Genomic DNA, 57,671 nt, shown 5'->3' on the forward strand with positions numbered 1-57,671 from the left:
GGAGCCGCGACAATAGTCGCCAGCGAGGAGTTCAGCCACGCTGACAGCAGAAGGGAAAAGGGAAGCTGCTGGAAATACCCCATTTTTGCGTCTGACTGCGCAGAATAGGGACTCCCTCCCCCCGGCCCTCATCCCATATACCGCCCGACATCCCGGAACGGCACGGGGCCCACACCCCTCTAAAAGTAATCGGAAAAGTAAGGCTTCTCTACCGGAATCAGCCGCTCCAGCCATGTGAGCATATAGTACTCAGTCTGGATTTTCTCATGATCATATAGATAAGTGGGCCGCTTATAGCCCATAAGCATGGTGGTCAGCGTATTTATGGACAGTTCCACCACGTTGATGGACTGGTTGTCCTCCACCTGCTCACAGATAGTTTCCCCATCATGCCAGGAAACCATAAAGTCACCGGCATTCCAGGGCGCCAGCTCATCGATAACACGGAAATGAATTTTGAAATCCTCAGGCTGAATCTGATAAGGATATTCCAACAGGAAGTCATGCACATCAATAATTCTGGCCATGATATAGGGGGAGATAGTCTCCGTAATTTCACTGTCTTCAAATAAATAGGCCATGGGCTCTCCGGAATAATTGTCGCCCTGTACCTGTGTGATCATGGAAAAATGAGCGCTGATATAGTTCCAAAGCCCGTAATTGGCCTCAATATTCAGATAAACCATTTCTTTGATATGGAAGATTTCATTAGCGATATAGTAAACCACATAGCCAAGCGGCTTATGATCTTTATTGTAATAGACGGCAGCGATCATATCGTCATTTTCCCAGCGCCAGTATTCATCCCAGGCCAGGTTGTCCCGGATCAGTGCGCCGTGATGCTGCAGGGCAAAATAAGAATGGACGTTATGATAGTCCTCGGAATCCAGGCTGACACGCTCCACCATGCCGGTCACCGGCCTGGCCTTGGGAAGCTGGGTGTCCTTTACTGTGAAGGTGAGCTTATCGGAGACGATTTCCCAGCCCATTTTCCTGTAAAAGGGAATGGAATAGGGATACAGGAATGAAATCGGGAATTCCTGTTCATGCATGTAGTTAACAACCCGTTTCATGAGGGAGTGGATGAGCCCTTTTCCCGTATATTCGGGGTAGGTGGCAACACCTGTAATGCCGCCCATATCCATGATGTTGTCGTGAATATTTACCTTCATGGAATAAACGACGATCATGGAAGCCAGCTTTTCCTTGTAAAACCATCCGAGCACATAGGCCTCTTCCAGAATGGGACGTTTGGCGTATTTGATTTCCTCCTGCTCCCAGCCGGTCTGCAGGAGTTCATAGGATGTGACCTGGAATGCGTACTGGAGCAGGGCATTGAACTGTTCCAGATCACTTTTGTCCAGCTCCCGCATTCGGTAATCTCCGTTAATTTCCAGATATGTGTGGTTCTCTTTTTTGTTTTCCATAAAAGCCTCGTTTGCTGTTTGGGGTTCATTATATTATCTGACGGACAGCCGCTTTGTGATCAAAGAACCGGAAAGCGGGCATCTATCTATTTATTCTACATCAATAAAAACCAGCCGTCCATGGGATTTTCCCAAAAAACATCCTGAAGTTTTTACAAAAGCAGATGAAATGGGCCTCAAAGAGAAAAAAATGTTTATCGTCCAAACTTTTTTCTCCCCGGCATAATCTATAGAGTGAAAGAAAAAGTAAACAGAAAGCGAAAGGAGAAACATAACTGTGAAGGAACGGAACAGTTATGGAAAAATTATGAAAAGAAACTGGATACTTGCAATAGGAATTATCAGCGTACTGAGCATTACGGCCTGCGGAGGAAACCAGGCGGGGCAGAAGGAAAGCAGTGCACAAACCGCAGGCTATGAATCTGAAGCACAGGATGCCGCAAGCCAGGGCGGAGATGCAATAAATGGGGAAGAGCAGTTGTATTGTCAATGAAGCGGGAGACGGGATGCTGAATGTATCTGATATGGAGGGAAATTCCTATACCTTTCAGACGGACGCTGCCGGACTGCAGGTGAATGATAAAATATTTGTCTATTATACAGGAAATCTGGATGACGGAACTGCGCAGGTGCTCCGCGTTGAAAAATACGTGAGTGAAGAATAGAAACGCTGAAAAATAATACGCAGCAAAAAGAAGCCCTTCCTTCTGTACACAAACAGTGACAGAACAGGAAGGGCTTCTTCCTTCTTTGTGCCTTTCCGTTAGTCTTTTACAAGAATATCTGTAATTTCCGCGATGTACAGAAGGTGGTATCCGCCGCCGGTGCCGTCAGCATGGTTTTCACCGCCGTACCATTTTTGGGTGAAGGCTTCATCACCGAGGAAATCCTCCTCCTTCAGCGGAGTCACGCAAAGCTTTCTGCACACAAGCGCCATGCGGCACTCTTCAAAATAAGGGATGTCTCCAGCATGAGCCACGGTGAGCCCGGCTTTTTCCACCTTATCCTGCTCCCTGCCGGAAACGGTTCCGCAATAGCCCAGCATTTTCCGGTAGCTGTTGTCAAATACGGTGAGGGAAAAGCCCTCCGCCACATCCAGGAATTCCCTGGTGAAGCGTTCCGGGCGCACCGCGCACATAACCACGGGTTTCTGCCATAAAATTCCCATGGTCGCCCAGGCGACCGTCATGGGATTGACGCGTCCTTCCTTTTCGGCGGACATCAGGAACCAGTCCTTACCGATTAAATCAAATATATTTTCCGTCAGCCCCGCGGGCTTGATAGAATGAAATGCCATGTTTAAACTCCTTCCGATAAAAAAATTAACAGCCTGTTTCCAGATATTCCTTCAAACGTTCCTTTGTCATGCCTTCGATTCCCAGATCCTGAAGGGAATGGCCCTTTTCCCAGCAGTCATAGCCTAACAGGGCGGAGCCGATTGTGATCATGGAATCAATGACCGGCACGCCGACTCCCATGGCATGCGCCAGCTTGGCCCAAGGGGCAAGGCCGTAGGGGATATCCTCAGCGTAATAGCGGTTGCCTGTATCGGCAGGCCCTTTTATTTTTGCAAAATTAGGGTCGCTGGCAATCGCTTCTCCAATATCGTCCGTGACAACCGAGCCGCCCACACCGTGGGCAACAATGTCGCTTGCATAGCCGAAGCTGTCAAGCAGTGCGATACGTTCTTTGTCGATTGCTTCCGTGGTACGGGCCACGCAGGGGGTAAAGCCCTCCGTATAGAAGAAAAATTCTCCCTTAGCATATTCAATCCGTCCGGCGTTCAGAATGCAGCCGGGAACGTGGATGATCGGATTCAGGCTGGAAAGACCGCAGGCGATAACGCTTTCAACCGCTTCCAGCGCAGGATAGAAGGGACGGAGCTTTTCCAGGGTTTCCTGCGTTTTGCACGCCGGCATGACGCCTAATTTCAGGGGATTGAACAGGCTCATGATCAAAGTGCTTCCGGGGCCCTGCAGCCGTGTTGCATAAGGAAGCGTGTTTGTTTCAGCGACAACCACATCCTTTACCCCTTTTTCCTGGAATTTTTTCCAGAAGATAAGACTGTCGAAGGTGCCGGGAAGGACAACCACGGTCTGCCCCGGTTTTACGATGTCTGAGAGCTTATCCGCATAAACATCATGGGCGAAGGCGGGAACCGCCACGAAAATAAATTCCACATCCTCCACGGCCTCCTTCAGAACGGAGGTCACCATATCGATTTTTACCACGGCATTTCCGGCAGCGCCGGCCATGGTGATTTCATGTGTTTCAAATACCTTCTGCAAATTACCGGCAAAACGGGCATCCTCATACATATGTACGCAGAAGCCGCGGTTCGTCAAGTCCGCAGCCGCGGCATGACCTCCATTCCCACCGCCTAAAACAGCAACCTTTAAAGCCATATACATACACATCCTTTCGTGATATTAATAATTTTTTCCTGTAATTATTGTAACGCTTGCAACCCGGGAACGTATCATATAAAATTGCTATCAGGATATATAAAAAGAATATGGGCCAGGGGGCTGCTGTCCGGGAAGAGACACGGCGCGGCAGGGCACAAGGCTGAGGCAGAACCGGCAGCCCATATGGAGGGAACAGATAAATGATAAGGAATGCGGCGGCGGATACCGGCGCGGCAGGGAGGGAAGGATGAACCTTCAGCAGTTAAAATATGTACTTGCCATTTATAAGGAGGGCTCTATTACTAAGGCGTCCCATGCGCTGTTCTGCGCGCAGCCCAATCTGAGCAGCGCTTTAAAGAGCCTGGAAAATGAGCTGCATATTAAAATTTTTGAGCGTACGCCCGGCGGGGTGGAGCTGACGCCTCAGGGAGAGGCGTTTATTTCTTATGCCGCCAATATAATGGCTCAGGTGGAAATGCTGGAGAACATTGGAAGCAGGCCGGCGGAGGTCCCTGCTTCCCTGGGGATTTCCGTTTCCCGCGCTTCCTACTGCACCCAGGCGCTGTCGCAGTGGATGAATGCCAGGATCCGTCCGGAGCAGCCGCTGTCGCTGCATTTCTGTGAGACAAATACGGAGAAGGTGATCGATCAGGTTTTCCGTGCGGAGAGTGATCTGGGCGTGATACGGATTCCCGCTTTTTATGAAAGCTATTATAAACAGCTGCTGGCCAATAAAAATCTGTGCGAAACCCTTCTGATGCAGTTTAAACTGCTGCTGGTCATGCGTAAGGATCATCCGCTGGCAGATGCGCCGGATATTACGCCGGATATGCTGCGCCCTTTTACGGAGGTGGTGCACGGAGATCACAGGAATCCATCCCTGACAATGGCCCGTATCGATCCAACCCTGCAGGACACGCCGCCCCGGAGGATTTATGTGTATGACAGGGAAGCCAGATCGATCTGCTGAAAACGCTGCCGGGCTCCTATATGTGGGCATCCCCCGTCCCTGCGGATATTCTGGAGGATGCGGGCATGATTCAGCGCACGGCCTCCATGTCCAGAGTATACAATCTGGATCTGCTCATATGGAGGAAAAACAGCCCCGGGTCGTCTCTGGTACGCAGTTTTGCCGATTACCTGCAAAAATATGCCGGAGAGCTGGCCGGAGAATGGGGAGAATGAGAGCGGCGGATTAAATGACAGAATAACCAACCATTTACAAGGCCAACCATTTACCAGGAGATTAACCGGCGGTTAATTTTATGTCGTTTAAATAAATAACGCTTCAATTGTTTCCGTGCGGCAGGACAGCTATAATTGGAGGTGACAAAGCAGCAGGAAGAAGGAGGCGTCCATGAAAATAAATGAGATTATCAGGGAAAAGCGGTTGGCAAAGGGACTGACCCAGGAGCAGGCGGCATCCCGTCTGGGAGTATCGCCGCCGGCGGTGAATAAGTGGGAAAAAGGAGTAACTTATCCTGATATTACGCTGCTTCCCGCGCTGGCAAGGCTGTTGGACACAGATTTGAATACGCTGCTTTCCTTTCAGGAGGAGTTAAGCGATCAGGAAATTGAGGCATTTCAGAATGAATTATTGGCCGCGGCGGAAACGGAAGGCACACAAAAGGCATTTGCGCTGGCAATGGAGAAGCTGCGGGAATTTCCTTCCTGTGATACGTTGGTTCTGAGCACTGCGCTGACGCTGGAGGGATTGATTTGCTTTTATGGAAAACCGGACGGCGACGAGGCGGAAGACGTACTGGAACGCCTGTATGTCCAGGCGGCAGGGAGCGCCGATGCCCCGACGGCAAATCAGGCAAAGGTCATGCTTTTTTCCAAATATATGGGAAGACAGGAGTATGAAAGGGCGGAAAAACTGCTGGAGGAGCTGCCGGAGGAAACGGCCAACGGCAAAAACAGACTGCAAATCAGCCTTTATACGGCGCAGGAAAGATGGGAAGAAGCGGCTCCTCTGACACAGCAGAAACTGATGAAGGATATAAACGGCGTGCAGTCCTCCCTGCTTTCGCTGCTGGATATTGACCTGAAGCTGGGGAGAATTGACGAAGCGAAGCAGGTGGCGGCGGTGCTCCGGGAAATGACGGGGATTTTTGATTTGTGGGATTACTGCGCTTATCTGGGAGACTTTGAAATAGCGACAGCACAGAAGGACGCTGCGGCAGGAATGAAAATTCTGGAGAAAATGCTTCCTGCCATGCTGAAAAAATGGGAACCATACAGCTCTGCGCTGTACAGCCGGATCCCCCGGAAGGAAAATGGCAGGAATATAGGAAGCCTGCTGATGCCAAGGATACTTGAGGATTTGGAAAACCCGGAGGCGCAGGATTTTGATTTCCTGCGGGAGGTTCCCGGTTTTACTGAGTTTATGAAGGACATGAAGGAAAAGCTGAAGAAATAAAGGAAGTGCCTGATACCGGGAATACGAACCGGGGATCAGGCACTTCCTGTTTCCGGGGGAGGAGGCGGAAAATATGTTTTCAGAATATATTTATTTATCCTTTATCTGGCGTCCCTCCGCGTTCATATGATATCCATCACGGTAAATCAGCTCGGAAACAGGGACGATTTCATAGCCCTGCCCTTTTATATTGGTAATCAGGGTATCCAGTGCGTCCGCCGTGTATTTTGCCCCGTTATGGCACAGGATGATGGAGCCGTTTCCCAGGTGCTTGTTGGTACAAACGGTACTGATGATGGAATCCACGCCGTAATCCTTCCAGTCGAGGGAGTCCACATCCCACTGGATTGGATAGTAGCCGCATTTGGTGGCTGTTTTGATGACATCGTTGTCGTAATCGCCATAAGGAGGACGGAACAGAAACATTTCATAACCGGTCAGGTTTTTTACCTTATCGTGTACTTTCATTATCTCCTGTTCTTTTTCATCGTTGGAAAGCTGACTCATATTTTTATGGTTTTCGCTGTGGTTGCCCAAATCGTGTCCGGCATCAAGGATGGCTTTTACGTCGTCTGGATAGCTTTCCACCCATCCTCCGGTTGCAAAAAAGGTTACATGGATATTGTGTTTGGCCAGTATCTCCAAGATCCTTTGTGTATCTTCGTTTCCCCAGGCGGCATCAAAAGAAAGCGCAACCTTTTTTTCATCAGTTTCCACGCAATAAATTGGGAGTTCTCTTCCGTTAATGGTGCTTGAAACGGAAACAGCTTGAGGGACAAACGTGGTAACGCATTTTACAAATGCAACCACACCCAGGAGAAAAAGAGCGGATTTAATTACCTGGTTGCGCAGATTGGTCTTAAAGTCCTCCGCCTCCCGGAGCCTCTTTATCTTACATTGTATGAGGTGAACAAAATCTTTTAACATAAGCTGCACCCAGTAAATCTATTGTTACAGTATATGCCGCTGAGAGGTGGTTATTCCGCGAGACATGAGGGGACAAATTGATTTTCTGTTATCCACATGTTAAAGACACTAGATATAGGCTGCTGTTTCCTTACTATACGACATCTTGAATTTTTGGTGGATAATGTGGATAACTATGTGGATAGTATGGGGAAATAATGGGGACAACCTTGTGATTAGAAAAATCCCAGATAGCTGCTAAGAACAAGGCAGAGTTGGCTGAGCAGGCGGAGGCTGCCGAAAAAAGGCCAAACGGAAGAAGAATTGTTACATACAGAATATTAAAATATATTATTGAATATTTACAAAGAAATTTTAATTGTAGTCAAAGACTATTTTAATGGCAAGAAGAAGGAATAGGGCGTTTGCACATCCGAATAAGAAAACCAAAGAAAATAAGCGTATCCCGCAGAAAGCGTTTTTTTGAAAAGCGTTGGCTTCTTGAAGATATGCTTATTTTATTGCGAAAATCCCTTAATATTATTTATTAGATAGGCTATTTTTTAAATCTGTATCTGTAGCGAAAATATATAATATTAAATAGTGAATGATTTTATCTCTCAATAGTATTTACCTTTGTCTCTTCAGCTCTTTTCTGATATTTCTTTGGCGTAATACCAATATATTTGGTGAAGGTTCTTGTGAAATTAGACGGATCATCAAACCCCGCTTTTTGTGCACTATCAGCAACGGAATATCCCTTTATAAGATAGTGCTGCGCCAGACTTATTCGTTTCCTCAGAGTGTATTCTTTAATTGTAAGACCTGTAATTTCCTTAAATCGGCGGCTTATATAGATCCCATTATGATATAATTCCTTAGATAATTCATCAAGAGTTATATAGTCAGGCAAGTGGTTATTTATGTAGTTCAGAGTTTTTTCGACTAGTTCAGGCATCGTATTTGGGAGTTTCAAAGCGTCACGTTTCAGCATACATGTGTTTATTAATACAAGTGCCTGAGCAATATAAGAACTGCACATGATATCTTTACCATATTCGTTGCCTTTGTATTCTTTATGAAGATTATGCATAATTTCAGATAATTTTTTTAATTCCTCTTCATTCGTAGCAATTATATTGGGTCTTCCAAATGGACGGTTAAACAATCTGTCTGTCAAATTGGTCTTTGGGGTAGAAAGCTTGTCCAGTATATTGTAGCTTACATTCACTGCAAAACGTTCATAATAGGTGCCTCCATAACTTTCAACCCGGTGATTTTCCCATGGCTGAATAAGGAGTATGTTGCCAGGGGTTAAATCAAAACGTGATTCTTCCACACAAACATGAACATGCCCCTTTATAAAAAAGAAAATTTCATATGCATTGTGGTAATGGTATATAGGAATGTCTGTTGGCGTAGTAGCATACCAGACGAAATAATCCGAAGTAATAGGATCAAGATTTTTTTCTGAATTCGGCATAATAAACCTCCATATAAAAATATGCTCGATATTTATTTTACACTGAAATTATTTTCTTGAATAATGGCAAAATATACAAAAATAACAGATGAAAAATGTTTGATAGTACTAATATGCTAAATGAATAAAAAATTATAAGGTTGTTTGACGCATGATTTATATTAGGTTAACGCAAACTATTTCCACAGAAATGGAGTAGAATAAAAGATATCAAACAAGTTATAAATTCAAGTAAAGATTCGTTTGGAATTATAAGGAGAGAGAAGATGAGAAAAAAGGACAGTCATAAATTAATAAGCCGTGTATGGAATTGTAAATGGTTATATATGATGCTGATTCCGGTAATTCTTTATTACATTGTATTTAAATATGTACCTATGTATGGGGTTACAATGGCATTTCAGGATTATAACGTATATAAAGGAATGTCAGGGAGTCCTTGGGTTGGATTTGGTATTTTTAAAAAGATATTTGAAAATAAGAATTTTTGGCTGGCAATTAAAAATACACTTGTACTAAATATTTTAACATTAGCAGTTAGTTTTCCATTAACAATAGGTGTGTCATTGATGCTGAATGAAGTATTAAGTGTAAAATTTAAAAAGATTGCTCAATCACTTTTGTATTTGCCGCACTTTATTTCCTGGGTAGTAGTAGCGGGGATTGCAACGAACCTATTTTCTCAGCAGGATGGAACAATAAATCAGATACTTCAAAATATGGGAGTGTCTTCAATACCGTTTCTTAGTGAACCTAAATGGTGGATATTTACCTATATCGTATGTAATGTATGGAAAGAAATCGGATGGGGGACAATAATTTACCTGGCAGCGCTTACTGGCGTAGATGAATCATTATACGAAGCTGCCTGCCTGGATGGGGCGACAAAATTTCAGAGGCTTATATATATTACATTACCTTCAATTAAATCTGTAATTGTTACTATGTTGATTTTACAAATATCAAAAATGATGACAATCGGATTGGATGCCCCCCTTTTGCTTGGTAACAATAAAGTTATTGGTACATCGGAAGTAATAAGCACCTATACATACCGTATTGGTATTGAGAATGCAAAATATAGCGAGTCAACTGCGATAGGCCTTTTCCAGTCCTTAATAAATATTATTATTCTGGTTCTGGCAGACAGGTTCGCTAAAGCAATTGGTGAGGATGGAATAATTTAGGAGGGGTGTCAATGCATCATATAAATATGAAAAAGAAAAAGTTATCTATTGGAACTGTAATTAATTATGTTTTGCTAACATTATTGGTTTTTGCCTGCGTATATCCATTTATAAATGTTATCGCATATTCATTGAGCGGGTATAATGCTGTATTGTCAAAAAAGGTAACTATATTTCCAATTGATTTTAACCTTGAAGCATATCGTCAAATTTTAGGGAAGGCACAAATTTGGTTATCCATGAGAGCTACTGTAATAGTAACTGTTGTTGGTACATTGTTAAGTTTGATTTTAACTATTTTTGCAGCATATGCATTATCAAGAGATTACCTGCCGGGAAGAAAGTTTTTTACAATATTAATTTTGTTTACGATGTATTTTGGCGGCGGCATGATACCTACATTTATGGTGGTAAAAGGACTTGGGCTTTATGATACGCTGACTGCCTTGTTTGTGCCTCAGGCAATTAATGTATTTAACTTTATTGTAATGAGAACTTTTTTTAAGGAAATTCCTCGGGAATTAGAAGAAGCAGCACGGATAGACGGAGCATCTGATCTCCATATTTTATATAAGGTTATTATCCCTTTGTCATTGCCAGTCATTGCAACAATTGGGTTATTTTATGCGGTAAACTATTGGAATACGTATTTTGATGCATTGTTATATATACAAAGTCCTGAAAAGTATACGCTTCAGCTTCGTCTGCGTGGATTGCTTTTTGCAGGAGAATTAAATTCTTCAGCGAGCATTGAAGGTGCAGGGACACCTGTAATGGCACAGTCACTTAAAATGGCTACAGTTGCTGTATCAACGATACCTATACTGGTGGTTTATCCATGGCTTCAGAAATATTTTGTCAAAGGAGTAATGGTAGGTTCTGTAAAAGGATAAATGTGCATGTAGTGAAGCGTGAAATTATAAACTGGAAAAAATGATACTAACAGCAATTGCTGTAGTTATAAAAAACTAATAATTTATTTAGGGAGGATGTAAGATGTTGAAAAGAAGAATTGCTGCATTAATGACTGCTGTTTTACTTGTTGGAAATATTGCAGGATGCTCAGGCTCCAACACAACAATCGAACAGGAGGCAAAAGAATCAACTAATTCAGTAAGTCCTGAAACGGAGGTAGTAAATGCACCTGAGGAAGGGGCGGGGTACAAAACAACATATGGGGATAAGATGTTTGATAACATAACCATTACCGTTGAACTCTTTGACCGCAGTAATGCTCCAAGCGGTTCTACAATTACAGATAACAAATGGGTTGACTATGTAAACCAGGAAATGAACAAAGTTGGAATTAATGTAGAATTTGTCCCGGTTCCGAGATCAGATGAAATTCCTAAAATGCAGACAATGATGGCATCAGGTACTGCTCCGGATATTACTGTTACTTATAGTTATGCTAATGCTGAAGAATATTATAAACAGGGTGGAACCTGGGATTTGTCACCATTTATAGATGGCGAAGATCAGGCAAGAAATATGAAGGCGTATTTAGGAGAAGATGTCATTAATATTGCGAGAACTCCAGATAATGTACTTTATGGTGTTGTAGCTAAGCGTGCTGTTACACAGATGTCAAATATGTATATTAGAAAAGATTGGCTGGATGCGCTTGGTCTTGATATTCCTAAAACCACAGATGAGTTATATAATGCAATTGAACAAATGGTAAAGAATAATCCGGATGGGCGTACGGATGTAATTGGCGCTATTTTGTGGATGCCACGTAATCTTCAGAAGGCTTTTTCCAAAATTGTTAATGATCCGGTAAAAGCAGATGTAGGTAATCCGAATGTTGGATTTGGTGCTGATGCTATAGGGGATTATTATGATGAAGGTATCCGTGACTATTATCGTTTTGTAAATAAAATGTATAACGAAGGTCTCTTAGATAAAGAGTATTATACACTGGATGAGGATACCTTTAAGAGTAAGGTAGTAAATGGTTCTGTAGCATGTTTCGAATCCAATGTGAACTATGCGGAGGGAAATAATAAATTAACTTCTACTCTTAAGGAAAATATTCCGACTGCAGAATTGGTTTCCATCCCGTCTTTACTAAATGTAAATGATGGTAAACAGTACAGTGCAGCCTACCAGCAGGGCGGTTTAGTTGCGTTTTGTCCTCTTTCAGCGAGTGAAGAAAAAGTAGAGGCCTGCATGACTTACCTTGACTGGATGTGTACGAAAGAAGGAGGATTTGTTCTCTTTAATGGTTTTGAAGGGGAGCATTATAAACTTGAAGATGGTGTGCCGATTGCGATTGATATAGCATATAATCAGGAAGATAAGGATTGGATTCGTACAGATATTTTCCTTGTGGGAAATTCAGGGTATTTTGATAATGAAGAGGATGCAATTCTTAGCCTGGCAAAAGAGGTACCGGAATTTGAACAGCAGATAATAAATAATTATCATAATGCTGCAAGTGGAACTCTTATTTATGAAACCTCCTATACTTCACCTTCAACTACGGATTTGGTAACCGATCTGAAACTGATAAGAGATGAATATATTGTAAAATGTATCACATGTCCTGAGGCAGAATTTGAAAGCACATTTGATACCTATATGGAAGAACTTAAAAATACTGGAATGGACACAATTATTCAGGAAAGAACCGAATACTTTGAAAGTATGCATAAGTAAATTGATGGAGGAGCACAGTGGAAAATAAGTTAGCAGACAGCAATGGTTTTTTGACTAAATGGCTTATATGTGGACCTAAACTGAATATTCCCGAAATCGTTGTTGAAGAAGAAATACAGGAAAAATTTGAAAGTAAGATGCGGGAAGCAATCCCTGATGACAATTTTACAGTTCCGATGAATATTTATTTGGATGAGACCTGTTCTGGTCAAAACTGGAAGTACTGGTATGGCGGAAACGGTATATTTGTAGATATAAGTAACTTTTATCGCTTGATTTGCCGTGTGGAATTTTATGGGGCAACACAGATAAAATCCTCAGAAGCGTGTGAACTGCAGTTATGTCTGTGGTGTTATCCGGCGACAGATGTATGGGTCAATGGTGAAAAAGTACTTACCCATGAAGCTGCAGTTTATAAGCCGATGAGAAGAGCTCAGACCTCTATAAAATTAAAAAAAGGAATTAATGATATTTTTGTGCGTTGCCAAAATCTTGGGGTAAGAGATACACGCAATATTTATGGGATGCAGCTAATCGGAGAACTTTCAGGAATTGAGAATATATTGCCGGATAAGGACGGAAATATTAGGCAGTTGACGGAAGCCGCAGACTGGTTAGACAGTTTAAAACTTAAGGAAGCTCATTTATTATTTGCCAAGTCTGCTCCTCCTGTTCCATGCACGATAGAAATGTATACGGAACTGCCACATAAATCCGGAAAAAATACAATTTGTATATCTGCACCTTGGGAAAACGGAAGCAGTTATGATTTTGCTGAAGGCTATAAAGGCGTAAAAGTTATAATTTTTTTACATGGACAATCTTTGGTCAGAAGTTTTGAGATTATGGAAAATGAAAAGCCTGTGTATCAAAAGGTATCGGGTACCATAGCTGAACATAGAAAAAATGTGATTGCGTTAACGGGTGAATTAAAAAAGAAAATTGATTCGGATAATCCAATGGATACAGGTGTTTATTATGTTCTCGCAAGAATGGCAACGAACGGAGGTTTTATTTCCGAAGATGACAAAGCGATTTTATTGCATGATTTGGATTTTGTTGACGCATGTTCTGATTGTTCGGATTTTGCCCTTTCAGCTTTGCTAAGGCTTTTTATGACCTATGATGTGGAAGATCAGGAATTACAGGAACGGATGAAGCAGGTGGTACTGCGGTTCCGTTACTGGATGGATGAAGAGGGCAGTGATGGCATGTGTTTTTGGAGTGAAAACCATACCTTGTTATTTCATGGCTGCCAGATGGTTGCAGGGCTTTTATACCCGAACGAAATATTCAGCCGAAGTGGTCGTACTGGAATTGAGATGAATTTACTGGGGAATAAACGTTGCAGTGAATGGCTGGATATTGTTGAAAAAAAGGGATTTGAGGAGTTTTTAAGTGCCGGCTATATGTGCGTTACAGCTGCCGCAATACTTGAACTGGTAGACTTTGCGGATGAGATAGTGCAAAAGCGGGCGGAAGCGTTATTGATAAAACTGTTGGAACAGCTTTCAAGGCATGCTCTGAATGGAAGTACTATCGGGCCTATGGGACGAGTATATCGTGAGGTAATTATTCCACATAAACAGGAGATTCAGGCTATTATCCATTATATCAATCCGGAGGCACCCCAAATGTTCACCGCCTGGTTAGCTCCTTTTGCAACCAGTCATTTTGTAATACCGGATCATCTTACTGATTTAATGAAGTCACAGGTTTCGACAGTTTATAATTCCGGGAATGCTGAAATATGCCTTGTAAAAACAGATAATTATCTATTGTCATCAGTAAGTAGTCCACGTTCCGAAGAAGAGCTGAAATCCAGTATGACCTTATTCGAACCGGGCTTGTATGGTTATCAGCAGCATATGTGGTATGCGGCATTGGATAATGACTGTATTGCATTTATCAATCATCCGGGTGCAACCAATGATGAAAGTGAAATGCGGCCAGGATACTGGTATGGTAATGGGCTGATGCCTGCACTCATGCAGAAGGGAAGAATACTTGGTGGAATCTATCATCTGGATCAGAAGCGTCATCCTGTTAATTTTACACATTTATATTGGCCATCTTTTTCATTAGAAGAAGAGGTATTGGAAGGTAACTGGCTTTTTGGACGAAAAGGAAAAGGGTACCTGGCAATATGGTCCAGTGTACAGGGGAAACCATTTGATGATGTTTTGTCAGGATGCGAATACAGATTTGTCAGTGAGTGTTCGGCATTTATCTGCATGACTGGAAGCAAACAGGAGGATGGGGAATTTACAGATTTTATGTTGAAAGCGAAAAATCTAAATCCTGTCTTTGCTTTAGATGGAATGTCTCTGGAAGCAGGTGGTGAATATCACCTGGTGTATGTACCTACTAAACAGAAAGAAAAATTTGTTTAGATTATTTATTGACAAAGACTGTATTAAATTAGTTATAAATGGGGGAAGACATATGATATCCTGCAATTAGGAAGGTATGTATTCCCCCAAAATAAACTGTGATATTAAAAATAATAAATATGGAAAGAAAACATATGGAAAAAACACTTACAACATATTTTGATCCAAATATAAGCATAAAAGCAAGCGGAGCTTCTCTTAACGGGATTCTGACGACAGTTGCAGAGCGATATATCGGACAGAATCCGGCAAATTCTTTTCGATTCAGGTCTTACAGAGAGGATTCGTTTTTACCGAATGCAGAGGGAATTTATAAATTTGATTTGAATCGGAAGCTGCCGGAAGCGAAAATGACGCAAAACAGCCTGATTGCAGCAAAGTTTTATCAGTTCGATAAAGGAAACCGTTCTGTTTTGGTCAGATGTTATAGCAAAGTAGCAATCTATTTTAACGGCAGTTTATTTTGGAAATCCACAACGAATGAAGAAAATAATGAGGAAAAGGTTACCTGTCTGGATTTCCCATGTAATCCGGGCTGGAACAGCATCCTGATTTGCTGTAAAAAAACTGCTTCAGGATTTGGGTGTGAAATGAGTCCGGTAATGCCTTCCTGGCGCTGGATTTCTTTTCTGGCTCCTTTTGAAGAAAGATATGGACAGGGTGGTATCATATACAGCCAACCTTTTGAGGAAGATGAAATTGATCCTGAAGCGATAAAATTGTTAAAAGAGGAAAACAGTACGGGACTGAAGTGGTATCCAGACCTTCACACGGATAGAATTGAGGATCCTGATTCCCTGGAAAAGGTCTTAGGTCATTCTGAAGGGCAGTGGGGATGTATATGGACAAAGCTCAGACAGAGCCGCCCGGGAAATCAAAAGATATTTATTCATTCAGCTGATGCTGATTTTTACATGGACGGAAAGAAAATCGATTCAGAAATGATCGAAGCAGCGGCCGGAGAACATGATCTTCTGGCGGTTTCATGCTGCCCGAAGGATGGGGAATGGAAAATACAATTTACTGCTTCTTATGAGGACAATTGCCTGCTTGAATTATTTAACCCGGGAGTGGCTGGAAGTGATGGTCCTTATCTTTATCTGGGCCCCTTTAAGGAAAAACCGGCATTTGTATTGCCTACGTTCTATAATTTATATGGTGATGAGGAGAAATGTTATTGGAAAACGGGAAAAAGTGCTTCTGTTCGTCCTTATCTGGAAAATGATTGTTTTGGACGATGGAATTATCCTCTTGGTGTTACGCTTTATGGGCTTTTACAGGCATCACGCGTGCTGAAGAGGCCCGATATCGAAAAATATGTGGAAAAGCATATGCAGGAATGTATTTCATTACATGAATACAGCTTATGGGATGCAGAAAAATATGGATATCCGGAGATAAATAATCAACTTGTGACACTTGACTGCCTGGATGACTGTGGTTCTTTTGGTTCTGCTATGCTTGAATTGTACCGTGACAATGTTGAGGATAAAGCAAAAAAAGTGGCTGATCGGATTGGCGATTATATGCTCAATGGGCAGGAACGGAGAGAAGACGGCGCCTTTTACCGGGCAAAAGAGGGACATCCGACGATGTGGGTTGATGATCTGTATATGAGTATTCCTTTTTTATGCAGATATGCAAAATTAACCGGAGAAAATAAATATCTGGATGATGCCGCAAAACAGATCCTGCTGTTTAAGAAATATCTGTTTATACCGGAATACAAGGTTATGAGCCATGTATATGATTTTCATATAGATACGGCAACCTATGTGCCATGGGGGAGAGGAAATGGCTGGAGCTTATTTTCAATTACGGAGCTGTTGGAGTATTTGCCAAAGGGACATAAAGCTCGTCCGGAAATATTGAAATTCCTTTCTGTATTATGTGAAGGATTCCTATCCTTACAGGGAAGCAGGGGATTGTGGCATCAAGTACTGACTGTGCCTGAATCCTACGAAGAAACCTCCTGTACGGCAATGTTTATTTATGGTTTCTGCAGAGCCGTACGATTTGGGTGGGTCAATAAGGAACTGGGAGAAAAACTTCTGACGGCAGCAATGAAGGCCTGGGAGGGTATAAAAAGCTATTCTATCGATCGATTCGGCAATATATATGGCATATGCCAGGGGTCGTTTTATTCCTTTACCAGTGATTATTATCGGGATATCTTGGGATGGACATTAAATGATACACACGGTATTGGAATCATACTTCTTGCAGGGATTGAACTTAGTAAAGTTTTGCAGACAGAAGATGAGGATAACAATGCTTTACTGAAACCTGGTGCTTGAGAAAGGGGCTGTATATATGGGATATATTAATGTTTATACACGGCAGGAATGTGAACTGTATCCACGCTCGTTAGCTGATAGCGTCCATTTATCTTATAGTAATGATGGTATTAATGATTTACCTTTAAATCAGAATTATGGCATTTTGTTTGCTAGAGCAGCAATCCGGCAGAATAATACAATTGAAGAAAGAGGGATAATTAATCCTGTTGTATTCTGTATGGACGAGATATACGGTATTGCGGCACAGTGCGTAAATGCGGAGGGCGACATTGTTGAACCGGATAAAATATTGTTGTGGACGACTGCTGATTTTATATCTTTTAAAGAACATAATCTGGTAGAATGTTCGGGATATGAAGACTATTTGGCTTCTGGCAGTGATAAAATAGAAGTGCCGGACGAATCAGGCGAATTAATATGCAAAGCCTGGCTGCCAATCCATGCGGTGGATGTTGCTTTTCAGAAGGAAATAGAATTAAGGCACCTGGAAGATTTGGATTCTATAACGGCAGATGTGCTGTATTCCGATGGAACAATCGATAAAAAAAGAGTAAGCTGGAATCTGGATAAAGCGGTTTTAGTTGGTAGAAATAAGTATGCCGTTACAGGTGAAATACTGAAGAATGAATATAAGTTTCCCATGGCAGTCGGTTATGCGGATCCGGTAATTTTTAAATGGGATAACAGCTGGTACTTTCTGGCCACAAATGACAACAGGAAATCAATTGGCTTATATGTACGTAAGGCAGATAGTGTAGACGCACTTTTCCTGAAAGAAACACAAGAGTATTGTATACTTGATTATGATGAAGAACATGATTTTGTCCAAACATTTTGGGCACCGGAATTTCATGTAATAGGAAAAGATCTGTATATCCTTTTTGCAGTTGGCGGCAGGAAGCAGGGGCCTCAGGCTCATATGATGAGACTGAAATCCGGAGGAAGCATCATAAATCCTGCAGACTGGGATCTTCCCGTGCGGGTATGCAGAAGAGACGGCTCCTGGCTGACGGATGAAGGAATCACTATAGATATGACTTATTTTAAAGTAAAAGAGCAGTCATATCTTTTGTGGAATTGCCGCAAAGGCTTTGGAACCCCACTTGATACAGGCGGAATACTTTTTATTGCAGCAGTTGACGATAATAAACCATGGATTCTGGCAAGCGATCCGGTAGAATTATCTCGTTCTGTATATGGATGGGAAAACAACAGCGGAACACTGAATAACGAAGGTCCGTATCCTCTGCTTTTACATGATTCGTTATATATAAGTTATTCCGGGGGTGCCGCAACAGGTTATACCTATGCGGTGGGGTTCCTTAGAATATCAATGGAGGAGGATTTGCTGGATCCTTCTAAATGGGAAAAAATATCTACGGCTGTGCTGTCTTCTTCTTCAATTGATGGAATACAGGGGCCGGGACATAATTCTTTTTTTGTAGATGATGATGGTAAAATAATGGTCGTTTACCATGCACAGGAGAGGGAGAAGTATTTTACCCGCTGTACTATGATGCATCGGGTTCATATAAATAAGTACAATTTCCCTGTTTTGAATATGTCTGCTGAAAGAGATTTGCCGGAAGAATTGAGATTGATTACTATTGAGGTAACAATTAAATAATTCTAATAAATGAATGAAAATTGTTATTTGGCACGAAATGTTAGGAGAGTTCTAAGTTAGCAGGAAATGCTGGCTTAGAATTTTTCTCTTATACGATATTTATTTTATTCTGAAATGCAATCAAACATAGGAATGTGGAGATACATATGATGAATATTAAGATTAGACAGTATTCAAGAAGTCTTAAATTTTGTAAATAAGGTCGGTAGATATTACTACTCAATGGATATTTGTTTTGGCAGCTATGTAGTCGATGCAAATTCAACTTTAGGAATTCTGGCAATAGGGATAAATAAAAGTATGATAGTATGTATTTATGATGAAATGGATGCAACATTGAAAAAGCTGATTGGTGAAATCGAACTTAAATGGGGAAGAATATTTTGATTGGAAGGAAAGGCAGCATTGCTTTTATGGAATGTGTTTCAGAAAAATATGAATTAATTTAGTCTGTTCGATGTACTGTGGAGAAGACTATATAAAATTAGAATTACATATGCTAAGATTAGTATATGAGTAGCCGATGAATTAAAGAGGAGGCCACAACCAAAAAACAGAAAGTGTATTATTATGAAAAAAATTCGAAAAAGCCTTAAGTATTTCCTTGATAATCTTTCGTTTGCGCAGAAATTTATTATATTATTTTTATGTGTTATTGTTATTCCTATGGTGATTCAGGACATAGTGTATTACAAACAGACAGAAAAACGTATTCAGGAAGAAATGCTGGGGAAGATTAATGAAACTTTGGATGATAAAGCAGAAAAGTTAAATACTTTTTTGTCGGAAACCATATATTTGGCCAAAGAATATTATAATAATGAGACATTGTATCAATGTATTGATCATGAATATGGGAGCGATTTGGAATATCTTGTCCAGTATCAGACAATATTACAGAATTTCTTTTCGGAAACCAGTTTACATCCATATCATATAGGAAATATGCTCCTTTATTCAAATAATAATACACTATTGAACGGTGCCCATATAAAAAAAATAAATGTGATAAATCTGGAGGAATTAGATGAAAGTTTGTCTTATTCTAATTTACAGCCTGTTGAGGGGGAAAAGGGTATCTATTTTCGTGTGTCCCATGAAAACAGCAGGTTCCAGAAATTGTCGGATAGCCGTAGTTTAAGCATTTTGTGTATGCTTGATCATTATCAGCAGTATGCCAGATATGTTAATTTATTAAGAATAGATATTGACTTAGGATATTTAGAAGGATTGCTTATGGACAGCAGCCTTTTTGATAATTTGTTTCTGATGGATTCCAAAGGCAGTGTAATGATTGCTGCGCACCAATACAGTAACAGCGGACCTTTGGATTCATTCAGCAGTGAAGAAATAGAAGACAATACTGTACTTTTGTCACGAAATGTCGGGAAGTTTCCGGTTATATTATGCGGAATATATGATATGCGGACTATTTCGCAGGAATTCAGTCAAAGCAGGAGGATATCCTTTGGAGTTTCTTTATTATGTCTGCTTTTTGCTATGGTTTGTGTATATGCTGTTGTCGGAAATATAAACAGACGTTTAGTGAATCTGGTAGAGCAGTCGAAGGAGATTGCGAAAGGAAATTTTGTACAGAGTAAGGTCACAGTAGAGAGCCGGGATGAATTCGGTACCCTGGAAAACAGCATAAATCAAATGAGCCTTCAGCTGGAGGAACTGATAGAGAGGGAATACAAGGCTCAGATTTCCAGAGCAGAATTGGAAAAGGAGACAAACCAGGCAAGATTTCTTGCGCTGCAGAGCCAGGTGAATCCACACTTTATGTTTAATGCTTTGGAGAGCATACGGCTTAAGGCAATAGTAAAGGGTGAGACAGAGACTGCTATGGTTTTGCGGAATATGGCAAAGATGTTCCGAAATTTAATAGAATGGGATAATAACATCATTACACTGCAGGAGGAAATAAAATTTTTAGAGGAGTTTCTATATATTCAAAACTATAGATTTGAGGACGAATTTTCCTATGAAATCGAAGTGTCTGAGCCGGCAAAAGCCTGTTTTATTCCCAAAATGATTCTGCAGCCGTTGGTAGAGAATGCATGTATACATGGAGTGGGAGCAATTGCAGATAACAGATGGATAAAAATTGAGGCTTTTGTAGAAAATGACATTTTAAAACTGCTGGTAGCAGACAATGGCGGAGGAATGTCCCGGGAAAAGCTGGAGGAATTGAGGATTATGCTGAAGGGAGAGAAAATAGAAGGAAGAAATGTAGGAATGTGGAATGTTAACAGAAGGTTAGCCCTTTACTATGGAGAAAGATACCAATTTAATATTGAAAGCGTATCTGGAAAAGGAACCAAATGTGAAATCTGTATTCCTGTGAAAAAGGATGTCTCAGAAGCAATGAGGTAGGATATGTATAAAATAATGATTGTGGATGATGAGAAAGCTATAAGGGAAAGCCTGCCATTGGCAGTGGATTTTGGAAAATATGGATATCAGGTATGTGCTATAGCTAAAAATGGAGAAGAAGCCCTAAAGAAATGGAAGGAATACACACCGGATGTAATATTGCTGGATGTAAGTATGCCGGTCATGGATGGGCTTGGGTTCTTGAAGTATATAATTGAAATAGAAAAAGCGAAGCTGCCTTGTACAATTATGCTGTCTGGTTATAGTGATTTTGAATATGCGAGAACTGCTATGCGTTATGGGGCAAAAGCTTATTTGACAAAACCGTTGGAGGAAGAAGAACTCATTTCCATTTTAGCAGAAGTGAAATCAGAGCTGGATTCAGAACTTCAGAAACAGGATGGTGAGATTTTACTTAATTTAAGCGGGGCGCTTCAAAAAATGTATCATAATGGAGATGGGGAACGGGAGAACTATAAAGACTATCTGCTGATGCACTGCGTCTTGCTGAGAGAGGAATCTTTAAATGATGTTTATTCCATTATGCGTGAGTGTATTGAAGAGCGGCTTCCAGGCGGAAACGCGGCATTTCTTGGAAATAAAGGTAGTGTTGTCAGTTATTTGCTTAATCCTGGAAATTTAGGTGAGTATCAATATAGCGTATCATTGTTTGCCCGCCATATACTGTATAATATTAAAAAAAGCGGAATAGAATGCGCGTTAATGTTTGATGAGTTAATATTTAAATATGGAGAAGGTACTTTTCGGAGTGATTATGATTCTCATTTGTATCAGATGCTGACCGAAGTATTCTGGCAGGGAAGCCAAATTATTCAGAATCAGAAAAACATAGAGCATGTAAATATTGAAAAACGGCTTGAACAGGAAGATTCCCAACTGTATAAAATGAGAAAAGCGATAGAAGAAGTTAATTTAACTTATCTTAAAGAAACTTTCAAGGAAATAATGAATGAAGCTGAGAGAAAGAAACTGAATATAGTTTTTATACAGGAACTCAATTATAGGATTTATTTTACACTTGTTGACATACTTCAAAAAGAAGGAGATGAAAGTGCAGATATGATTCTTAAGCCTATGGAATGGAGGGAGAGTCCATATTTCATCGGCCATCAGGAATGGGAGACAAAATTATGGGCTCAGTTAAATATGGCGTTTCTAAGAGTCAATACTTTAAGAAACAGCAGAAATTCTGGAATTGCCGATAAAGTAATCAGTTATATTCAGCATCACTTCAAAGAACAAATTTGTTTGAAGGAAGTAGCGGATTATTTTTTTGTAAGTCCTTCCTATTTGAGCCGTTGTTTGCAGAAGAGTACAGGTGACAGTTTTAAACAGTATTTGAATGAGTTGAGAATTGAGGAGGCAAAGCGTCTTTTAAGCCAAACGGACAAATTAATTTATGAAATTGCTGAGGAAGTGGGGTTTAAAGAAAGTAAATATTTTACATCTAAATTTACAGCGGATGTAGGAGTATCTCCTATAGAATACAGAAAGAAAAGGCAATATTTGCATACTGAACAATAATTGCATATTTATCTGGTATAGAAAAGAGAACTATCAGGCAGTTTCAGGGAATGATAAAACCATTTTCAGAACTTATAATAAATATAGAAATAAGGCGAGGGTGTAAAGCTCTGGAAAGGAAGGTAAGTATATGAAACTGAAAAAGATATGTGCGATTCTATTGACCAGTGTAATGGTATTGTCCACAGCGGGTTGCGGAGCGGCCAAAACACCATCAACGTCCGGAGCTGCTACTGCGGAAAATACGGTGGCAGAGCCTGGTACGGAGGCTGTGGCTTCAACAGAAGCAGGAGATGCAGAACAGACTGCTGCAAATGGTGATTATGGCGGACTGGTACCAATGGAGGATGCAGATGATCCAATAACGTATACGGTATTTGTCCGCGACCCTGGTGTTGCACCATCCAAAGACAATCCCGTGATAAAGAAAATTCAGGAATTAACAGGGGTCACACTAAAGTTTGAATTTTTGGTTGGGGACCTTGATCAGAAATTAGGTGTTATGATCGCCGGTGGAGATTATCCTGATGTTATCTTTGCTGGAGACGCGGCTCCCAAATTAATGGACGCAGGTGCATTTATTCCGTTAGAAGATGAAATCCCCAAATATCCTAACCTGAGTGCCATGTATTCTCCAACGATGGATTATTTGAAACAGGAAGATGGACACGTCTACAATATGGAGATTTATGGAATAATTCAGAATGATGTGGCTCAGGCAGGGCCTACCTTCGAATGTGGTCTTGGTTTTTATATACAAAAGGCTGTACTGGAAGAAGCAGGATATCCTGAAGTCAGGACTGTGGATGACTACTTCAAAATTATCGAAGATTATATGAAGAAGTATCCGGAAATTGATGGTGTGAAAACAACCGGATTTGAAATTCTTGCTGATGGATGGCGCAACTGGGCATTATTGAATCCACCGCAGAATCTGTTGGGAGCAGGAAATGATGGCGCAGTATTTGTAGATCCGGAAACCTATGAGACTTCCTTTTACCAGATAAGCGATACTTCATATGATTTCTACAAGAAATTGAATGAGGAATATCATAAAGGTGTAATTAATGCTGATACCTTTACGCAGGATTATGATCAGTATATATCTAAAATAACAACCGGTACGGTTTTGGGATTCTACGATCAGAACTGGAATTTCGGTAGTGCACGGGATTTGTTGAAAGCAGACGGTAAATTTGACAGAACCTATGTGGCGCTTCCAATTACCAATCCGGGTGTTAGGGACGGGTATCTGGATAAGGCAAATGGTATTCCTACCGGTACTAATGGTATTGGTATTACCATAAATTGTGAAAATCCTGAACGTCTGTTACGTTTCTACGATTGGATCCTCCAAAGAGAAGTACAGGATTATCTTCAGTGGGGAGAAGAAGGCACTGACTGGTATTATACGGAAGATGGCGGAAAGGCACTTACAGATGAACGCCGTGCAATTGTTTATGATACTGCAAGAAAGCGTGATGAAACTGGTGGAACACTCCTTAATTATTGCCCGAAATGGGGAGGAATTTATACTGCCGATGGTATGCCTTGCGATCCCAGTGCATCTGCAGATGAATATTTAGCTTCACAGTCTGATTATGATAAGAAATTTTTGGAGGGCTATGGTATAAAATATCCGGCGGAAATGTTTTCTGAACCTGTATTGCGCCCTGCATACTATCCTGTTTGGGCGATGTCTCTTGAAGACGGAAGTGCCGCTGCTGTTGCCAACACCAAGATTACGGATGTAACAATGAAGTTCTTCCCGAGATTAATTCTGGCGAAAGATGATGCGGAATATGATTCCATCTGGAATTCTTTCTTGAATGAATTTAATGCAATTGATCTGGATTCCTATCAGGCAGAAATAGATCGGCAGATTGCTGAGAAGATGGCTAAATAGATCCTGAATAATAGGAGGGCACAGACCCTCCTATTATTTTTCAAAAATAGTTTAAGTTTTTATGAGTCATTCAAAACGGTAATCTGATTTTGAAAGGAGTGCATTATGAAGAATTCCGGAAGAACATTAAAAAGAATCGTGTCACATAAAGTGCTTTATATAATGATTATTCCATGTATGATCTATACATTTATTTTTTCGTATTATCCATTGAGCGGCTGGATTATGGCTTTTCAAAATTATAAGCCCGCCAAAGGTTATCTTGGGTCTAAATTTGTAGGATTGGATCAATTCTACTTTCTGTTTGGTGATATAGAGTTCTGGAGAAGTTTGCGTAATACGCTGGCAATGTCCCTTATGAATCTGGTGTTTGGTTTCCTCTTTGCTATCGTATTTGCACTGCTTTTAAATGAAATAAAATCTCTGGGCTTTAAAAGAGTAACGCAGACAATATCATACCTTCCTCATTTTTTAAGCTGGATAATTGTCTGTTCGCTGGTATCAAATATGCTATCCACCAACGATGGAGCAGTTAATAATCTGCTGATGGGGCTGGGCATTATTAATGAGCCGATCCTCTGGCTGGGAGATCAAAAGTACTTTTGGTGGATTACCACGCTTGCAAATATCTGGAAGGAAACAGGCTGGAATTCCATTATCTATATCGCTGCAATTACCGGTATCGATCAGGCTATGTATGAGGCTGCAGAATTGGACGGGGCGAATCGTTTCCAAAAAATGTGGCATATAACACTGCCTGGTATTCGCCCTACAATTATAGTCCTTTTGATTATGAATTTAGGATGGGTGCTGAATGCAAGCTTTGAAGTGCCCTATATTTTAGGCGGAGGACTTTTACAGGATGTCTCGCAGACACTTGATATTTTTGTTTTAAAGTATGGTATGAGTATCGGAAACTATTCATTGGCTACTGCAGCGGGCATTTTTAAATCAGTTATTTCACTGATTCTGGTATTTGCCACTAATGCTGTTGCCAATAAGCTGGGCGAGAACAGCCTGATGTAGGAGGGAAAGCTTATGAATAACACATCCGGATTAAAACGGAAAAGAATAAGCCTTGAAAACATTATTTTCAATTCTATCAATGGACTTATCATGATATTTTCAATAGTAGTTATGCTGTATCCCTTCTGGAATACAGTAGCCGTATCTTTCAACGATGCGCAGGATACACTGCGTGGTGGAATAAAACTGTTTCCACGTGTCTTTTCCACTTTTAGTTATGAATCCGTATTTAAAAATGACCAGATGCTTACAGCAGCATTTAATTCCGTAATGAGGACATTATTATCTACGGTTATAGGGGTAATAATTGGTTCCATGATCGCTTATGTACTTTCGCGTAAAGAACTGGTTGGACGAAAATTTATTACTACCTACTTCCTTGTTACCATGTATATTTCTGCAGGTCTTATTCCTACATATTTTTTGATAAAAGATTTGAAAATGCTGAATAGTTTTGCTGTATATGTGATTCCGGGCATCGTAAACGTTTATAATATAATTATTATTAAGTCTTTTATCCAATCGCTTCCTGAAAGCTTAACTGAGGCAGCAATGGTAGATGGGGCTGATCATTTCCGATGCTATTGGCAGATTGTTTTTCCCTGCTGCAAACCCGTGTTGGCTACCGTAGCACTTTGGTGTGCTGTCGGTGCATGGAATCAGTGGTTTGATACATTTTTGTATTGCTCCAGTTCTGATAATCTGACTACATTGCAGTATGAAATGATGAAACTTTTGTCGTCTGCAATGCAGTCGGGAAGAGATCTTTCCAGCATTTACGGAAATGGACAACAGGTCGCAAATACAATTACCCCTACTTCTATCAGGGCAGCAGTGACTATTGTTGCTTCCGTACCGATCCTTGTTGTGTATCCATTCATGCAGAAGTATTTCGTAAAAGGAGTTACACTGGGGGCTACCAAGGAATGAGTTACATTTCAAGTTCAAATTTTTTCCGATATTCAGACGGAGTACAGCCTTTAAGCTCACGGAAACTACGGTTAAATGAGGAAAGGCTTTGAAAACCACAGGCGGCAGATATTTGTGAAATGGAAAAGGCATTATCCATTAACAGATCCTCAGAAGCCTTTATCCGGAGCTCATTCAGATAAGAATAAAAAGTCTGGCCGGTATACTTTTTAAAGATTTTTGTAAAATAGAACTTTGATAATTCGGCTATGGTGGCTACTGAATCCAGTGTTAATTTTTCTGAGTAATGTTCTTCCATATATTTTAGTATGACGTTGAGTTTTTCCGTATTATGCTTCGAACCCAAGGAACTGGGTGAGTGCGGCGCTATATTTTCACAGCAGTAATCTGTATAACAGGCGAAAAAATCCATGAGACATGAATATATATGAAGCTGCCTGGCGGGACTTTTCCCCCAATAGTGAGATGCTGATTCCATAATCAGTGAGATTTCCTTTTCGTAAATGGACGGACATATATCTGCCGAAATTAAAACTGGTTTTGTAAGGAACGAACGGGTGAGAGAAAAGGAACTGTACTGATTAAACAGATCCTGTTCAAACAAAAAGATAAAACGTGCGCCCGTTTCGGGAGCCTTAAGAGAATGAAGTTCTCCCGGGGGAATGAGAAAAATATCCCCGGGCTCCAGATTCCAGATTTGTTTCTGAACAGTAACGGTATAACCCTCCTCTAAGGGGATGATGATTTCGTGGGCATAGTGCCAGTGAGTCTGAAAAGAAGAAGTTTGAGTATTATACCAGAAACGAAGCGTACTTTGTTCCATAAAAGGAGGACGTTCGAATTCATCATAATTTTTATACCAGTCATAGCCGGGAAAGTCATCAGGCTGAACTCGATATCTTTGGCATTGACCGGAGGTAAGGGTGAACAGGTTTTTTGGATTCATCTTGGTTTCCTCCTTCATATTGTCAGTATACAAAAACTCTTTTTAACAGTATAGCATAATGAAAACAGGGTTTTCAATGTTTACTACTAGCTGTATATTATTAAAAATCATGATCTGTAAATTAAAAAATAAAGCCTTAGTATATACATGGAAATTATATCAATTTTTATTAAAATATTTTAATGGGAGGCAGCCGGATGCGTGCATTTTATACAGGAGAATACAGGGATGTTTTCAGGGAAACAGGGAAAAGTCAGGAAGAAATTGAAGCAAAAGTAAAGGAAGCTGTGAATATATTTTTCTATGGCAATGATGAAGAGCGGATATATTATGAAACAGAGTCCGATATGGCTTATTTGACAGACACAGGAAATAATGATGTCAGAACAGAAGGAATGTCATATGGAATGATGATGTGTGTACAACTCAATATGAAGAAGGAATTTGATCGTATTTGGAAATGGACGAAAACCTATATGTGGATGGAAGCAGGGGAGAATGAAGGATATTTTGCATGGTCATGTAAGAGAAATGGTGAAAAGAATTCTTACGGACCGGCTCCTGATGGAGAAGAATTCTTCGCTATGGCTCTTTTCTTTGCTGGTAACAGGTGGGGAAACGGCAAAGGTATTTTCAATTACTCTCAGGAAGCCAGAAATATTTTAAGAGCCTGTCTGCATAAAGGGGAGGGCGGAAGAAGTGGTAAACCCATGTGGAATCATGAAAACAAACAGATTTTGTTTGTTCCTGGATGTGACTTTACAGATCCTTCCTATCACTTACCGCATTTTTATGAGTTGTTTGCACTTTGGGCGGATGAAGAAGATCAGGATTTCTGGAAACAGGCTGCAGAGGCAAGCAGAAAATATCTGGCGAAAACGTGTCATTATATAACCGGCATGAGTCCTGAATATGGGGAATTTAATGGAACTCCCATGAACAAAACAATGCCCCGGGGCGATCGTCATAATTTTTTTTATAGCGATGCCTATCGAACAGCGGCCAATATTGCTTTGGATTATGAATGGTTTGGCATTGATGATGGACAACGCTCAGCGCCGCTTCGGTTGATGCGTTTTCTAAGAACGGATCTGGAAGCGGTAAGGTGTGTGTACGAAGTGGATGGTACACCGATAGAAAAAAATGTACTACATCCATTAGGACTTCTTGCTACTACGGCACAAGGAGCGCTTACTGTGCTGGGAGCCAATTCACAGGAAGAAAATGGATGGGAAGTGGCAAAGACCTGGGTGGAATGGTTCTGGAGGCAGCCACTGAGAACTGGAAGCAGGAGATATTATGATAACTGTCTGTATATGTTTGCACTGTTGGCATTAAGTGGGAATTATAGAATATGGTAAAGCGATACAAATAAAGGAGTATTCCTGTTTTATGTTATTAATATTGATAATGTTTTCATTTAAGTAAAGCATTGCAGGTAATGTTCTGTGTGATTATCGGTTTTATGAGGAATATAATATGAGTATTTATTATCAGACACGTAATGTACCTTATTCAGTATGGGAACTAACTGACTTGAAATTTCCCTGTCATATTCATCAGGATGTGGAGTTAATATATGTGTTGGAAGGCAGCCTGCCACTTACCATAGGTAATATTTCAAATACACTTGGGGCAGGCGAAATGGCGGTTATATTTCCACATACGGCACATAGTTACATAGGCGATCGAAAAAGTTTATCTTGGCTTGTCATCTTTCATACAAATCTTGTAAGACAATACTTTCACATATTGGATAAACTTCATCCTGTAACCCCCTTTTTAAAAGCTGAGAATATAAATCCCGATGTTCTTTATTCTATCAAACGAATTATGCAAAACGGAAATAATAAAATACCCCGGAATATAATTAATAATTATTTTTGTCTTATCATAGGCTGGATTTTGGAAGAACTGGAACTTTCGGAAAACCAAACGGATTCAGGTCTCCTTGGACAAACAATGGCTTATATAGAAGGTCACATAGCTGAACCATTATCATTAAATAATTTGTCCAACGCCTTAGGTGTTAGCAGGTGCCATCTATCCAGAGTATGGAAGCAAAAATTGGGAATCAGCCTCCATCAGCAGATTAATTCGGTAAGAGTCCAACGGGCTCTGGAAATGCTTCAGGAAGGAGTGGCTGTAAGTGATGCATGTTATATGACCGGTTTTGAAAGTACCAGTACTTTTTATCGGGTTTTTCAGGAACAGATGGGGACAACTCCCAAATCTTATCAAAATAAAATACGTAAAGATTAAGTCTAGGACAACAAATAATGAGAAAAAACAGAACCATTTCAGGAAGCTTTATTTTTTGTTGCCTGTTACAATAAATAAGTAGTCGATGTGGTGAAAATGTACAGTAAGATCATTGTTTATTAGATAAATCTGTAATATGTGTATATTTATATTGGAATGAATAGATATTACAGCCGCGATTTTTTTCAAAGTTAGAAAATTATGATGGGATAATATAATGTGTAATTAAAAATAAGAATTAACAATTTTTGAAACTTGTATATTCGGAGTACATATAGCAGTTTAAATACCATAGAATAAGGGGATGTTATGATGATATCTATTTTTACGGATGAGTTGTTTTGTGATACAGACAAGGCTTTGCCTAAGATTGTTCAGTGGCATTGCAAATATGTGGATTTACGGGGAAATATCAATGGTAAAGGAATTGAATATCAGACAGAAGAAGAACTGATAGCTCTTAAGGCACAATTGGATACATTTGGGCTGAAGGTCGGTGCACTGGAGACCTCGTTATGTAAGGTTCATCTCCCCGGAGCGGATATATGCGCTAAGGAAGAAGAAAAACTGGAAGGAATTATCCGAGCTGCCAATATTCTGGACTGCAGATTAGTCAGAGCATTTAATTACTGGCAACCATACGGCGACAATGCCGAGGTCCAGGGACAGTTAGCAGTACGCCCGGATTTGATGAACCAGGTCCTTCGGCTTTTCTCACCAATAGCCAAACGAGCGAAGGAAGCAGGCCTTATTTTGGCTTTTGAGAACTGTGGACAAACGTATGAGGAAGTCATTGCATTAGTGGATGCTTTGGGAATTCCAGAGTGGGGAATGGCTTGGGATGTATATAATGATATGCATTATTTTAAAAGTGGCTCAGCAGAAGAACATGAATATTTCTTGAAGAGTCTGCTCTATGCTCGTATTGTTCATGTAAAGGCTGTTAGTGCATTATCGGAGTTGGAAGGAACTAAGGTTCCCTGGGAACGTGTACTGCGCGGTGTGAAGGCGGTTGGTCGTGTTATCCCTGTTTCCATAGAGACACATAATCCGGAGGGAAGTCCATTTTCCCATGAGGAAAGTACATATCGTACATATACCCATATATGTAAAAATTGGCCGGAGGAAACAATGGGAGCTGTTGAGAATGCCATAAAAGAAATTAAGTCATTCCCGCGTACTTATAGGGAGGATCCTGTCCGATTTGTGGTGGTAGGGCTTGGTATGGGAAGTTTTCGTGCACAGCAGATTGTGGAAACAGAAGGCTGTGAGTTGTATGGTGTGGTAGATATCAAAGAAGATAAAGCCAAAAAAATCGGAGAAAAGCTGGGTGCTAAATATAGCACAGATATAAATGATTTTTTGCAGGATGATAAGGTGGAAGTCATGTATACAGTTGTCCCCACCGGATTACACGCACAAGTTTCTGAGCAGTGTCTTCGTGCAGGAAAACATGTGTTGACGACAAAACCTATGGATGTAAATACAGCAAACTGTAAAAGGCTAATCAAAACCGCAAAGGAAACCGGATGTCTTTTAGGTGTGGATTTTGATATGCGTATGGATGAAGTGACGCTTTCTTTAAAAAAGGCATTGGATGAGGGATGGTTTGGACATTTGCTTTCGGCGCAGGTATCTTTGTATGTAACACGGACACAGGAATATTATGATGAAAATGGCGCATGGAGAGGAACCTGGAAAATGGATGGCGGCGGAGCCATGTGTAATCAGGGAATACATGAGATCGACAGGATGCAGTATCTTCTGGGAATGCCCAAAAGAGTACGTGCCATGATGCAGACACAGATGCATGCAATTGAGACTGAGGATATAGGATACGGAGAATGGGATTATGGCAGCCAGCTTTCAGTGCGTTATTTCTCTACTACTAATTATCCTGTGCCTTCCTGGTACACCAAAATTGATCTCATTGGAAGCGCTGGTGCATTTGTTTATTCTAGTGGTGGCCCTGAGGGAGAACAGATCCGTTATGGAAAAAAAGATAAATGGTATTGTGAGGCGCCATTTCCTGAAAAGAGAAAGTGGAGACAGGCCAGTGATGCTTTTGCGTCAGCTATTCGATTGGGAACACCTTTTATCGCTGAACCTGAGGAAGGGATTAAATCTCGCATAATACTAGATGCGATGTATTCGTCAGCTAAAAATGGTGGAATATGGATTGATATAGAAACACTGGTGTAAAACAATATTTATATCTTAAATTTGATTTTTTATGGTTCCTAATTTCCTCATGCTGCACATTAATTATTGATTAACATAAAGGTGAAAATGTATGATGAGTGTTTTGGCGAATAAAAAGATAAGCAATGGGAACAGGCGGAAATTTACGATTTATATGAAAAAGTATTGGACTCTATACCTAATGCTGCTGCTGCCTATAACTTTTTTTATTGTATTTAAATATATACCAATGACTTATATCCAGATTGCATTTAAAGAATACAATATTACAAAAAGTGTATGGGAAATGGACTGGAGTGATCCACTTTTTAAGTATTTTGGAAAGGCATTTTCAAACAGAGATTTTTTATATGCTCTTCGTAATACAATATTTTTAAATTTACTTGATTTGGCAGTGGGATTTCCAGCCCCCATCATATTGGCGATTATTTTGAATGAATTACCATTCCGGCGGTTTAAACGTCTGACGCAGACAGTTGCCTATATGCCTCATTTTCTATCTTGGATTATTATTTCAGGATTGGCAATGCAGATGTTTGCTCCTACTTCAGGATTTGTAAACATCTTACTTACCAATATGGGATATGGAACTGTTCCCTTTTTAACAAAACCTTTGTATTGGGTTGTTACATATGTTTTGCTGGGAGTGTGGCAGAGCATGGGATGGAACTCTATTATTTATTTGGCGGCAATTACAAGTATAAACCCGGAATGGTATGAAGCAGCATCTGTGGATGGCGCCGGACGTCTTCGAAAAATATGGTATATTACTTTACCAAGCTTAAAACCTACAATTGTAACAATGCTGATTATGAATCTTGGACGTATTTTGGGAAGTGAATTTGATCGACCATATTCTTTAAGCAACAGTATGGTAACGGATGTATCCAATGTGATTGCAACTTATGTTTATACAAATGGTGTAAGAGGGCTCCAATTCTCATTGACGACTGCTGTAGGGTTATTCCAATCAGTGGTGTGTGTTATCTTTTTGTTTGCTGCGAATGCTATTGCAAAAAAAATGGGCGAGCGGGGTGTCTGGTAATTTATTAGCTTGTTGTAGAGTATATCGAAAGCAGAGGTAGTTTATGGTTACGGGAAAAAAAACAAAAGCAGGGAATTATATAATTGCGGGTATATGTGTAATTATAATTCTGATATGTCTTCTGCCGATGTTAAATGTTTTGTCACGTTCTTTAAGTTCGGCAGAAGCTCTTGTGAAAAATAAAGTAATGCTATTACCAGTGGAACTGAATTTTGATGCATACAAAATAATTTTGACTGATTCTAAATATATTCGTTCTATTATATGGACAGCTTTCCTTACAATTGTCTGTACGATATTTTCGATGTTTATGACGATTATTTGTGCATATCCGTTAACTTTTGATAATTTAAAGGGAAAGAAAATTATCAATACAGTAATTATTTTTACAATGTATTTTGGAGCAGGAACAATTCCGAATTATCTATTATTTAAGGATTTGCATCTTTTAGATAATCCATTAGTACTAATTATTCCAAATTGTCTGAGTGTATTTAACATGATTATTATGCGTAGTTTTTTTTACCAGATTCCTGTTAGCTTAAAGGAGTCTGCTGAGATAGATGGTGCGGGACCGATTCAGATTTTGATTCGTATTTATTTACCGCTGTCGACCTCTGTATTAGCAACACTGGCATTATTTTATGCAGTAGGACGTTGGAATGGTTTTTCAGATGCGCTGCTGTATATGATTAATTCAGAAGAGTACCATCCGATACAGTTACTGCTATATAACATATTGCAGAATGTAACATCAGTTGAAGTAGCAATACAGGAGGGAGTTACAACCCCCGGCCTTTCTGAGACGATTAAGTCAGCCACAGTTGTATTTGCTACAGTACCTATTCTGATTGTTTATCCATGGTTGCAGAAATATTTTATCACTGGCGTCACTATCGGGGCAGTAAAGGAATGAGTACTTATTTGGAGGTCAATATGGACAATGAGGGGGGATAAAGCATTATAAAAATATCAGGAGACTCCAGGTATTGTTATTTCCTTGTTAACTAAAAGAAAAACAATAAATATGAGGTGAGAATATGAAAAATTTGAAGAAGACTCTATCAGAGATACTTGTATTTATGCTGATAGCTATAATGCTGACTGCATGTGGAAGTTCCAGTACTTCGGGAAAATCATCATCGGATGGAGACGGAGCTGCAACAAAGTCAGAAAATGATGTAGTGAAATCAGATGAAACGGTAAACGATGATGAAAGTGCTGTTTCACAAGATTCGGAAATTGTTAATGGAAGGTTCACGGAAACACGAAAAATAACAGTTGAGGTATATGATCGTAATAATGATGGAGGAACAGATCCGAAAGATAATGTTTTTGCTAATTTTATAAAAGAAGGTATGTTACGTGACCATAATATAGAAGTTGAATTTGTGGCTGTTCCCCGTTGGACAGAAACGGATGTGCTGAATAATCTTCTGGCCGCAGGGGATGCTCCGGATGTATGTGTGACGTATAGCAATGCTACGATTAAATCATATGCAAAAATGGGAGGTGTAATTGATCTGCTTCCTTATGTGGAAGAGAATATTGATAAAATTCCAGATTTGCTGGATTTGCTTACCGAGGAAAATCTTTACTATGATTTGGATCCGGTTACCAATCAACTTTGGTCTATTCAGGCAAAGCTTTTCAATAATACCGGGCAGAAAACCTTTGTCAGGGAAGATTGGTTGAAAAAACTCAATATGAATCCGCCAACCTCACTGGAAGAATTCGAAGCAATGCTTTATGCATTCCGTGATAATGCTGATTTACTGCTGGGGGATGAGGCAGATAAGATGATTCCGTATATGATGGCTGGGGAGCTTGCCTTTGAGGCTTCAGATATGGCTCAGGCAATGATTCCTACGAATTTGACCGATAAAGATTTTTATGTATATGGTTATGATGCACAGATGTTTATGTTCCCAAATTATAAAGAGGTCATGCGCGTATTTAACAAATGGTATAATGAAGGACTTCTCTGGAAAGATTTTGTTGTTTATCCAACAGGAGATTCTACGTCAGATAATCTTAAAAAAGCTGGTTATGTGGGTGCCTACAGTAATAATTCAAATGCTCCCTATGGTGGTGGAGAGGATAGTATTCAAAGGACAATACAGCGTGTAGTTGGCGATGAGGCGGCATATATAATTGTACCTACTTATAAGAGTGATACTGGAACATACAGGAAATATTGGGGATCACCTAATGCGTTCAGTGTATTTTTCCCAAATACAAATGATGAACCCGTCGCCTCTTTAATGTATTTGAATTGGATTAGCAAGCCTGAAAACCGTATTTATCTGCAAGTCGGCGAAGAAGGAATTAACCACGAAGTTATGGAAGATGGTTCATACAAGATGCTTCAGGCAACTGGGGAATATATTATGAATTCCGGGAATAATCTTGACTATACGATAGTATTAAATGGTTTGAATTTAGGAGATGAAGACTTAACCTTAAAATCACTTGCCCAGGCATTCCCTGGTATAGACCCAAAATATATAATGAATGTTTACGATCATAGTCCCTATGATAATGTGTATTACAAAACTGTAAACCTCGGAGAAGTAGCAGCTGAGACAGGTATTGGGCAGGCGCTTACGGAAAAAAGAAATGATGTGATAACAAAATCAATCGTGGCTCCTGTAAATGAATTCGATAAGGTATTTGATAAGGAATATCAGAATTATTTGGATTCCGGAGCGCAGGCAATTATGGATGAACGTAAGGCCAAATGGGAAGAGGTTTATGGCGATAAGGAAATGTTGGATGAATAATTGGTGAATAATGAAATAAGGAGCTGTATTTAGCTCCTTATTTTATATTTCTGCCAGGACAGGCAGAAGGGGAACAAACAGCAAGAATTGCGAGGGTATAGTACGGTAAAATTTCTTGAAACTGACTTTGTTATAAATAATGAAATGAAGGAAAATAAAAATGAAAGAAAAATACTTATTTAATGATGGATGGGAATTTCAGTTAACCCAAGTTGGAGCGACGCAGCCTGAGGCTCATAAAAAATGGGAGAAGGTTGAAATTCCACATGATTGGTTAATTTGGAATGTTGATGATCTTTATAAAGATGGGGATGGATGGTATCATAAGCATTTTGCGTATAATCCGACTGAGGGAGAAGAGATATGTTATCTGCGTTTTGATGGTGTATATATGGATTCGACAATCTGGATAAATGGAGAAGAAGTTTTTTCCTGGAAATATGGGTATAGCACTTTCACCATTGATTGTACTGCATATCTAAAAAAAGGTGATAATGAAATACTTGTCCGTGTCAGACATCAGGCACCTAATTCGCGTTGGTATAGTGGAGCTGGTATTTATCGTAATGTATGGATGCTATGTTGTCCTCTATGCCATATTGTTCCGGATGGGGTTTATATAACCCCCAGGAAAGTCAAAACAGACAGATGGGAAGTTTTAATAGATACTGAGGTTGAAGGGAATGTTCCGTCCTATCAGATTTACCATAGGATCGTGAATACAGAAGGACAGGAAGTTGCCTTTCAGACAGGAGGCTTCCATCAGGAAATAAGAGTGGAAAATCCACAGCTATGGGATTTGGATACACCAATAACATATCGGTTGATTACTACACTATATATTGATGGAATTCCGGTACAGACAGTAGAAAACAGTTTTGGTTTTCGGACAATTGAACTGAAGCCGGAAAGCGGGTTGTGGCTGAACGGAAAAAGAAGGAAACTCAATGGCGTCTGCCAGCATCATGATCTTGGATGTTTGGGAGCTGCTTTCAATAAAGATGCTCTACGGCGTCAATTCGCAATCTTGCAGGAAATGGGTGTAAATGCAATCAGAACCTCTCATAATATGCCGGCCCCGGAGTTGATGGAGTTGGCTGATGAAATGGGATTATTAATTTGCTCAGAAGCCTTTGACATGTGGAAACGCAGTAAAACTCCTTATGATTATGCTCGGTTTTTCGGTGAATGGTTTAATAAAGATGTTAAAAGCTGGGTTAGGAGGGATCGGAATCATCCAAGTTTAATTTTTTGGAGTATTGGTAATGAAATTTATGATACACATGCGGATGTGGAAGCAGTGGAATTGACAAAAGCGCTTGTCAGTCAGGTAAGGCTGCACGATCCTTTGGAACACGCCTTTGTGACTATTGGCAGCAATTATATGAGCGGTGAAAACGCACGCAGGTGTGCCGAATATGTCCAGGCAGTTGGTTATAATTATGGGGAAAGGATGTATGAACAGCAACATATGGAGCATCCGGAATGGGTGATTTACGGGAGCGAAACCTGTTCTGTTGTGCAGAGCCGCGGAATTTACCATTTCCCTGTCGGTCAGTCATTGCTTGCAGATGATGATGAGCAGTGTTCGTCTTTAGGAAACAGCGCGACAAGCTGGGGAGCTAAGAGTACAGAAATATGCATACTGAATGACTATAGAGCTGAATTTTCAGCAGGACAGTTTATCTGGACAGGTACGGATTATATTGGGGAACCAACTCCGTATCATACTAGAAATTCTTATTTTGGCCAGATAGATACTGCTGGATTTCCCAAAGATTCCTTCTATATATTTCAAGCAGCATGGAAGGATTATCGTACAGCTCCGATGATTCATATATTTCCCTATTGGGATTTTTCCGAAGGACAACAAATAGATGTCCGTGTTTGTTCAAATGCACCGGAAGTGGAATTGTTTTTTAATGGCGTTTCTCAGGGAAGGCAGGAACTTGGGCTGGATAAGGGAAAATTGATAGCGGATTTCAGTATGCATTATCACATTGGGAATTTGACGGCAATTGCCTATAATAAAGAAGGGATGGAAATAGCAAGAGATGTGCGGGAAAGCTTTGGAGAACCCGTGGCCCTTAGATTAACAACAGATAAAGAACAATTGTCTGCAGATGGTAAAAGCCTTGCTTTTTTAACTATTACTGCAGTTGACAGGGAGGGAAGGACTGTAGAAAATGCAGTTAATCGTATTCTGGTAAAGGTAGAGGGTGCAGCACGACTGATGGGGGTGGACAATGGAGATAGTACGGATCCTGAGGCTTATAAGACATGCTCCAGAAGGCTTTTTTCTGGCAAATTATTGGCTGTAGTAGGTTCCGTTTATGAGAGCGGAGATATTATGGTATCTGCAATTTCACCGGGACTGCAGCCGATGAAAATTAAAATGAAGGCACAAAAAGCTGTTGTTCCAGAAGGGGCATCAAATACGTTGCAGAGAGCGGATTTACCCGTAGACGGCGATTTACAGGAAATCCCGGTACGGAAAATAGAGTTGTCTGTGCAGGAGGATTGCTTATGTCTGACACCAGAGCATAATCAAATAGAAATTACGGCACATGTACTTCCTGAAAATGCGTCTTACGATGATCTTGAATGGGCGGCTTCGACTGCGAGTGGTATTGAATCGCCCATTGCATCACTGACTGCAATGGGTAAAAAAGCAGTGGTAACGGCAGCCGGGGATGGTGATGTTTGGATTCGATGTATCAGCCGCAATGGAAGGGCAAAACCATGTCTGATTTCCCAACTGCGTCTTACTGCACAAGGACATGGAAAAAGGTGCCTTAACCCTTATGGATTTATTTCAGGCGGGCTTTACACAGATTCCAATACCGAATTAAATAATGGAAATGAACGAGGGGTAGCAACTCCGCCAACAGGTGAAAGTCAGATTCGCTTTGCTAATGTGGATTTTGGGGAATATGGCTCTGATGTGGTTACTCTGCCATTGTTTTCCTTGACTAAAGATCCGTTCCCTGTGGAAATATGGGAGGGCGTCCCCGGGGAAAAAGGTGCGGAACATATTTGTACAGTAACTTATAATAGGGGATCTGTTTTTAACTCATATCTTGAACAGACCTTCCTTTTACCAAAACGCCTTCAGGGCATAAAAGATATAACTTTTATATTCCGGCAGAAGGTACATATGAAAGGATTTTATTTTAAAGAGCGGCAAAAAGCATATGAAAAGCTGGCGGCATCCCAATGTGATGCATTGTATGGGGACAGCTTCAGGCGAGCGGGAAACTGTATTGAAGAGATTGGAAATAATGTAACTGTTTCATTCCATAGAATGATATTTACAGAAGCTCCTTCGAAGCTGATTGTCTCGGGCAGGACAGATTTGAAATCCAATACCATTCATTTGCATTTGAAACGGGATGGGCAGGAGGATTTGGTCCTTATATTGGAATTTGGACAGGCAGCAGAATATACAATTAGAAATTTTGATCTGCCTTTGATTGAAACAGGCGTTTATGATGCAGAACTGGTATTTTTGCCGGGAAGCAGATTCGATTTAGAGTGGATACAGTTCGAAAAATAAATAGTATACGAAAAGAGGCCGTATTTGTAAAAAAAATGGCAGGAAAGGTGAGAATTATGGAATATCATGTTTCAGTTAATGGAGAAGACGGAGCGAAAGGAACGGAAGAATATCCGTTTCAAAGTATATCACGTGCAGCAGCAGTTGCGGTGGCAGGTGATACGATAACGGTACATGCAGGAATATACAGAGAATGGGTCAACCCTGAAAATGGGGGAACCGGTGAAGCCAGAATTGTTTATCGGGCAGCCGGAGACGGAGAGACTGTAATTACAGGTGCGGAACCTATAAAAGAATGGAAAAATGAAGAGGGAAATGTCTGGAGTACAGAAGTCAGCAATTCAATATTTACCGTGCGTAATCCATATAAGGAAGAACTATATGGAGACTGGCTGTTTGAAGGAGCTTTTGCGCCTCATCTTGGAGATGTATATTTGGATGGAAAATCATTGTATGAATGTGCATCCCTTGATGATTTACTCAATCCTGAGATATGGCCGCAGGCAAAATTCCCGGAGGAATCTCTTCTGAAATGGTACGTGCAGGCTGGTATAGAAACAACAAAGATATGGGCAAATTTCGGAGGCAGGGATCCGCGTTGTGAAAATGTGGAAATTAATGTAAGACCTTATTGCTTCTGGCCGGAGAAAGAAGGACGGAATTATATTACGGTAAGAGGCTTTATATTACGACAAGCCTCTCCTCAGTGGGCGCCTCCTACAGCATTACAGGAAGGCCTTATTGGCCCTCATTGGAGTAAGGGGTGGATTATTGAGGATAACATTATCTGCGAGTCTAAATGTACGGGTATCAGCCTGGGCAAAGAACTGGGCAGCGGACAGAATGAATGGTCAAGGCAGCATATTAAAGGCGGTACACAGCGGGAACAGGAGGTTATTTTCCGTGCATTACGGGGAAATTGGAATAAACAAAATATTGGAAGTCATATAGTGCGTAATAATATTATCCACGATTGTGAACAGGCAGGTATTGTGGGACATTTGGGTTGTGTTTTCAGTGAGATCTACAAGAATCGTATTTATAATATACATCATAAAAGGATTTTTCATGGAGCTGAAGTAGGAGGGATTAAGCTCCATGCCTCGCTGGACACCCGGATTTACAGCAATGTAATATACGGATGCTATCGTGGAATATGGTTGGATTGGCAGGCACAGGGAACCAGGATAAGCCGGAATGTATTTTTTGATAATCTGTCTGAGGATTTTTTTACTGAGGTATGCCATGGCCCCTATATGGTGGATCATAATTTGTTCCTGTCGCCAATGAATTTCAGAAATCTTTCAGAAGGAGGTGCATTTGTCCATAATCTTTTTACCGGAAAATTTGTCCTGAGATCAGAACTTAGCCGATATACCCCATATCATGTGCCTCATGAAACGGCTGTTGCAGGTTACAGCAATATTTCCGGAGGAGATGATCGGTTCTATAATAATATTTTTATCAGAGATAACGATACGGATAATGAACCTTTGCCAATGACATTTTTTGAACATCTTCCGCTTGTTCGCCGGCAAAGCGATGGAGCGGACAATACCCCGGCAATGGATGGGCTTCCGGACAATTCCCGCTGCTATCTTTATCCTGTGGGCTTAAGCTGTTATGATAATTATCCTGGGAAAATGGAAAAAGAGCCATGGGAATACACCAAAGAAGAGAAGGAAGAATTAATTAAGAAAAATGGAAGTTTATACAAGCTGGGAAGGTGGGCAATTCCAGTATCCATGAAAAATAATTTATATTTTAATAATGCGGTTCCCAGTTTGCATGAACCGGATGCGAAGGTATACAGCGGAACTGCGTTAGAGGTGAAGGTACTTGCCTCACAAAATAAAGTGTCGGTTCGTATTATAGATCCTGAACTGCTGAAAACAGAAAAAGTCGCAGGAATTGTCAGCAGTGATCTCGGAAAAAGTTACCATGCTGAGATGTTGTATGAAAATCCGGATGGCAGTCCGATTTGCTTTGATACTGATTTCTATGGAAATGAGAGAGAAATGAGTAGAGTTACACCGGGGCCATTTGAAATTTGTAATAATGAAGCAATTGAATTCTGTTATCAATAAACAATTGATAAATTTTTGCAGCCAGGCTCTTAAATGTCTGGCTGCATTTTCTAAATATATTCTTGAAATTACGAATAATAAATGCTAATATTATAAGGTCAATAAATTGACCGTAAATAAATTGATTGAGGGCGGACTGATATGACCAAAGAGGATAAGAAAAATGCATATCTATATTGTAAATTCAGAGATGAACAGTTTGCTTTATATGATGAATATGCAAAACGCCACGGTATGTTAATGAAAACGTTGTTGGTAGTAAATACCCTTTTTTATGCAAAGGATGGAATGACACAGACCGAAATATGCCGACGGACATTTCAGTCTAAGCAGACTGTAAACTTAATCATTAAAAATCTGCTTGCAGAAAACTATGTTACTGTTGATGAAGTGCCGGAGAACAAGAGGAATAAAATTGTTCAAATGACCGAGGCGGGACGGTTATATTGCGAAAAGGTTGTCAGGCATATCACATGGGCAGAGGATACAGCGATGTCAATGTTTACGGCAGAGGAACAAAAACAACTGATTGACCTGTCAAGGACATTTACAAAAAATTTAACTTTACTTGTAAATCAGGAAACGGAGGAAATCTGAAAATGATTATCAATACCGGCGGACGGACAGATACCGTCCAATATTACACGGAATGGCTCTTAAACCGCTTTTCAGAAGGGTATGTGCTTTCGCGCAATCCATTATTTCCAAATAAAGTGACACGCTATGAGCTGACCCCGGACACAGTAGACTGCGTTGTTTTCTGCTCTAAGAATTACAAGCCCATACTGCCGCGGCTGCATGAAATTACAGACCGTTTCCATACCTATTTCCATTACACAATTACGGCTTACGGAAAGGATATTGAGCCGGGTGTCCCGGGTGTAGAAGAAAGCATGGAAACACTGATAAAACTGGCTGGGCTGGTGGGAAAACAACGAATTGCATGGAGATATGATCCCGTCTTGCTGACAAAAGAATATACGGTACAACGTCATATAGAAACTTTTGAAAAAATGGCAAAAGTGCTTTCCCCTTACATTGACCGCTGTATTTTCAGTTTTGTGGAAATGTATAAAAAACTGGAAAGTAATATGCCGGAGCTTATTCCCCTGTCTGAGCAGGATAAAGACGCGCTGGCCCAGGGACTTGGCACTATTGCGGAGAAAAACGGTATTTTTATTCAGACCTGCGGAACAAACGGGGATTTTTCCCGCTATCATATCCATTCTTCTGGCTGTATGACGCTTGATATTTTGGGAAGTGCCAACGGTATTCTATTTAAGGACTTAAAGCATAAAGGCACACGACAGGGCTGCCACTGTATCGAGAGCCGGGATATAGGGGCTTATGATACCTGCATGAACGGCTGTAAGTATTGCTATGCTAATAAAAACCCGCAGAAGGCATTTGAAAATTACAAATACCATGACAAGACTTCTCCGCTGCTGCTTGGAGTGATAAAGCCGGACGACACTCTTATACAAGGAGCGCAGAAGACTTTTCAAAAGGTGAAACGCTATGACTGAAACGATTATCAATGAAATTGAAACAGGAAATATTTTGTCAAAATCTAATTTACCTGTTTGTGAATACTCTGTAAACCCTTATGTAGGTTGTACCCACGCCTGCAAATATTGTTATGCCTCCTTTATGAAACGGTTTACAGGACATACGGAACAATGGGGGACTTTTTTAGATGTAAAGCATTGGAAAGAAATTAAAAATCCGGAAAAATATAAAGGAAAGGAGTTATTTATCGGTTCTGTCACTGATCCCTACAATCCACAGGAAGAAAAATACAGGCGTACAAGAGCTTTGCTTGAACAGTTAAAAGGCAGCGGTGCAAAATTAAGCATTGCCACGAAATCTGATTTGATATTGCGTGATTTAGACCTGATAAAGACTTTCCCCAATGCCCGTGTTTCATGGTCAATTAACACACTGGACGAAAATTTCCGGGCAGATATGGATAATGCTGTTTCGATAGAACGGCGGCTTGCCGCCATGAAAGCGTTTTATCTTGCAGGTGTCCGTACTACCTGTTTTATTTCCCCAATATTTCCGGGAATTACGGATATAAAAGCGATTATCCGGCGGGCAATGTCGCAATGTAATCTAATCTGGTTGGAGAATCTCAACCTGCGGGGCGGTTATAAAAACGTCATTATGGAGTACATACAGGAAAAATACGCACAGCTTTTGCCTTTGTACCATGAAATATACGATTGTAAAAACCGCAGCTATTGGACAATGCTTGACAAAGAACTAAAAGCCTATGCTGCTGAAATCGGGCTTGACTATGTAACAAATGATGACAGCATGACAAGGGACTTTAATGCCCCTCCCGTCATTGTCAACTATTTTTACCATGAGCAAATAAAAAAATCTGCAAGAAAGGACAATGGAAGCCATGCCGGAACTGCCCGAAGTTGAAACAATAAAAAGAGTGATTGGGCCGCAGATACAAGGACTTATCATTGAAAAGGTTATAGTAAAACGGCCAGAAGTAATAGCTAATCCCGCAGCAGAAGAATTTTGCAGGCTTCTGACCGGACAAACCATTTCCCATATGACACGCAGGGGAAAATTTCTGATTATCCAGTTAAACAGTAATGATCGTATTATCCTGCACTTGCGAATGACAGGCTGCCTGCTGTTTACCCCGGCAGACTACCCGGAAGAAAAGCATACGCATATTATTTTCAGCCTGAATAAAGGCAAGGAATTACGGTTCTCTGATACACGCCGTTTCGGACGTTTTTGGTTACTCAAAGAGGGTGAAGCCGATACATACAGCGGGATTGAAAAATTGGGTATAGAGCCGCTTGACAGGGAGCTTACCGCCGGTTATCTGAACGCTCATTTGGGAAAACGAAAAAAAACCGTGAAGGAATGTCTGCTGGACCAGAGCATAATTGCAGGTATAGGCAACATCTATTCAGACGAGATTTTGTTTACTGCGGGGATTTATCCGGCATGTCCTGCAAAGAATCTGAAAATGAAAGAATGGGAACGCCTTGCCGCTGCTATCCCGGAGTGTATTTCTTATTTTATTGAGGTGAACAAAATAACACCGGAGGACTACCTGGAAACCAAAGGGCAGGACTACCGCAACACACCATTTTTACAAGTCTACGGGCGGGACGGTAAGCCCTGTTCAAAATGCGGGGAAGCACTCCGCCGTATTGTAATTGGCGGCAGGAGCAGCGTGTACTGTCCTGTCTGCCAAAAAGATTGATAATAAGGAATTAGTATGATAAATGCAAAGGAAATTTATTACATTCTATTAAAGGCATACGGCCAACCCCGCTGGTGGTCTGATGACCCGTTTGTTGTTATGCTGCAATCGGTCCTGGTACAGAACACCACATGGAGCAGCGTAGAAAAGACTTGCGCTATGTTTGTCAATCAGCTCACCCCGGAATATATTGAGGATTTATCGACGGAAGAATTAGAGCAGATTATCCGCCCTTGTGGATTCTATAAGGAAAAAGCCCGGACAATACAAGCCCTTACCGCATGGTATCGCAAATATCATGCATTTCTGTTTGTAAAAAAACACCTAAATGCGATATTTGCTTTTTAAATGGGGATTGCAGACAAAAGCTGTCAAAATAAAGGCGCTGATATGATGAAGTTAAGTTCCCGCTGCATTGTCCGAAAGGTAAGCATGAGACGTTAATCAATATCCGGCAACTGAACTTATCCGATATCACAGAGACAGACACAAAGACGCTGAGCCGATAGCGAGCAGATTAGAAAATGCGGTTATCGGCTCTTTTTTCAATACACAAAAGCATCACTTCCGATACATGCGCGGCGTTACTCCAAAAAACCTGCGGAACATCTGCGAATAATAACTCTGTCCGCTAAAACCGCACCTGGAAGCAACCTCCCCAATGGAGCAGTCGGTATTCAGCAGCAGCTCCTGACTTTTTTTCAGACGATAGAAAATCAGATAATCAATGGGCGATTGGCCCATATATCTGGTGAAAATCTGGCAGCATCTGCTTCGGCAGACCTTGCCGGCCGCAGCGATATCGGAAAGGGTTACATTTGACTGATAGTGCGTGTGGATGTATTTTGTCATGTCGTACAGGCTCAGCCATTTTGCATCATGGATATCGCCGTGAGCATCCGATTGGATCATTGGAACCACCGCGCCGCATAATGCCAGCACATAAGATAGTGTAAGAAAGACATTGGGGTTGCCCGTTTGTATCTCGTGCAGTATCTTTGGATAAAGAGAGAGTACCGGCTTATTGCTGTCCTTTTTTAACAGCACATAATCACTACATTCAGGGGTTGTTTTGCTGGACATAAGCTGTTCCACCGCAGGGAGTTCCTTCGGAAGCAGTGAGGGGGAAACGGTAATTACAAGATATTTGCATGGAGTAAGCTCGCGGGAATAATTGTAATGCAGCCTTTGGCTGTTGACAAATATACCGTCTCCAGTTCCCAGATGAACATTTTCTCCATTAATAAAATAATCCATTACGCCTTCCAGCACCAGATTGAATTCAAAATCAGGATGGAAGTGACAGCCAACGGTATATTGGTTTTGGTTTGCCAGTTTCCCGATTCCGGCATAAAGCGGGAAGTCGGGGATAGGATAAGGCAGAATTTCCGATAAATCCGATAATATTTCAAGTCCCATATTTACCTCATAATATACGATACTTATAATATAATATTCTTTATTGATAAAAATAGCAATATTCTTATGATATAATTATAAAAAATTTGGCAATGACCGAGGTATCAGTCGATGATAAGTAAAACAAAAACCCATATAGATGCAGACAAAATCGGGGATGGAAGGATACGAGAAGGTTCACCCGTTTGTGTTCGGTGAGAATGAAAAAATCCGGCTGAAAATGTACTGGGTATATGTGGCGCTTTTGATTGGTGTAGAGATTTACCGGTATGAACTTGAGGACAGAGAAGAAACAATGCGCAGACACAGTGATATGCTGCTCCAGGCGCTTGAAGCGTTAAAATAATGATCAGATAAAGGACGGAATGATGATGAAAGCAAGAATTATATTATCTGCTGATAAAAAAGATTTTTACAAAGAATTATTTGCCCTCGCAATACCGATAGGACTGCAGAATCTGCTGGTAGCCCTTATTGGCGCAACCGATGCCCTGATGCTCGGGCGTTTTTCACAGGATGCTGTTTCCGCAGTTTCTCTTGCCAATCAGGTGGTTTTCATTATGAATCTGTTTATCGGCGCGGCAGTTGGCGGCGGCGGAGTGCTTTTGGCTCAATATTGGGGCAAGGGCGACAGGACCATGGTAAAAAACATATTCTGTACCATTCTCAAATGGGCATTTGAAATATCCCTTGTGTTCTTTGCATTTGCCATGTTCATTCCTGAAACACTTATGCGGATTTATACGCCCGAACCGAAGCTTATTGAGATTGGAACATCCTATCTGCGTGCGGTGGCGTTTTCCTATCTGTTCTCAGGCATTACCAATTGCTATTATCTTATGATGAAGCTTGAGGGAAAGGCTGTTAAGAGTGTTTATATCTCTGTCGTAACCCTTATTACCGATATGGTAATTGATCTTTTCCTCATCTATGGTCTTTGCGGAGTCCCCAGGCTGGGTGCAAACGGCTCAGCATATTCTACTGTTGTCGTTGAGCTTGTGGCGCTTGTGTGGTGCATCACCGAATCTCATAAAAAAGACAGCCTTCGTCCCGATTTACAGGGGTTCAAGTGGTTTTCAAAAGCAATCACAAAGGATATGTTCAAGGTATCACTTCCCATGCTTGGGAGTTCTCTTGCCTGGGGATTGGGTTTCTCGCTGCACTCCTTAATTATGGGGCATCTTGGTTCGGATGCGACCGCTGCCGCATCCATTACCTCTGTGGCGCAGGAACTGATTACCTGTGTTTGCAAGGGCATCTCCGCCGGTGCGGGCATTATGGTGGGCAAGCTGCTCGGCAGGAATATGTTTGACAAGGCCAGGGAGTACGGGAAACGCTTCTGTTATATTTCCTTTTGGACAGGCGGTATACATATGGCGCTGCTTTGTATTCTGGCGCCTGTTGTTACGATATTCTTTGTGCTGTCTGAGACCGCAAAACAGTATCTCATTATGATGCTTTTGTTCAGCGGTGTTTATGTGTTTGCATACTCGATTAATACGATAGTGGTATGTGGTGTTTTCCCGGCAGGCGGTGACTCCAGGTACGACGCCATCAGTGTGTTTTTTGCTTCCTGGTGCTTTGCCCTGCCGCTGGCACTCCTGGGGACGTTCGTGTTTGATTTGCCCGTAATGGCAGTGTACATTCTTATGTGCGCTGATGAAATCGTAAAGCTTCCGTTTATACTTCCACGGTATAGGAAATATCTGTGGCTGAAGAACCTGACGAGGGAGGAGAGTGCGGCGGCATAACGGTATTTCTTTCGCTTGGTTTTATAATGAAAATGATGTGAAACGGCTGGAAGAAATGGGGGATTACCTGAAGGCGGTGTTTGCCCGTAATCTATTGGAAGAAGCCGGGATATGCGTTGACAGCTGGGAAGAGGGATACGACATTGAAGCGGTTAGAAGAGATAATTATGAGCAGTTCTTTAAGACGGAAGATGGAATCAGAAATGCGGATATTAAAGTTTCTTTTCCCCATCCGGTCAGTGTTTCCCATGTGGTGTTGAAAGAAAACATCCGTATGAGTCAGAGAATAGAAGGTTTTGAAATTATGGATGATAAAGGGCATGTTTTGTATCAGGGGAGCACAGTGGGATATAAAAAGATTGCGGTATTTCCCAGGACAGCGGTTAAGGAACTGCACATACATATTACCGATGCCCGGGTATGTCCTACGCTGGCATTCCTGGGAATTTATTAGTTGATGCATGAAAGCATTTACAATATTAGCATATATCAATTAGTTTTTTATGGTATATTTGTGGGCCGGGAACGGGCAATATTACGGCTGATTTAATTCCTGAGGGATAGCTGATATTGCTTGGGAGACATTCCGGTCTGCAGGGAAAACGTTCTGGAGAAATTTGAATAATTGTGGAAGCCGGCGGCATAGCAGGCTTCGCAGAGACGATAACCTTTTCGCAGGTATTCCTGCGAAAGGGCTATTTTTTGACAGCGATCTGAACCGGGACACCTGGGAAAACCAGAGCTGGCGTGTGAAAAGATACCCCATGAAGTGCAACAGCTTTCTGGACGATGAACCGGTGTCCGTTCCTGGTACGATTCTGCGTGCTTACGAGGTCTGGATAGACACGGGGGATGGAAATTGGGAGAATGTCTGTGAGGAGACGGAAAATTATCAGCAGCTTCGTTTCCTTCCGTTAGGCTGTATCCTGAAACGAATAAAATTCATTCCAAAGGCCGCCTGGGGAGGGGGAAAAGCCAGGGTTTACGCGATGGAACTGATATCCGACTGAAACGGACAATATATAAGGAGACAGGAAAAATATGGAATATTATACAGAACCGGAAAGAAAAATCCCTGTAGTTGAGAATGTGGATGTACTGATTGCGGGTGGTGGCCTGGCGGGAATCGGTGCGACGATTGCGGCAGCCAGACACGGCTGCAGGACAATGCTCGTGGAACAGGCTGGGGATGTGGGCGGCATAGCGACCATAGGAATGATGAGCCACTGGACCGGCGCTACCAAGGGCGGATTTTATGAAGAACTGCTGGAACGTTCACGGGATGACGACATACAGGGAAGCAAAAATGTAATTAATCCGGAGAAGTTGAAAAATGTGTTGTTGCAGATGTTGGGGGAAGAGAAGGTACTGCTGAGAACCTACACGCTTGCAGTGGATGCGATTGTGGAAAACAACTGTATAAAGGGTATTATTACAGAATCCAAAACAGGAAGGGAGGCTATAAACGCAAAGGTTGTGATCGACTGCTCTGGAGATGGAGACATTGCAGCAAGAGCCGGAGCGCCTTTTTATAAGGGGCGTGAGGAGGACGGTACCATGCAGCCCATGACCCTGATGTTTAAAATTGCCGGTGTGGATGAAAGCAGAGCGATTTTTCCAGGCTCCTTTGAAACCAATACCATTACACCAAAGGGGCCGGTTCAGGATCTTGGAAAAGAAAATCTTCCCTTTCCGACAGGCCATGTCCTGCTGTACCGATCCACCATTCCGGGAGTGGTCACCGTCAATATGACAAATGTGGTTGGAATGGATGGAACAAACGCGCTGGATTTGTCGGAGGGGCACAGGCGGTGCAGAATGCAGATGGATACTATCGTCAGTTTTCTGAGAAAGTATATTGACGGCTATGAAAATTGTTATATCATAAGCAGCGCCTCTGTGATAGGTGTCCGCGAAACACGTCATTTTATCGGGGAAAGCACGATTAAGAAAGAAGATATTTTAAATGCCATGCAATGTGAGGACTGGGCTGTCCAGGATGCACACTTCAATTTTGACATACACAATATGACGGGCTCCGGACTTGATAAAACGGGCTGTCAGGAAAAATTCTCCCAGAAGGGGCATTATTCAATCCCTTATGGATGCCTTGTTCCTTTGAAAATCGACGGACTGCTTCTGGCAGGCCGGGATATCTGTGGGACCCATATGGCGCACTCCAGTTACCGTGTGATGCCAATTTGTGTGAAATTGGGAGAAGCGGCGGGAACAGCGGCGTCAATCTGTGTGAAGAAAGAAATTTATCCCAGAAATGTTCCTGTAAAGGAGCTGCAGGAATTGCTGAAAGCCAGTGAAAATTGAACGGTAGATTTTTGAAAAGGAAAGGGCCACGGCGACCGGAATAGGGTCTGTCGTGGCTCTTTTTGGAAAATGTTAAAAATCCTGAATCTGCCGGCTTTCTTTCCACTTTTTATATAGCTTGGAAAAATAGCGGTAATTTGGCAGGCCAACCAAATCGGATCCATGATATAGATGATATCCTGGTAATCCGGCTTCTTATTCATCCGGTAGGCATACAGCTACTGAACTTCTGTTTACATGAGAACATGGAATTAGAATCCCGTGTTTTTCTGGCGGTGTATTATTAAGCAGCTGTAGCATAACTTCTGCTGTTTTTCCCCCCATTTCACGAAGGGGAAGGCTGACAGTGGAAAGTGCGGGCCGGGTAAACGGAGAAAGCTCCAGATTATCAAAGCCATGGATAGAAAGATCGTCAGGAAGGATCAGTCCCTGATCTAATGCAGCATTGATAGCACCATAGGCCATCAGATCACTCATTGAAAAAATGGCGGTAGGCGGATCTGGTAACTGCAGGAGCGTCTGGCAGCTTTGATAGCCATCCTCATAATGCCAGTTACCGGAACGCACATATTCAGGATAGAGTGTCAGATAGTTTTCCATCAGGGCATTCTGATATCCCATCAGACGTTTGTGAGCTGCGAGGGAATCAATGGAACCGCAGATTAGGGCTATTTTTTTATGTCCCATTTTAATCATATGTTCAACCGCGATATATGCGCCCTGATAATCATCATAATTAATACAGTAATCTTTATTCTGGGTATAGGCGTATGTATAAACAACAGGGATATCCAACGCGGGCAGAATGTTTCCCACATCCCTGGGGTGGACGCCAACATAAATTATTCCGTCAACACGGGAAGTCATCAGCAGGTTCAGGGACTTACCTACACTATGTCTGAAGGACTCTGACTGTTCCAGGTCCCCATATAAAAAGGCCTTTTCATGTTCTACCTTATCATTTACGCGTAAATTACAGAGGTTAACGGCATAGTCACGATCTTCACAATATTTACATATACCGTCAATAATGTCACCGGAGGAAAACGCACTGATATCCTCCGCCAGGATACCTATTATACGGCTTTGATTTGTCTTCAGGCTTTTGGCCACTGTATTTGGTATATAATTCAGCTGCCGGATAGCGTCTTTTACCCGTTCTGAAGTTTCGGGGGCGACTTTCCTGCTTTGATTAATTACGTTGGAAACTGTACCTATGGAAACACCGGCCAGCTTTGCTACATCATGAATTGTAGTCAAGGTAAATTCATCCTTTCTTCTAAAACGTTATAATAATGGTACCATAGAAAACAATAAAAGACAATGAAGTAATTATTAAAATAAAGACACCTGATATGTTAAATGTATATATAAATAATGGTGTGATTATGGAGAAAATATACAAAATCGAGATGATTTTGAAGAATATGTTGACAAAGAAATTCACATTACATATAATGAAAACAATTTGAACGTTTCAATTTATAAATGCAAGAAATGAAGATTTTAGCATGGAAAAATGGAATTAACCCCTATATTTTTTTGAAATAAAATTGAAACGTTTTAATAAAAATAGGTTTTATAAGCAGAAAGGAAGCATATTTATGAGAAAATGGAAAAGGGCAGTGGCAATAGGACTTACGGCAATGTTGGTTCTTGGAGGATGCGGGAGCACAGGAACTGACCAGACTGTAGGTATGGCGGAGGAGAACAGTACTGCAGTAGCGGGCGGGGAAACGGCGGATAGTACTATTGATAAGGTGGTGTGGTTTTCCGATGTGGATTTCTGGAATCCGCCTACAAAGTGGGATACCTCTGAGGGAACGATTACAGGAGGAATCACAAAAGCAACAGGGTTGGAGTTTGAAATGAATATTCCGGCAGGGGATGGAAGTACCAAACTTGCGTTGATGATTGTAAATGGAAATCTCCCGGATATTATGTCCCTTACAGATTCAGCAACCATAAAAGAACTTGTGGATTCGGGGCAGGTATGGCAGCTTGAGGAATTTTTAGAAAAGTATGATCCTGAATCCCATTTGCTTAATGGCGGCTATGCGGAGGATATTAAGGAACTGCTGATAGAGCGTGACGGGGATTGGTATGCTTATGCCAGCCACCAGAATTCCCCTGATAACAGAAAGCTGTATCCACCTTATAGCGAGTATTATGATTGGAATAATAAATATGGGGAGAACAATGGAATTCTTTGGAATGATGCAGCACTGAAGGAATTTGGCCTTACTCATGAAGATCTGCAGACGGAAGAGCAGGTTCTGGCAGCATTTGAGATGGTAAAAAATTCTGATAAAACGGTAAATGGGGCAAGCTATATTCCTCTTCTGGTAGACGGAAATACATATCAGGACACCACACTGCGCTCATTGGAATATTTTTTTGGTTCCATGCCTATTGATGATGAGGGAAATTATCAGGACTGGATTCAGGCTCCGGAATCCAAACATGCTCTGAAATTTTTGAATACATGTATAAATAAAGGTTATCTTGATCCCAATCAGTTCACAGTGGATAATGCAAGCGTAAAATCCTATATTGCCAGCGGGCGTGTTCTGTGCTTTATCGGAAATAAGGCGAATACAAATGCAAATACTGATTGGACAGGAACTACCTGGTCATCTACAGGAGCGATTCTGTCAGGGGAGGGGACTCTGCCTGCGCTTCCTAAAAACAGCGAAGCGGGAACCGGCTGGATTCAGACTTTTATATCCAAGAAGTGCCAGCATCCTGAAAAAATTGCGAAATGGCTTTCCTGGATGAGCAGCGAAGAGGGCATTACCTTCTGTGTATATGGTGAGGAAGGTGTGGACTATACGCTCGATGAACAGGGCGGTTATGTTGAAACTGAGTTGGGGGAAGAGAAAAAACTGGATTATGCAAACAGTGGTCTGACAGCTTACTGGCCGTTCCATAATTCAGATTTCTTTAACCATGTGGATCCGGCGCCGGAAGAGGATTCCGAGGACTATCTGGGTATGCTGAATAATACTGCTCTGGGAAGAATGGAAGAGACTACGGTTTATAATGGTGCGCTGATTACTTTTGCAGATACCCTGATTGATCCATCAAGTGATCTGGGAATCAGTAAATCCCAAATTGATAATTATCTGAAGGGACAGATATCTACAATTGTAATGACGAAGGATGATGCTGCATTTGAGACTCAGTATGAGGCATTGTTGGGCCAGCTGGATAAGCTGGGAATCAAGGCACTCAACGAAGCCTATAATGAAGCTTATAAGGAAAAGTGCGCTTATTATGGAGAGACGCTGACTAACTGCAATATTAACAGACATTAAAGGCAGGAAGCAAAGGTCAGAAATTAAGGACAGCCGTATGAGGCAAATGAATATGACTGGAATTGCCGGCAGACATTCTGTGCAGTTCCAGTCATATTAATCTGAGGTAAGTTTCCCGTACTTTTATATAAAAAGGATGAAAATTAATGAAAAAGAGTAATAAAAGAAATTATCGGTATGGAATGGACAGGAATACCCAGCTTCAGCTGCATGGAATGATGCTTCCGGCCACCGCGCTCATTCTTTTGTTTTCCATTGTCCCTTTGTTCGGAATACTTATTGCGTTTAAGGACTATCGGCCTGTCAGCGGTGTGGCCGGTATTTTTACCAGCCAGTGGAACAATTTTAAAAATTTTAAAATACTTTTTCAAAACTATGATTTTTTGCCAATGTTAAGAAATACGCTGGGGATCAACCTGATTAACAACCTGATCAGTATTCCTGTGACGCTTTTTTTTGCATTGATGCTCAATGAAGTATTAAATACGAGGTTTAAATCTCTGATTCAGACGGTGACTTATATGCCGCATTTTCTTTCCTGGGTAGTATTCGGCGGCTTGTTTATGACCCTGCTAAGTACAGATAATGGCTTTTTAAATACCATTCTTATGAATTTGGGACTTATCCGGGAACCATTGGGCTTTATGGCGGAACCTAAATATTTCTGGGCCATAGCAGCAGTTACTTCTTTGTTAAAGGAATTGGGATGGGGAGCCATTTTATATATTGCGGCCATAGCCGGGGTTGATCAGGAGCTCTATGAATCCGCCATGATGGACGGGGCCGGACGCTTTCGGAGAATGTGGTACATCACGATACCGTGTATTAAACCTACCGTAATGATTATGGTCATTTTTGCCATCAGCGGTATGCTGAATAATAACTTTACACAGATTTATGTATTCCAGAATTCTTTAAATATTTCTGCAAGCCAGGTTATTGACACCTATGTATATGAATATGGTCTGGGACAGCTGCAGTTTGGTATGGCGCAGGCTGTGACGCTGGCTAAATCAATAATTGCCATTATACTGCTGGTAGGGGCGAATAAACTGTCGAATAAGGTTACAGATTCGGGGCTGTTCTAATTCAAAGAAGCAAGAATGCGCGGGTGCGCAGATAGGAGCAGAAATGAAAAAACGAGTAAAAAGTGTAAAGCCGTCAGAACGCGGTTTCTTTAATATTATCAATGCGGTTTTAATGTGTATAACAATGGTGATTACGGTTTATCCAATATGGTTTGCCGTGATTAATTCATTAAATTATGGAGATGAGCTGGTGAAAGGGTATTCCTTCTTCTGGCCGTCACAATTTACGCTGGCAAGCTGGAGTACAGTTCTGGGAGATTCGGACATATTAAGAGCGCTTTGGATCACCGCAACAAGGACAATTATTGTGACAATATGCTCTACAATTATTACTTCCATGTTTGCCTATGGTTTTTCAAGACCCTATTTGAAAGGAAAGAAATTTTATACGACACTGGGCTTTATCAGCATGTATTTCAGCGGAGGAATTATCCCTTCCTTTTTGCTGTATAACTGGCTGGGGCTTTACGATAATTATCTGGTTTATGTTATACCAGCGTTATTCGGTGGATTTTATAATGTCATTATATTCAATGCTAACTTTAAGGCAATACCGGAGTCCCTTTTTGAATCGGCTAAGCTTGACGGTGCTAATGAACTGAGGATTTACGCATCCATTGTAATGCCGTTGTCCAAACCTGTACTGACCGCCCTGGGAGTGTTTACAGCATGTGGTGTCTGGAATGATTACAGCGCCACACTGTTTTATACACAGTCTGCTTCCCTGCAGACATTGGGAAGTTATACCTTAAAGCTGGTTAAATCAAGTCAGGCCGCAGAGCAGCTGGCAGCATCGGTGATGCAGTCCAACCAGCAGGTGGCGGCCCTGGTCAATTCTGCTATGGGAAGCGGGGAGGTTACTGCAAAAACAATTGAACTGGCTTCTATGGTGTTGACTGCGCTGCCGGTAATCATAGCATATCCTTTTGCCCAGAAATTCTTTACCAAAGGTGTTATGGTGGGATCGGTAAAAGGCTGACAACGAAAAATGGAGATATCAGGATAAGACAGGAAAAAATTGGGACAGAGGTGCTGCCATGAGTGTTCGAATTTATTTGAAAAATAATATAATAACCGCTGTATATGATAAAGAATGCGGAGGTATCGTATCACTGAAATCTGCTTACGATGATTTCAAGGCAGATTTTGTACTGACTCCGGAGGAATTTCCGGAATATGATGTGGATGACTGTAAATGGCTGGGCAATCTGGAAGGGAAAATAGTTCTGGGAAAAGAAACAGTTTCTTTTTCCACAGGCAGGTTGAAAAAGAAAGGCCTGTGTTCCTGTCAGGAAAACTGCCTGGATATTACCTGGCCGGAAATAGAAAGCGAAGGAAAAAAACTGGGTTTTTCCATGGAGATGCAGTTCCTTCTTGAAAATGAACTGGTTACATGGACTGCAAAATTTGAAAACATATCAGAGGATACAATTAGTTTTACAGAGATTGCAATTCCTTTGCTTATGAACCAGTATTTCAGGATAGATGATGATTTTAAATATGATCGCTGTGTTATGCGGCATACCTGTATTACCGGTCATTCCTCCTATATTTACTGGGAAAAATCAAGTGGGAATGCGCCTGTACTCCTGCTGGCTCCGCTTTCAGACGGTGTGTTTACACAGTTGAAACAGGAAAAAGAGGATAAACTATTCGGAGAGCGGTTTGGGGACGGCTTCGGATATGAAGGTTTGGTCAGGGCATATGCTGTGGATGACAGTAATCGGTTTTCATTAAGGCCGGGAGAATCAAAGGAGTTGAAATTTTGTCTGGCATTTATAAATAATGAGACCCAGATTAATGATATGCTGAACAGGCTTTCCCTGATAACGATGAAGGCAGTTCCGGGAATGGTAGGACCCATCAATAAAGATTTTTATGTGATGACCCGTCCTGTAACTGCGCAGGTAGATGTATTCGGGCCGGAGGATTGCATTATTGAGAGCAGAATAGAGAAGGGATGGAGAGTGAACCGCATCAGGTTCGGCGCATACGGCAAAAGAAGGATTCAGGTAAAAAAAGACGGAAACATAGCATCCTACTGTTTTTTTATAACGGAACCTGTAAGGGACATGATCGACAGGCATGCTGCATTTGTTGCGAAGAATCATCTGGAAACCAATGAAAAGGATCCCTGCTATCATGGGCTGCTGATGTGGGATATGGTGAATAAAAGAAGAATTAACAGTACCTTCAATCCTTACTTCGAGGACTGGTGGCGCGGCGGCAGTGATGATCCAGGGTTGGCAAGCGGACTTTTTCTGGCAGAAAAAAATGTATACAGGGCATCTGAAGAAGAAGTAAAAGTGCTGAATGCTTATGTAGAGGACTTTATTCTTAAGAGGCTTACGGAACAGCCAGGCTGGCGTGTCCACAGGATGGTGCCCTGGTATACAATGTTTGAACCGTGGGCAGGACGCGGAGCTGATGATGTCTGGAGGGCCTTTAATTATGTTCATGTAATCAATGTGATGTATGACATGTACCGGATACAAAAGCAGCATCACTACAGCTGGATGAGAGAAGCTGCGGAATATCTGAAGATGGCGTATGAGTATACCAAAGCGATGTTTAATTACTGGATGTTCCCTCATGGTGTGGGAGCCAGTGAATTTGGAAATATGGGAGAAATGACGCTTCCCCTTTACCTGGCACAGGCTTTGCAAAAAGAGGGGTTTGTCCAGGAAGCGTGTGAAATGGCGGCCATTTTTGATAAAAAGGCCCACTATTTCAATTCCAAACAATTTCCATTCGGCTCGGAGATGGTTTATGATTCAACAGCATTTGAAGCAGTATATGCATATGGAAAGAGAATCGGCAGTGAACATATTATGAGGGCGGCTGCAAAAGCTTCCTATTCAAACAGGGGAAAGCAGCCGATATGGTTTTTGTATAATACAGATTTGAGGGCCGGCGGTGACACAAGCTGGAACAGCAGCTATATGACCCAGCTGGGCGCCTTTCCTATCCTGGATTATACGTTAGATCAGGGACATATTGATGAGGACTGGATTTTGTCTTACTATGGCGCCAGTCTTTCCGGATGGCTTATTTATAA

The 57,671-nt window shown here is 41.2% G+C and carries 50 protein-coding genes (1 of these 50 only partly in view); 41 read left to right on the forward strand and 9 right to left on the reverse strand.

The features are described from left to right. Positions 1-179: 179 nt before the first annotated feature. Complete coding sequence (locus tag HMPREF1548_RS03750; RefSeq protein ID WP_021634430.1) at positions 180-1,427, reverse strand: GNAT family N-acetyltransferase; 1,248 nt, start codon at positions 1,425-1,427, stop codon at positions 180-182. Between HMPREF1548_RS03750 and HMPREF1548_RS29340 the strand changes: the two genes are divergently transcribed. Genes HMPREF1548_RS29340 through HMPREF1548_RS03760 form a run of 3 tightly spaced genes read left to right on the forward strand, consistent with a single transcriptional unit; the run spans position 1,417 to position 2,092 of the window. Beyond that, positions 1,417-1,653, forward strand: a complete 237-nt coding sequence (locus HMPREF1548_RS29340; protein WP_157065628.1) for a hypothetical protein — start codon at positions 1,417-1,419, stop codon at positions 1,651-1,653. The genes HMPREF1548_RS03750 and HMPREF1548_RS29340 overlap by 11 nt on opposite strands. Positions 1,654-1,704: 51 nt before the next feature. Next, positions 1,705-1,920, forward strand: a complete 216-nt coding sequence (locus HMPREF1548_RS03755; protein ID WP_035320934.1) for a hypothetical protein — start codon at positions 1,705-1,707, stop codon at positions 1,918-1,920. Continuing rightward, the gene (locus HMPREF1548_RS03760) at positions 1,892-2,092 is read left to right on the forward strand and encodes a hypothetical protein (protein WP_055725858.1); all 201 of its coding nucleotides are present in this window, start codon (positions 1,892-1,894) and stop codon (positions 2,090-2,092) included. The genes HMPREF1548_RS03755 and HMPREF1548_RS03760 overlap by 29 nt, the downstream gene beginning before the upstream one ends. A 98-nt stretch (positions 2,093-2,190) precedes the next feature. Here the strand turns inward: HMPREF1548_RS03760 and HMPREF1548_RS03765 are convergent, their stop codons facing one another. Both HMPREF1548_RS03765 and HMPREF1548_RS03770 read right to left on the reverse strand, forming a co-directional pair. Next, positions 2,191-2,724: a flavin reductase family protein gene (locus tag HMPREF1548_RS03765; protein WP_021634434.1), complete on the reverse strand. Its 534-nt coding sequence runs from the start codon at positions 2,722-2,724 to the stop codon at positions 2,191-2,193. A gap of 25 nt (positions 2,725-2,749) precedes the next feature. Further along, positions 2,750-3,832: an NAD/NADP octopine/nopaline dehydrogenase family protein gene (locus HMPREF1548_RS03770; protein ID WP_035320965.1), complete on the reverse strand. Its 1,083-nt coding sequence runs from the start codon at positions 3,830-3,832 to the stop codon at positions 2,750-2,752. 250 nt (positions 3,833-4,082) lie between these two features. Between HMPREF1548_RS03770 and HMPREF1548_RS03775 the strand changes: the two genes are divergently transcribed. From HMPREF1548_RS03775 to HMPREF1548_RS03785, 3 genes are all read left to right on the forward strand, one after another. Further along, on the forward strand, positions 4,083-4,805 hold the full coding sequence (locus HMPREF1548_RS03775; RefSeq protein ID WP_021634437.1) for a LysR family transcriptional regulator: 723 nt from the start codon (positions 4,083-4,085) through the stop codon (positions 4,803-4,805). A 65-nt stretch (positions 4,806-4,870) separates the two neighbouring features. Then, positions 4,871-5,020 (forward strand): hypothetical protein, encoded by a 150-nt coding sequence (locus HMPREF1548_RS03780; protein ID WP_157065629.1) that lies wholly within the window; start codon positions 4,871-4,873, stop codon positions 5,018-5,020. Between the two features lie 172 nt (positions 5,021-5,192). Next, a complete protein-coding gene (locus tag HMPREF1548_RS03785; RefSeq protein ID WP_021634439.1) occupies positions 5,193-6,257 on the forward strand; it encodes a helix-turn-helix domain-containing protein in 1,065 nt (354 codons plus the stop codon). Between the two features lie 90 nt (positions 6,258-6,347). Here HMPREF1548_RS03785 and HMPREF1548_RS03790 read toward each other — a convergent pair whose 3' ends face one another. Beyond that, positions 6,348-7,184, reverse strand: a complete 837-nt coding sequence (locus HMPREF1548_RS03790) for a polysaccharide deacetylase family protein (RefSeq protein ID WP_021634440.1) — start codon at positions 7,182-7,184, stop codon at positions 6,348-6,350. Between the two features lie 592 nt (positions 7,185-7,776). Then, positions 7,777-8,646, reverse strand: coding sequence for a helix-turn-helix domain-containing protein (locus tag HMPREF1548_RS03795; RefSeq protein ID WP_021634443.1), 870 nt, complete (start codon positions 8,644-8,646; stop codon positions 7,777-7,779). A gap of 266 nt (positions 8,647-8,912) precedes the next feature. Here HMPREF1548_RS03795 and HMPREF1548_RS03800 point away from each other — a divergent pair, with 266 nt between their 5' ends. The 11 genes from HMPREF1548_RS03800 (at position 8,913) to HMPREF1548_RS03850 (ending at position 26,597) form a co-directional block, all read left to right on the forward strand. Then, entirely contained in the window at positions 8,913-9,833 is a 921-nt protein-coding gene (locus tag HMPREF1548_RS03800) for an ABC transporter permease (protein ID WP_035320936.1), read from the forward strand. Between the two features lie 11 nt (positions 9,834-9,844). Beyond that, positions 9,845-10,726, forward strand: a complete 882-nt coding sequence (locus tag HMPREF1548_RS03805) for a carbohydrate ABC transporter permease (RefSeq protein WP_021634445.1) — start codon at positions 9,845-9,847, stop codon at positions 10,724-10,726. Between the two features lie 103 nt (positions 10,727-10,829). Continuing rightward, complete coding sequence (locus HMPREF1548_RS03810) at positions 10,830-12,494, forward strand: extracellular solute-binding protein (protein WP_021634446.1); 1,665 nt, start codon at positions 10,830-10,832, stop codon at positions 12,492-12,494. A 17-nt stretch (positions 12,495-12,511) separates the two neighbouring features. Then, on the forward strand, positions 12,512-14,887 hold the full coding sequence (locus tag HMPREF1548_RS03815; protein ID WP_021634447.1) for a hypothetical protein: 2,376 nt from the start codon (positions 12,512-12,514) through the stop codon (positions 14,885-14,887). A gap of 134 nt (positions 14,888-15,021) precedes the next feature. Further along, positions 15,022-17,184: a glycoside hydrolase family 88/105 protein gene (locus tag HMPREF1548_RS03820; RefSeq protein ID WP_198168609.1), complete on the forward strand. Its 2,163-nt coding sequence runs from the start codon at positions 15,022-15,024 to the stop codon at positions 17,182-17,184. A gap of 16 nt (positions 17,185-17,200) precedes the next feature. Then, the gene (locus HMPREF1548_RS03825; RefSeq protein ID WP_035320938.1) at positions 17,201-18,814 is read left to right on the forward strand and encodes a family 43 glycosylhydrolase; all 1,614 of its coding nucleotides are present in this window, start codon (positions 17,201-17,203) and stop codon (positions 18,812-18,814) included. 570 nt (positions 18,815-19,384) lie between these two features. Further along, positions 19,385-21,190 (forward strand): sensor histidine kinase, encoded by a 1,806-nt coding sequence (locus HMPREF1548_RS03830; RefSeq protein WP_021634451.1) that lies wholly within the window; start codon positions 19,385-19,387, stop codon positions 21,188-21,190. Positions 21,191-21,193: 3 nt separating this feature from the next. Further along, complete coding sequence (locus tag HMPREF1548_RS03835) at positions 21,194-22,735, forward strand: response regulator transcription factor (protein ID WP_021634452.1); 1,542 nt, start codon at positions 21,194-21,196, stop codon at positions 22,733-22,735. Between the two features lie 130 nt (positions 22,736-22,865). Next, entirely contained in the window at positions 22,866-24,641 is a 1,776-nt protein-coding gene (locus HMPREF1548_RS03840) for a type 2 periplasmic-binding domain-containing protein (protein ID WP_021634453.1), read from the forward strand. A 105-nt stretch (positions 24,642-24,746) separates the two neighbouring features. Continuing rightward, positions 24,747-25,667, forward strand: coding sequence for an ABC transporter permease (locus HMPREF1548_RS03845; protein ID WP_035320941.1), 921 nt, complete (start codon positions 24,747-24,749; stop codon positions 25,665-25,667). Positions 25,668-25,679: 12 nt separating this feature from the next. Beyond that, positions 25,680-26,597: a carbohydrate ABC transporter permease gene (locus tag HMPREF1548_RS03850; RefSeq protein ID WP_021634455.1), complete on the forward strand. Its 918-nt coding sequence runs from the start codon at positions 25,680-25,682 to the stop codon at positions 26,595-26,597. Position 26,598: 1 nt separating this feature from the next. Here the strand turns inward: HMPREF1548_RS03850 and HMPREF1548_RS03855 are convergent, their stop codons facing one another. Further along, positions 26,599-27,543 (reverse strand): helix-turn-helix domain-containing protein, encoded by a 945-nt coding sequence (locus HMPREF1548_RS03855; protein WP_051358309.1) that lies wholly within the window; start codon positions 27,541-27,543, stop codon positions 26,599-26,601. Positions 27,544-27,740: 197 nt separating this feature from the next. On the opposite strand from HMPREF1548_RS03855, the gene HMPREF1548_RS03860 reads away from it, so the two are divergent. The 15 genes from HMPREF1548_RS03860 to HMPREF1548_RS28790 all read left to right on the forward strand — a co-directional run bounded on the left by HMPREF1548_RS03860 (position 27,741) and on the right by HMPREF1548_RS28790 (position 45,225). Further along, the gene (locus HMPREF1548_RS03860) at positions 27,741-28,904 is read left to right on the forward strand and encodes a family 8 glycosyl hydrolase (RefSeq protein ID WP_035320942.1); all 1,164 of its coding nucleotides are present in this window, start codon (positions 27,741-27,743) and stop codon (positions 28,902-28,904) included. A 118-nt stretch (positions 28,905-29,022) separates the two neighbouring features. Next, positions 29,023-29,805: a helix-turn-helix transcriptional regulator gene (locus HMPREF1548_RS03865; RefSeq protein ID WP_021634458.1), complete on the forward strand. Its 783-nt coding sequence runs from the start codon at positions 29,023-29,025 to the stop codon at positions 29,803-29,805. A gap of 309 nt (positions 29,806-30,114) precedes the next feature. Beyond that, positions 30,115-32,007 (forward strand): Gfo/Idh/MocA family oxidoreductase, encoded by a 1,893-nt coding sequence (locus HMPREF1548_RS03870; protein WP_021634459.1) that lies wholly within the window; start codon positions 30,115-30,117, stop codon positions 32,005-32,007. 91 nt (positions 32,008-32,098) lie between these two features. Further along, positions 32,099-33,052 carry an ABC transporter permease gene (locus HMPREF1548_RS03875; RefSeq protein ID WP_021634460.1) on the forward strand — a complete coding sequence of 318 codons (954 nt, stop codon included), beginning with the start codon at positions 32,099-32,101 and terminating at the stop codon, positions 33,050-33,052. 43 nt (positions 33,053-33,095) lie between these two features. Continuing rightward, complete coding sequence (locus HMPREF1548_RS03880; protein WP_021634461.1) at positions 33,096-33,968, forward strand: carbohydrate ABC transporter permease; 873 nt, start codon at positions 33,096-33,098, stop codon at positions 33,966-33,968. 124 nt (positions 33,969-34,092) lie between these two features. After that, on the forward strand, positions 34,093-35,835 hold the full coding sequence (locus tag HMPREF1548_RS03885) for an extracellular solute-binding protein (RefSeq protein ID WP_021634462.1): 1,743 nt from the start codon (positions 34,093-34,095) through the stop codon (positions 35,833-35,835). A gap of 160 nt (positions 35,836-35,995) precedes the next feature. Continuing rightward, on the forward strand, positions 35,996-39,391 hold the full coding sequence (locus HMPREF1548_RS03890; RefSeq protein WP_021634463.1) for a glycoside hydrolase family 2 TIM barrel-domain containing protein: 3,396 nt from the start codon (positions 35,996-35,998) through the stop codon (positions 39,389-39,391). A gap of 56 nt (positions 39,392-39,447) precedes the next feature. Beyond that, positions 39,448-41,478 carry a right-handed parallel beta-helix repeat-containing protein gene (locus HMPREF1548_RS03895; protein WP_198168610.1) on the forward strand — a complete coding sequence of 677 codons (2,031 nt, stop codon included), beginning with the start codon at positions 39,448-39,450 and terminating at the stop codon, positions 41,476-41,478. A gap of 141 nt (positions 41,479-41,619) precedes the next feature. Next, positions 41,620-42,075 carry a MarR family winged helix-turn-helix transcriptional regulator gene (locus HMPREF1548_RS03900; RefSeq protein WP_021634465.1) on the forward strand — a complete coding sequence of 152 codons (456 nt, stop codon included), beginning with the start codon at positions 41,620-41,622 and terminating at the stop codon, positions 42,073-42,075. Between the two features lie 2 nt (positions 42,076-42,077). Beyond that, a complete protein-coding gene (locus HMPREF1548_RS03905) occupies positions 42,078-43,004 on the forward strand; it encodes a DUF1848 domain-containing protein (protein WP_021634466.1) in 927 nt (308 codons plus the stop codon). Beyond that, positions 42,997-43,911, forward strand: coding sequence for a radical SAM mobile pair protein B (locus HMPREF1548_RS03910; RefSeq protein WP_035320945.1), 915 nt, complete (start codon positions 42,997-42,999; stop codon positions 43,909-43,911). Before HMPREF1548_RS03905 ends, HMPREF1548_RS03910 begins: the two co-directional genes overlap by 8 nt. Beyond that, positions 43,889-44,716, forward strand: coding sequence for a bifunctional DNA-formamidopyrimidine glycosylase/DNA-(apurinic or apyrimidinic site) lyase (gene mutM, locus HMPREF1548_RS03915; protein ID WP_035320979.1), 828 nt, complete (start codon positions 43,889-43,891; stop codon positions 44,714-44,716). Before HMPREF1548_RS03910 ends, mutM begins: the two co-directional genes overlap by 23 nt. A gap of 15 nt (positions 44,717-44,731) precedes the next feature. Then, entirely contained in the window at positions 44,732-45,064 is a 333-nt protein-coding gene (locus tag HMPREF1548_RS03920) for a hypothetical protein (RefSeq protein ID WP_021634469.1), read from the forward strand. Next, on the forward strand, positions 45,052-45,096 hold the full coding sequence (locus HMPREF1548_RS30785; protein ID WP_353612037.1) for a hypothetical protein: 45 nt from the start codon (positions 45,052-45,054) through the stop codon (positions 45,094-45,096). The genes HMPREF1548_RS03920 and HMPREF1548_RS30785 overlap by 13 nt, the downstream gene beginning before the upstream one ends. Positions 45,097-45,126: 30 nt before the next feature. Then, on the forward strand, positions 45,127-45,225 hold the full coding sequence (locus HMPREF1548_RS28790) for a cysteine-rich KTR domain-containing protein (protein ID WP_083492918.1): 99 nt from the start codon (positions 45,127-45,129) through the stop codon (positions 45,223-45,225). 52 nt (positions 45,226-45,277) lie between these two features. On the opposite strand, the gene HMPREF1548_RS03925 is transcribed toward HMPREF1548_RS28790, so the two are convergent. Continuing rightward, complete coding sequence (locus tag HMPREF1548_RS03925; protein WP_021634470.1) at positions 45,278-46,135, reverse strand: AraC family transcriptional regulator; 858 nt, start codon at positions 46,133-46,135, stop codon at positions 45,278-45,280. A 139-nt stretch (positions 46,136-46,274) separates the two neighbouring features. On the opposite strand from HMPREF1548_RS03925, the gene HMPREF1548_RS29345 reads away from it, so the two are divergent. The 3 genes from HMPREF1548_RS29345 to HMPREF1548_RS03935 are packed head-to-tail and all read left to right on the forward strand — an operon-like array spanning position 46,275 to position 48,340. Continuing rightward, complete coding sequence (locus HMPREF1548_RS29345) at positions 46,275-46,481, forward strand: hypothetical protein (RefSeq protein WP_021634471.1); 207 nt, start codon at positions 46,275-46,277, stop codon at positions 46,479-46,481. A gap of 25 nt (positions 46,482-46,506) precedes the next feature. After that, positions 46,507-47,886, forward strand: a complete 1,380-nt coding sequence (locus HMPREF1548_RS03930) for an MATE family efflux transporter (RefSeq protein WP_035320947.1) — start codon at positions 46,507-46,509, stop codon at positions 47,884-47,886. 37 nt (positions 47,887-47,923) lie between these two features. After that, on the forward strand, positions 47,924-48,340 hold the full coding sequence (locus HMPREF1548_RS03935) for a hypothetical protein (protein ID WP_157065631.1): 417 nt from the start codon (positions 47,924-47,926) through the stop codon (positions 48,338-48,340). A 92-nt stretch (positions 48,341-48,432) separates the two neighbouring features. Here the strand turns inward: HMPREF1548_RS03935 and HMPREF1548_RS30790 are convergent, their stop codons facing one another. Next, on the reverse strand, positions 48,433-48,564 hold the full coding sequence (locus HMPREF1548_RS30790) for an AraC family transcriptional regulator (RefSeq protein WP_353612038.1): 132 nt from the start codon (positions 48,562-48,564) through the stop codon (positions 48,433-48,435). Between HMPREF1548_RS30790 and HMPREF1548_RS30355 the strand changes: the two genes are divergently transcribed. Both HMPREF1548_RS30355 and HMPREF1548_RS03945 read left to right on the forward strand, forming a co-directional pair. Continuing rightward, on the forward strand, positions 48,504-48,896 hold the full coding sequence (locus tag HMPREF1548_RS30355) for a hypothetical protein (RefSeq protein ID WP_021634475.1): 393 nt from the start codon (positions 48,504-48,506) through the stop codon (positions 48,894-48,896). The two genes, HMPREF1548_RS30790 and HMPREF1548_RS30355, sit on opposite strands and share 61 nt — an antisense overlap. Before the next feature lie 31 nt (positions 48,897-48,927). Next, a complete protein-coding gene (locus HMPREF1548_RS03945) occupies positions 48,928-50,208 on the forward strand; it encodes an FAD-dependent oxidoreductase (protein ID WP_021634476.1) in 1,281 nt (426 codons plus the stop codon). Between the two features lie 195 nt (positions 50,209-50,403). On the opposite strand, the gene HMPREF1548_RS03950 is transcribed toward HMPREF1548_RS03945, so the two are convergent. Beyond that, on the reverse strand, positions 50,404-51,468 hold the full coding sequence (locus HMPREF1548_RS03950) for a LacI family DNA-binding transcriptional regulator (RefSeq protein WP_021634477.1): 1,065 nt from the start codon (positions 51,466-51,468) through the stop codon (positions 50,404-50,406). Between the two features lie 344 nt (positions 51,469-51,812). Between HMPREF1548_RS03950 and HMPREF1548_RS03955 the strand changes: the two genes are divergently transcribed. From HMPREF1548_RS03955 to HMPREF1548_RS03970, 4 genes are all read left to right on the forward strand, one after another. Further along, complete coding sequence (locus HMPREF1548_RS03955; RefSeq protein ID WP_021634478.1) at positions 51,813-53,525, forward strand: extracellular solute-binding protein; 1,713 nt, start codon at positions 51,813-51,815, stop codon at positions 53,523-53,525. Between the two features lie 146 nt (positions 53,526-53,671). After that, the gene (locus HMPREF1548_RS03960; RefSeq protein ID WP_021634479.1) at positions 53,672-54,613 is read left to right on the forward strand and encodes an ABC transporter permease; all 942 of its coding nucleotides are present in this window, start codon (positions 53,672-53,674) and stop codon (positions 54,611-54,613) included. 43 nt (positions 54,614-54,656) lie between these two features. Beyond that, positions 54,657-55,592 carry a carbohydrate ABC transporter permease gene (locus HMPREF1548_RS03965; RefSeq protein WP_021634480.1) on the forward strand — a complete coding sequence of 312 codons (936 nt, stop codon included), beginning with the start codon at positions 54,657-54,659 and terminating at the stop codon, positions 55,590-55,592. Between the two features lie 58 nt (positions 55,593-55,650). Then, positions 55,651-57,671, forward strand: the 5' portion of a protein-coding gene (locus HMPREF1548_RS03970) for a DUF5695 domain-containing protein (RefSeq protein ID WP_021634481.1). 586 nt of this gene lie beyond the right edge of the window; 2,021 of the gene's 2,607 nt are visible here — the first part of the coding sequence; it begins with the start codon at positions 55,651-55,653; its stop codon lies beyond the right edge, outside the window.

This window comes from Clostridium sp. KLE 1755 (genome assembly GCF_000466465.2).
GTDB lineage: Bacteria > Bacillota > Clostridia > Lachnospirales > Lachnospiraceae > Eisenbergiella > Eisenbergiella porci.

Bases quoted from the DNA above. Each gene is read 5' to 3' on its own strand.
- HMPREF1548_RS03750 (WP_021634430.1), bottom strand. From the start codon at position 1,427: ATGGAAAACAAAAAAGAGAACCACACATATCTGGAAATTAACGGAGAT.
- HMPREF1548_RS03760 (WP_055725858.1), top strand. From the start codon at position 1,892: ATGGGGAAGAGCAGTTGTATTGTCAATGAAGCGGGAGACGGGATGCTG.
- HMPREF1548_RS03765 (WP_021634434.1), bottom strand. From the start codon at position 2,724: ATGGCATTTCATTCTATCAAGCCCGCGGGGCTGACGGAAAATATATTT.
- HMPREF1548_RS03770 (WP_035320965.1), bottom strand. From the start codon at position 3,832: ATGGCTTTAAAGGTTGCTGTTTTAGGCGGTGGGAATGGAGGTCATGCC.
- HMPREF1548_RS03775 (WP_021634437.1), top strand. From the start codon at position 4,083: ATGAACCTTCAGCAGTTAAAATATGTACTTGCCATTTATAAGGAGGGC.
- HMPREF1548_RS03780 (WP_157065629.1), top strand. From the start codon at position 4,871: ATGATTCAGCGCACGGCCTCCATGTCCAGAGTATACAATCTGGATCTG.
- HMPREF1548_RS03785 (WP_021634439.1), top strand. From the start codon at position 5,193: ATGAAAATAAATGAGATTATCAGGGAAAAGCGGTTGGCAAAGGGACTG.
- HMPREF1548_RS03790 (WP_021634440.1), bottom strand. From the start codon at position 7,184: ATGTTAAAAGATTTTGTTCACCTCATACAATGTAAGATAAAGAGGCTC.
- HMPREF1548_RS03795 (WP_021634443.1), bottom strand. From the start codon at position 8,646: ATGCCGAATTCAGAAAAAAATCTTGATCCTATTACTTCGGATTATTTC.
- HMPREF1548_RS03800 (WP_035320936.1), top strand. From the start codon at position 8,913: ATGAGAAAAAAGGACAGTCATAAATTAATAAGCCGTGTATGGAATTGT.
- HMPREF1548_RS03805 (WP_021634445.1), top strand. From the start codon at position 9,845: ATGCATCATATAAATATGAAAAAGAAAAAGTTATCTATTGGAACTGTA.
- HMPREF1548_RS03810 (WP_021634446.1), top strand. From the start codon at position 10,830: ATGTTGAAAAGAAGAATTGCTGCATTAATGACTGCTGTTTTACTTGTT.
- HMPREF1548_RS03820 (WP_198168609.1), top strand. From the start codon at position 15,022: ATGGAAAAAACACTTACAACATATTTTGATCCAAATATAAGCATAAAA.
- HMPREF1548_RS03825 (WP_035320938.1), top strand. From the start codon at position 17,201: ATGGGATATATTAATGTTTATACACGGCAGGAATGTGAACTGTATCCA.
- HMPREF1548_RS03830 (WP_021634451.1), top strand. From the start codon at position 19,385: ATGAAAAAAATTCGAAAAAGCCTTAAGTATTTCCTTGATAATCTTTCG.
- HMPREF1548_RS03835 (WP_021634452.1), top strand. From the start codon at position 21,194: ATGTATAAAATAATGATTGTGGATGATGAGAAAGCTATAAGGGAAAGC.
- HMPREF1548_RS03840 (WP_021634453.1), top strand. From the start codon at position 22,866: ATGAAACTGAAAAAGATATGTGCGATTCTATTGACCAGTGTAATGGTA.
- HMPREF1548_RS03845 (WP_035320941.1), top strand. From the start codon at position 24,747: ATGAAGAATTCCGGAAGAACATTAAAAAGAATCGTGTCACATAAAGTG.
- HMPREF1548_RS03850 (WP_021634455.1), top strand. From the start codon at position 25,680: ATGAATAACACATCCGGATTAAAACGGAAAAGAATAAGCCTTGAAAAC.
- HMPREF1548_RS03855 (WP_051358309.1), bottom strand. From the start codon at position 27,543: ATGAATCCAAAAAACCTGTTCACCCTTACCTCCGGTCAATGCCAAAGA.
- HMPREF1548_RS03860 (WP_035320942.1), top strand. From the start codon at position 27,741: ATGCGTGCATTTTATACAGGAGAATACAGGGATGTTTTCAGGGAAACA.
- HMPREF1548_RS03865 (WP_021634458.1), top strand. From the start codon at position 29,023: ATGAGTATTTATTATCAGACACGTAATGTACCTTATTCAGTATGGGAA.
- HMPREF1548_RS03870 (WP_021634459.1), top strand. From the start codon at position 30,115: ATGATGATATCTATTTTTACGGATGAGTTGTTTTGTGATACAGACAAG.
- HMPREF1548_RS03875 (WP_021634460.1), top strand. From the start codon at position 32,099: ATGATGAGTGTTTTGGCGAATAAAAAGATAAGCAATGGGAACAGGCGG.
- HMPREF1548_RS03880 (WP_021634461.1), top strand. From the start codon at position 33,096: ATGGTTACGGGAAAAAAAACAAAAGCAGGGAATTATATAATTGCGGGT.
- HMPREF1548_RS03885 (WP_021634462.1), top strand. From the start codon at position 34,093: ATGAAAAATTTGAAGAAGACTCTATCAGAGATACTTGTATTTATGCTG.
- HMPREF1548_RS03890 (WP_021634463.1), top strand. From the start codon at position 35,996: ATGAAAGAAAAATACTTATTTAATGATGGATGGGAATTTCAGTTAACC.
- HMPREF1548_RS03895 (WP_198168610.1), top strand. From the start codon at position 39,448: ATGGAATATCATGTTTCAGTTAATGGAGAAGACGGAGCGAAAGGAACG.
- HMPREF1548_RS03900 (WP_021634465.1), top strand. From the start codon at position 41,620: ATGACCAAAGAGGATAAGAAAAATGCATATCTATATTGTAAATTCAGA.
- HMPREF1548_RS03905 (WP_021634466.1), top strand. From the start codon at position 42,078: ATGATTATCAATACCGGCGGACGGACAGATACCGTCCAATATTACACG.
- HMPREF1548_RS03910 (WP_035320945.1), top strand. From the start codon at position 42,997: ATGACTGAAACGATTATCAATGAAATTGAAACAGGAAATATTTTGTCA.
- mutM (WP_035320979.1), top strand. From the start codon at position 43,889: ATGCCGGAACTGCCCGAAGTTGAAACAATAAAAAGAGTGATTGGGCCG.
- HMPREF1548_RS03920 (WP_021634469.1), top strand. From the start codon at position 44,732: ATGATAAATGCAAAGGAAATTTATTACATTCTATTAAAGGCATACGGC.
- HMPREF1548_RS03925 (WP_021634470.1), bottom strand. From the start codon at position 46,135: ATGGGACTTGAAATATTATCGGATTTATCGGAAATTCTGCCTTATCCT.
- HMPREF1548_RS29345 (WP_021634471.1), top strand. From the start codon at position 46,275: ATGCAGACAAAATCGGGGATGGAAGGATACGAGAAGGTTCACCCGTTT.
- HMPREF1548_RS03930 (WP_035320947.1), top strand. From the start codon at position 46,507: ATGAAAGCAAGAATTATATTATCTGCTGATAAAAAAGATTTTTACAAA.
- HMPREF1548_RS03945 (WP_021634476.1), top strand. From the start codon at position 48,928: ATGGAATATTATACAGAACCGGAAAGAAAAATCCCTGTAGTTGAGAAT.
- HMPREF1548_RS03955 (WP_021634478.1), top strand. From the start codon at position 51,813: ATGAGAAAATGGAAAAGGGCAGTGGCAATAGGACTTACGGCAATGTTG.
- HMPREF1548_RS03960 (WP_021634479.1), top strand. From the start codon at position 53,672: ATGAAAAAGAGTAATAAAAGAAATTATCGGTATGGAATGGACAGGAAT.
- HMPREF1548_RS03965 (WP_021634480.1), top strand. From the start codon at position 54,657: ATGAAAAAACGAGTAAAAAGTGTAAAGCCGTCAGAACGCGGTTTCTTT.